Genomic DNA, 57671 nt, shown 5'->3' on the forward strand with positions numbered 1-57671 from the left:
ACCTTGGTGCAGGCCGGATCTTCGCAGTGGTTGCAGGCAATCGACAGGTAATAGGCGAAGACATTCTGATGCCAGACGCCGTTATCCTCCTGCCAGTCGCCGCCCGCGTATTCATAAATACGCCGGAAGCTGACCTCCGGGGTCAGGTCTTTGTAATCCTTGCAGGCCAGCTCGCAGGTTTTGCACCCGGTGCAGCGGCTGGAATCAATAAAAAATCCATACTGGGTTGTCATCGGTTACTCCTTACGCCTTTTCAACCTGAACGAGGTTTGTGTGGGATGGGTTGCCCTTCGCCAGCGGCGATGGACGCTGCGTAGTGAGAACGTTGATGCAGCCCGCCTGATCGATACGGTTCGCATCCGGGTTATACCAGGCCCCTTCCCCCAGCGCGACAACGCCAGGCATCATACGCGGAGTCACTTTAGCTTCGATATGCACTTCACCACGTCCGTTGAAGATACGTACGCGATCGCCATTACTAATGCCGCGCGCTTTCGCATCCATCGGGTTGATCCACATCTCCTGTCGGCAGGCCGCTTTCAGTACGTCAACGTTGCCGTAGGTGGAGTGAACACGCGCTTTGTAGTGGAAACCGGTCAACTGAAGCGGGAATTTCTCCGTCAGCGGATCGTTGTAGTTTTCGAAGCCTGGCGTATAAATCGGCAGCGGATCGATAACGTCCCCTTCCGGCAATTCCCACGTTGCGGCAATTTTTGCCAGCTCTTCGGAGTAGATCTCGATTTTGCCCGACGGCGTGGTCAGCGGATTGGCCTGCGGATCGTCGCGGAAGGCTTTATACGCCACGTGATGCCCTTCCGGATCGCGCTGCTTGTACATGCCCTGCTTGCGGAAGGTATCGAAGTCCGGCAGGTCAGGAATGGCTTTGCGTGAGAGCTCGTGCAGATGGCGCATCCACCCTTCCTGAGTACGTCCTTCAGTGAACTGCTGCTCAACGCCAAGACGTTTCGCCAGCTCGGAAGTCATCTCATAGATGGTTTTGCACTCGAAGCGCGGTTTGATGGCCTGGTCAGTGAAGATCACATAGGACATGTTGCCGCAGGAGGCATCCAGCGCGAAATCCATCTGCTCAGACGCGGTGCAGTCTGGGAGCAGAATATCGGCATACTTTGCCGATGAGGTCATGTGGCAGTCGATCACCACAATCATTTCGCACTTCTTGTCGTCCTGCAAAATTTCATGGGTGCGGTTGATCTCTGAGTGCTGGTTGATCAGGCAGTTACCGGCATAGTTCCAGATCATTTTGATCGGCACGTCCAGCTTATCTTTGCCCCGAACACCGTCGCGCAGCGCGGTCATTTCCGGGCCGCGCTCGATCGCGTCCGTCCACATAAACATGGAGATGCTGGTCTGAACCGGGTTATCCAGCGTTGGCATACGTTCAAACGGTACTTCATACGAGCCTTCACGCGCCCCGCTATTACCGCCGTGAATACCGACGTTGCCAGTCAGAATCGAGAGCATAGAAATAGCGCGGGTGGCAATTTCGCCATTCGCGTGGCGCTGAGGTCCCCAGCCCTGGCTGATATAAGCCGGTTTGGTTGAACCAATTTCACGTGCCAGCTGAACAATACGTTCGACAGGAATGCCGGTGATAGTGGATGCCCACTCCGGGGTTTTCGCCACGCCGTCGCTGCCCTGGCCAAGAATATAGGCTTTATAGTGCCCGTTAGCCGGTGCGCTGGCTGGCAGCGTCTTCTCGTCGTAACCGACGCAGTATTTATCCAGGAACGGCTGGTCGACGAGGTTTTCAGTAATCATCACATACGCCAGCGCATTGACCAGCGCCGCGTCGGTACCAGGGCGGATGGGGATCCACTCGTCTTCACGCCCTGCGCCGGTATCGGTGTAGCGCGGATCGACGATGATCATTCGTGAGTTGGATTTGGCGCGCGCCTGCTCAAGGTAATAGGTTACCCCGCCGCCGCTCATGCGCGTTTCGCCCGGGTTGTTGCCGAACAACACCACCAGTTTACTGTTCTCGATATCCGACGGGCTGTTGCCGTCTGCCCAGCCGCCGTAGGTATAGTTCAGGCCCGCGGCAATCTGTGCGGAAGAGTAGTCGCCGTAATGATTGAGATAGCCGCCGCAGCAGTTCATCAGGCGCGCCACCAGCGTTTTACCCGGCGGCCAGGAGCGGGTCATGGTACCGCCCAGCGTCCCGGTGCCGTAGTTGAGGTAGATAGATTCGTTGCCGTACTCTTTGATCAGGCGCTGCATGTTGGTCGCGATAATATCGTAGGCTTCGTCCCAGCTAATGCGCTCGAACTTCCCTTCCCCACGCTTACCGACGCGCTTCATTGGGTATTTCAGACGATCCGGGTTATATACGCGACGGCGCATTGAGCGACCACGCAGACAGGCACGAACCTGATGTAACCCTTCGTAGTTATCATCGCCGGTATTGTCGGTTTCGACATATTTGATTTCACCGTCCACCACGTGCATACGCAGTGGGCAGCGGCTACCGCAGTTAACGGTACAGGCACTCCACACCACTTTTTCCGGGGCTGAAGCGGGAGACAGAGCCTCCGCCGCCGACGCCAGTCGGGTAAAGGGGAGCGTAAAGGCGCTGCTGGCAACCGCCAGACCACCTATTGCCGTGGTTTTCATCAACCCACGGCGAGTGACCTCGGCAGCCATTAACGCTTCAGGCGCTTTGATTTTCATAAAGACTCACTTTGGTTGCTCACAAAGAAAAGAGAGGCGGCGCAAACCGCTATGTAGTTTTATTTATAACGAATTACAACGTTATTGGTGTTTTATGCTGACTTTCGTTCGGAGGAGTATTACTACTTTAGAGGGAGGGGTTATTGCTTCGTATCAAATCAGAGTCATAAAAAAAGCGCCCTGAGGCGCTTTTTTGTCTTAGAGCAAATAATTAGCCGATGAACTGCTGGCCTTTCATGTAAGGGCGCAGCACTTCAGGGATCTCAATGCGTCCGTCAGCCTGCTGGTAGTTTTCCAGCACAGCAACCAGCGTACGGCCTACTGCCAGACCAGAACCGTTCAGGGTATGAACCAGACGGGTTTTCTTGTCAGATTTGCTGCGGCAACGCGCCTGCATACGACGCGCCTGGAAATCCCAGACGTTGGAGCAGGAGGAGATTTCACGGTAGGTGTTCTGCGCAGGCACCCAGACTTCAAGGTCGAAGGTTTTGCAGGCACCGAAGCCCATGTCGCCGGTGCACAGCGCCATACGACGGTAAGGCAGCCCCAGCAGCTCCAGCACTTTCTCTGCGTGACCGGTCATCTCTTCCAGCGCGTCCATAGACTCTTCCGGACGAACGATCTGCACCATCTCAACTTTATCGAACTGGTGCATACGGATCAGACCGCGCGTATCGCGACCGTAAGAACCGGCTTCAGAACGGAAACATGGAGAGTGCGCAGTCAGTTTGATTGGCAGATCGTCTTCGTCGATGATCTCATCACGCACGAGGTTGGTCAGCGGCACTTCCGCAGTTGGGATCAGCGCGTAGTTGCTGCTGTCAGCTTCCTCGTCCAGCGGACGGGTATGGAACAGATCGCCGGCAAATTTCGGCAGCTGGCCTGTACCGTACAGCGTATCGTGGTTAACCAGATACGGAACGTAGGTTTCGCTGTAGCCGTGCTGCTCGGTGTGCAGATCCAGCATGAACTGCGCCAGCGCGCGGTGCAGGTGAGCAATTTGCCCTTTCATTACCACGAAGCGAGAACCGGTCAGCTTAACCGCTGCCGCAAAGTCCAGGCCCGCGTGCATTTCGCCCAGCGTCACGTGATCGCGCACTTCGAAGTCAAACTCGCGAGGCGTACCCCAGCGTTTCACTTCAACGTTGTCGTTTTCGTCTTTGCCGACAGGCACGCTGTCGTCAGGAATGTTCGGGATCGCCAGAGCAATATCGCGAATTTCAGCCTGAAGAACGTCCAGTTCAGCTTTCGCCTGATCCAGCTCTTCACCCAGTTTGTTCACTTCCAGGCGTAATGGCTCAATATCTTCCCCGCGCGCTTTCGCCTGGCCAATGGATTTCGATCGAGAATTACGCTCTGCTTGCAGATTTTCAGTTTGTACCTGCAAAACTTTACGACGCTCTTCAAGAGCGCGCAGCTTATCTACATCCAGCTTAAAGCCCCGGCGTGCCAGTTTTTCAGCGACTGCGTCTGGCTCATTACGCAGCAGATTGGGATCGAGCATGCTTATCCTGTGCTTATCGAATTAAAAAAGGAAAAAGTGACCACAGCCTGCGGCCACAGAGATATATTGCCAACATTACCGCAACGATTGAACTAACGGTAGCGTTTTATAGGGCTATTTTGATCCTGTCCGGCAAGCCAGGCGAGCTTTTCGCCAATCTTACCCTCAAGACCTCTGTTTGTAGGGTGATAATAGCGGGTTTGTGCCATCTCCTGTGGGAAATACTCCTCCCCGGCGGCGTAGGCATTGGGTTCATCATGGGCGTAGCGATACTCCTGCCCGTAACCCATATCTTTCATCAACTTTGTAGGGGCATTGCGAAGGTGTACCGGAACGTCGTAATCCGGACGTTCACGTGCATCCGACATCGCCGCTTTGAAGGCGGTATACACCGCGTTACTTTTCGGCGCGCAGGCCAGATAGACAATTGCCTGCGCAATGGCACGCTCACCTTCCGCGGGTCCGACGCGGGTAAAGCAGTCCCAGGCGGAAATAGCGACCTGCATGGCGCGTGGATCGGCATTACCGACATCTTCTGACGCAATGGCCAGGCAGCGACGCGCGACATATAACGGATCGCCACCGGCGGTAATGATACGCGCATACCAGTAGAGTGCCGCATCCGGCGCGCTGCCGCGCACGGATTTATGTAACGCAGAGATAAGGTCGTAGAAACGGTCGCCTTTATTATCGAAGCGCGCACTGCGTTCACCGGCAATTTCGGTGAGCAGTTCAGGCTTCAATACGCGCTTGCCCGCATCGTCCACTTCGGCCATATCGGCCATCATTTCCAGCGTATTCAGTGCCCGACGCGCATCGCCGTTGACCAGTTCAGCGATCGCACGACGCGTCTCGTCCGGCAGAACGATATCCTGTCCGCCGTAACCCCGCGCTTTGTCCTCCATCGCCTGGGTCAGAACCTTTTCGATATCCTCTGTGGTCAGGGATTTAAGCAGGTAAACGCGGGCGCGGGAAAGCAGCGCGGAGTTGAGTTCAAACGACGGGTTTTCCGTGGTTGCGCCGATGAAGAAAATCGTGCCGTCTTCAATGTGCGGCAGAAACGCATCTTGCTGGCTCTTGTTGAAACGGTGGACTTCATCAACAAACAGAATGGTGCGGCGCCCGGCATTACGGTTTTGCCGTGCGCGCTCGATCGCCTCGCGGATCTCCTTCACGCCGGAGGTAACCGCCGAGATGCGCTCAACGTCCGCGTTAGCATAGCGGGCGATCACTTCAGCGAGGGTGGTTTTGCCGGTGCCGGGTGGCCCCCAGAGGATCATGGAGTGCAGATGCCCCGCCTCAATAGCGCGCGGCAAGGGTTTCCCCGCAGCCAGCAGGTGTTGCTGGCCGATGTACTGCGCTAAATTTTCTGGCCGCATACGGGCGGCCAGAGGTTGAAACGCATTATCTGAAAAATCGAGCGACAGGTTGCTCACTCATGCCTCTTACTTATTACGTTGGTCGTCCACCGTTACGCCCTGCGGCGGGGTAAAGGTGAATTTCGAAGCATCTACAGCGCCGTTTTGCTGAGACTTAAGCTGATAGCTACTGCGCTGATCGTCCTGCTCAACCGCGCCGAACTGATTGATGGTACCGTTGCTGCTCACGTTAATCGTGAACTGCTTCAGATTACCGTTGCTGCCTTTTGGCGTCAGGACGAACTCATCACCGTTTTGTTTGATGTTGTACTGCTGCCAGTCGCTGGACTGGTTACGGGCAATGAGCATAAACGGCGTATTGCTGGTCGCGTCTTTCAGCCAGGTGGCGGTTGCCTGCTCAACAAACGGGTTGTAGAACCACAAGGTTTTCCCGTCGGACACCAGCACGCTTTCATCAGGCTGGGTCATGTGCCAGTTGAAGAGATTCGGGCGTTTCACCCACAAATCCCCCTGACCTTCCTGCACCGCGTTGCCGCTGCCGTCAGTCACTTTTTGCGTGAAGCTGGCGTGGAAGCTGCTCACTTTATCCAGTCGGCTTTTAAGGTCGCTGGCTGCATCAGCCCAGACGCTGCTGGCAACAAAACTGGAGAGTAATGCACAGGCGATGGCGATTTTTTTCATTGTTATTCCTTAAAATACGTCTTCCCGATATGGGGGTTCCGTTTCTATTCTGGACCTGCCCGAAGGCAGGCGACAGAAGAATATGCTTAATTTTTGCTGATTTACCCTTCTTTGCAATCGCTGAAGGTTAATCAAAAGGCGGTGGTGCCAGCACCTCTCGGTTACCGTTATGCCCCTGTTCGCTCACAATACCCTGGGCTTCCATCTGCTCGATAATACGCGCCGCGCGGTTGTAGCCGATACGGAACTGGCGCTGGACGCCGGAGATAGACGCCTTACGTTTTTCGGTGACGAAATTAACCGCCTGGTCAAATAACGGATCCAGTTCTTCGCCGCCGTCAAAACCACCGCCGCCACCTTCGCTTTCACTGTCGGAGGTGATGCCGTCAACGTATTGCGGCCGCCCGCGCGCTTTCCAGTCCTGTACCACCGCATGCACTTCCTGGTCGCGAACAAACGCACCGTGGACACGCACCGGCGAGGTGGAGTTCGGGCCGGAATAGAGCATATCACCCATTCCCAGCAGCGACTCTGCACCGCCCTGGTCAAGGATAGTACGCGAGTCAATTTTACTCGACACGGTAAACGCGATACGGGTCGGGATGTTTGCCTTAATAAGACCGGTGATAACGTCTACGGACGGACGCTGCGTTGCCAGTACCAGGTGGATGCCCGCCGCACGCGCTTTCTGTGCCAGACGCGCAATCAGCTCTTCCACTTTCTTACCAACGGTCATCATCAGGTCGGCAAATTCATCCACCAGCACCACGATGTAAGGCAGTTTTTCCAGCACCGGATGCTGGGCATCCATGCTGTCACCCGGCTTCCAGTATGGGTCCGGAATCGGACGGCCCATACGCGCCGCCTCGGCGATTTTCTCGTTATAACCGGCCAGGTTACGCACGCCCAGCGCCGACATCAGCTTGTAGCGACGCTCCATTTCATTGACGCTCCAGCGCAATGCGTTGGCGGCGTCCTTCATGTCGGTCACCACTTCCGTTAACAGGTGCGGAATGCCTTCGTAGACGGACAGTTCAAGCATTTTCGGGTCGATCATGATGAAACGCACATCTTCAGGCTGCGCTTTGTAGAGCATACTGAGGATCATGGCGTTCACCCCGACTGATTTACCGGAGCCGGTGGTACCCGCAACCAGCAGATGCGGCATCTTCGCGAGATCGGCAACCACCGGATCGCCGGCGATATCTTTACCCAGCACCACGGTCAGCGGGGACGGGTTGTCGCGGAATTTGGTGTTATCCAGAACTTCACGCAGATAAACGGTCTGGCGTTTCTTGTTTGGCAGCTCAAGGCCAACGTAAGGCTTACCTGGGATCACCTCCACCACGCGTACCGCCACGGTCGACAGAGAACGCGCCAGGTCACGGGACAGGTTAGAAATACGTGCCGCTTTTACGCCTGGCGCCAGATTCAGTTCGAAACGGGTGATCACCGGGCCAGGTGAGTAGTTCACCACGTCCGCTTTAATACGGAAGTCAGCCAGACGCGCTTCCACCAGACGGGCCATCTGTTCAAGGGCAAAGGTATCCACCGGCTCGACTTCCGCTGGCGGCGGCGTTAACAGATCCAGCGACGGCAGCGGCGTACTTGGTCGTTGCAGCGGACGGCTGTCTCCGTTACGCATCAGCAGCGGGTGAATCAGGCTTTCCTGCGGCTGTGGTGCTGGCTGCTGGAACTGCGGCTGCGGCGGTTGGGCAGGCGTCTGCGGCTGAGCATACGCCTGTGGCGCCGGTTGTTGCGGCTGCGCGTAAACCTGTGGCGGAGGCGACTGACGCACCGGTTCCGCTTCTGGCATCACGCTCGGCGTGAACAGCGGTTCGCTTGGGCCATCATCCACCAGATCTTTCATTGGTGAGAATTCGAAATCCGACAGCGAGAACGGGTTTGCCCCCGAAGGCTGCTCACCGGAATAACGCTGCTGCTGCGTAGCGGCAAACTGGCGCGCCAGCTCCGCTTCAGCCGCATCATCATCCTCCTGGTGTGAAGGCACGTCGTGCTGATACTCGTCGCCGTAGCGCTGATTCTGCTGGGCGGCAAACTGACGCGCCAGCTCGTCCTGATGCAGTTCGTCGGCATCATCTTCGTAGTCAGAACCACGCGCTTTCTCTTCCGCCATACGCTGGGAAGGCAGTTTAATGCCATAAGAGGCCAGCTCCCGGCGAGTCGGCACGCGCACGCGGTTAGGGCGCGGCAGCTGTGGACCAATGCCCTCTTTAACCTGAGGGCGCGGGGCGCTGTCGGTTGCCGGGCTGAATAGCGGAGCGGACGCGGCAGCGGCTGCCGTTGCCTGCTTCACGGCTTCAGCACCCGACGCAACGGCTGGCGTAGGATCTACAGGTGGAACGCTTACAGGAGGCGCTTTTGCAACAGGCTCCTGTACCGGCTCGGGCACGGGCTGATACCAGGCGGCAAGCTGCTCGCGCTCACGGGCACGGCGCTCTTCCACTTCTTCAAAATAGTACAATGGCGGACGTGATGGCTTCGCTTCCTCCACCACTTCGGGTTCAGACACCGGCGCAACATATGGCTGTTCAGGCACAGCGGGTTCGGGCGTATAAGCCTGATACGGCTGTTGCGGCTCGCTGGCAGGCTCAGACGGCTGATACGATTGCTGACACTGTTCCTGCTGCACAGGAATATAGCTTTCAGGCTCCGGCGCAATGGTCGGTTCAGGCGTATGGACGCCTGGCGCAGCCTGCCAGTCCACCTGCGGTTGCTGGATCGCGGACTCCGGTGCCGGAACAGGCGAGGACGGCATCACGGCTTCAACAGGCGCAACATGGGCCTGCGCAGCCGTCGTTGCGGCGGCAGCAGCGGCTACCGGTTCAGTCACGGAATGACCATGCAACAGCGGATCGTATTCGTCATACTCACCCGGCGTAGCTCGATGACCAGAGAACAACACATCATCAGGATCGACGGCCGCACCGCGATACTCAATCTGCTCGTCTTCATCCATACGTTTGCCGGAGAAAAGCGCGGCATCCGTTTTACGGCCTAACGGGTTAGCGAATTTTTCAGCAACGCGCTGGCGGCGTGCCAGAGCACCGCGCAGAATACGGGCACGGCGGGATTCACGACGCTGCACAGGTGCCTCGTCTTCCTCTTCGTATTCATCTTCATATTCGTCTTCATCGACCCACGTATCATCACGACGGGTACGATTGCTGGCAAACGTCAGCAGAGTCAGAATAAAGCTGCCGATTTTTTCGGCAATGCTCACCCAGGACCAGCCGGTAAACAGCGTCAGGCCCGCCGCCCAGATGCAGAGCAGCGCCAGCGTGCCGCCGCTGCTGTGAAGCATCGGTTGCAGCGCGGAGCTCAACAGGCTGCCAATCACACCGCCGGAGGCGAAATACCAGATGTCATCGGCATTGATCGCCGCCAGTCCGCAGGAGGTGAGGATCAGCGCCAGGGCGCCAATCAGGCGCAGCGAAACGGCAAAATAATCGATGTAGTCGTCGTTCTGTCGATGACGCCAGGCAAACCAGCATCCGCCAATAATGATGACGGGAAGGGTATAGGCCATCACACCGAAAATGAAGAAGAGCGTGTCCGCAAGCCAGGCGCCGGGAACGCCACCCAAATTATGGATAGGCTCATGCCATGCGGTTTGCGACCAGCTGGGATCTGAGGGGTTGAAACTGAGTAAGGCAGCCATCAGCCAGACGGCAAAAAGGGCAATAACAATCAGTAACGCCTCAAGGAGACGACGTCCGCTGCTTAGCTTAGATAATGTGACTTCTTTGTCTTCAGTGTATTCCTGGCTCAAGAAAGGCTCTCCAGGTATCAGGCATGTCCTGCCTGTGTGCTAAAACGGACAACAGCGCCGGGACTCCCCGGCACTGTTGCTGTATGGATTAACAGGAGTGTAATCAAACTACACTGATTTTGCACCTGTTCCGTGTTAGCGCGTCTTAATAACCAGACGATTGCTCTGTTTGACCTCTTCCATCACCACATAAGTACGGGTGTCGTTCACGCCTGGCAGACGCAGCAGGGTTTCCCCCAGCAGCTTACGGTAGGCGGACATATCAGGCACACGGGTTTTTAACAGGTAGTCAAAATCACCGGAAACCAGATGACACTCTTGAATTTCTTCAAGTTTTTGTACAGCGGCGTTAAATTGCTCAAACACATCTGGTGCACCACGATTCAGAGTAATCTCAACAAATACCAGAAGTGAGGCATCCAGATAATGCGGGTTCAGCAGAGCCGTATAGCCCTGAATAAAACCCTGTCTTTCCAGTCGACGCACACGCTCAAGGCACGGCGTCGGGGAAAGTCCCACACGTTTTGAAAGCTCGACGTTGGAAATACGCCCATCCTTTTGCAATTCATTAAGAATGTTACGATCGATACGGTCGAGATCTTTGCCAGGGCGCTTCTTGCTATCTACCATTATTATTGTCTCTCTGTATTCCTTCCCTACTCCTGCCTGGACCCTGTGCACATCACTGTTCAGAGCCTGTACCCGTTATTCATCACATCGCCTGGTTATGTATTAGACGCGATGTGGATTCGGGTTCTGCGGTAAGAAGACCGTTGCCCGAAAGCAGTCACAGACATCACGTATGGCGTCTGTCCACACCATGCGTAGATTTCACTGACCCGGTAAAAATGGCATTTCCGTGCATGTCTATGCGGCATGCAGTTCGTGCGTCTTTTTTTCTTCCTTGAATGTTTTCGCAAAAGCGCAGGGGATTGTCAAAGCAAAACATCGATTTTTAGTACAAGATGCCGGATATTCATTACGGAGGGGTATTAATCCTCATTTTATTGCCTTATAAACGCGCTGTTTTCAGTAGCAGACGTGATGTGACCGCCTCTGACCCATAGGGCGCGTCTATTGCATATATCGGAAGCAAAACTGCCGTGCTCTTTTTTTACGGCAACAAATTCCCTACAATCCAGCCCATTGCCTGCCAACAACAATGGGGATCTCATGGGCACGACCAAACACAGTAAGCTGCTAATCCTTGGATCTGGACCTGCGGGTTATACCGCAGCGGTCTATGCTGCACGCGCTAACCTGCAACCGGTACTGATCACCGGGATGGAAAAAGGCGGTCAGTTGACCACCACCACGGAAGTGGAAAACTGGCCGGGCGACCCTAACGACCTGACCGGGCCGCTGCTGATGGAGCGCATGCACGAGCATGCCGCCAAATTCGAAACCGAAATCCTGTTCGACCACATCAATAAAGTGGATTTGCAGAACCGTCCGTTCCGCCTGACGGGTGACAGCGGCGAATACACCTGCGATGCGCTGATCATCGCCACCGGCGCCTCTGCCCGCTATCTCGGTCTGCCGTCTGAAGAAGCGTTCAAAGGCCGCGGCGTGTCAGCCTGCGCGACCTGCGACGGTTTCTTCTATCGCAACCAGAAAGTTGCGGTGATCGGCGGCGGCAACACCGCTGTGGAAGAAGCGCTGTATCTGGCAAATATTGCCTCAGAAGTACACCTGATCCACCGTCGCGACACCTTCCGCGCGGAGAAGATCCTGATCAAACGCCTGATGGACAAAGTGGCGAGCGGTAACATTGTGCTGCATACCAACCGTACGCTGGAAGAAGTAACTGGCGATCAGATGGGCGTGGCGGGACTGCGTATCCGTGATACCCAGAACACCGATAACGTCGAAACGCTGGAAGTGGCAGGCCTGTTTGTGGCAATCGGTCACAGCCCGAACACGGCTATCTTTGAAGGTCAGCTGGAGCTGGAGAACGGCTACATTAAAGTGCAGTCTGGCATTCACGGCAACGCCACCCAGACCAGCGTTCCGGGTGTCTTCGCAGCTGGTGACGTGATGGACCATATTTATCGTCAGGCGATCACCTCTGCGGGCACCGGCTGTATGGCCGCGCTGGACGCAGAACGCTATCTGGACGGGCTGGCTGAACAAGGTAAATAATCTTTACAAGTCAGTAACAAACGTAAATAAAGGCGGCCACTGGTCGCCTTTATTTTTGCTCACGTGTAACATGCAGATGTCTAATTTCTTATAACGTCACCTGCAAAGTACGCAATGGAAAAAACCCGTCAACAAGAGTTAACCCGCTGGCTGAAACAGCAAAGCGTTCTGTCCCGCCGCTGGCTTATGATTTCCCGCGTTCTGGGATTTATCAGCGGTCTGTTGATTGTTGCCCAGGCATGGCTGCTGGCCCGCATTCTCAACCATATGATCATGGAGAACATCCCGCGCGAAGCGCTGCTGTTGCCGTTTATCGTTCTGGTGCTGGTTTTCGTTCTGCGTGCGTGGGTGGTCTGGCTGCGCGAGCGGGTTGGGTTCCATGCCGGGCAGCACATCCGCTATGAGATCCGCCGCAAGGTGCTCGATCGGCTTTCAGAAGCCGGGCCTGCGTGGATCCAGGGCAAGCCGGCCGGTAGCTGGGCGACGCTGATCCTTGAGCAAATCGACGATATGCACGATTACTACGCGCGTTATCTTCCGCAGATGGCGCTGGCGGTGTTTGTGCCTCTGATGATTGTTATCGCCATCTTCCCTGTTAACTGGGTGGCGGCGTTGATCCTGCTGGGCACCGCCCCGCTTATCCCGCTGTTTATGGCGATGGTCGGCATGGGCGCGGCTGATGCTAACCGCCGCAACTTCCTGGCGCTGGGTCGGTTGAGCGGTCATTTCCTGGACCGTCTGCGCGGTATGGAAACCCTGCGGATCTTTGGTCGTGGTGAAGCGGAAACCGAAAACATTCGCCTGGCGTCGCAGGATTTTCGTCAGCGCACCATGGAAGTGTTGCGCATGGCCTTTCTCTCTTCTGGCGTACTTGAATTTTTCACCTCCCTGTCGATTGCGCTGGTGGCGGTTTACTTTGGTTTCTCCTACCTCGGCGCGCTGGACTTTGGTCACTACGGTACGGCGGTTACGCTTTCCGCCGGGTTCCTGGCGCTGATCCTGGCCCCGGAATTTTTCCAGCCGCTTCGCGATCTCGGCACCTTTTACCATGCCAAAGCGCAGGCGGTGGGTGCTGCCGACAGCCTGAAAACCTTCATGGAAACGCCGCTGGCGCATCCGGAGCGTGGTGAGGTAACGCTGAATACGAACGATCCGGTGACCATTGAAGCACAGGATTTTTCTGTTCTGTCGCCTGAAGGCAAAGTACTGGCCGGTCCGCTGAACTTTACCCTGTCTGCCGGGCAACGTGTGGTGCTGGTGGGTACCAGCGGCTCAGGTAAAAGCTCATTGTTGAATGCGCTTTCAGGTTTTATGGCGTACACCGGATCGCTGCGTATCAACAAAACGGAGCTGCGCGAGCTCGATCCTGATGCCTGGCGTAAACAGCTAAGCTGGGTGGGGCAAAACCCGCAGCTGCCAGCTCCGACGCTTCGCGAGAATGTGCTGCTGGCACGCCCGGATGCGCGTGACGATGAGCTGCAATCGGTCCTCGACCGCGCCTGGGTCAGCGAGTTTCTGCCGCTGCTTGCGCAGGGTATCGATACCGTCATTGGCGATCAATCTGCCGGGCTGTCAGTAGGCCAGGCACAGCGCGTCGCGGTTGCCCGTGCGCTGCTGAACCCCTCTTCGCTAATGCTGCTGGACGAACCCGCCGCCAGCCTGGACGCTCACAGCGAGCAGCGCGTGATGGATGCGCTTAACGCAGCCTCACGCCAGCAAACCACCCTGATGGTGACTCACCAGCTGGAAGGTATTGCCGACTGGGATCAGATCTGGGTGATGGAAAACGGACACATTGTTGAGCAAGGCGATTACGCCGCGCTTGTTGCCGCGCAGGGGCCGTTTGCGACCCTGCTGGCGAACCGTCAGGAGGATATCTGATGCGCGCCCTGCTTCCGTATCTTGCACTGTATAAACGCCACAAATGGATGCTGACGCTCGGGATCGTGCTGGCGATCGTCACTCTGCTGGCCAGCATCGGTCTGCTTACGCTTTCCGGCTGGTTCCTCTCCGCGTCTGCGGCCGCAGGCTTTGCCGGGCTATACAGCTTTAACTACATGCTGCCTGCCGCCGGGGTGCGCGGTACGGCGATTACGCGAACTGCCGGGCGCTACTTCGAGCGTCTGGTCAGCCACGACGCGACCTTCCGCGTGCTGCAACACCTGCGTATTTATACGTTCAGCAAACTGCTACCCCTCTCCCCTGCCGGGCTGGCACGTTTTCGACAGGGCGAATTACTCAACCGCGTGGTCGCAGATGTGGATACGCTGGATCACCTCTATCTGCGCGTCATTTCACCCATGGTGGGCGCGTTTGTGGTGATTGTCGTGGTCACGCTGGGGTTGAGTTTCCTGGATGTTCCCATCGCACTGACGCTCGGCGGCATCATGCTGATGACGCTGATTATTCTGCCACCCCTGTTTTATCGTGCAGGTAAAACCACCGGGGAAAACCTGACGCGCCTGCGCGGGGAATACCGCCAGCAGCTCACCGCCTGGTTGCAGGGACAGGCCGAGCTCACCCTTTTTGGCGCCAGCAAGCGCTACCGCGCCCGCATGGAAAATACGGAGCTGAACTGGCATGAAGCCCAGCGTCGCCAGTCTGAACTGACCGCTTTCTCCCAGGCGCTGATGATGTTAATTGGTGGGATTGCCGTAATCGCCATGCTCTGGATGGCCTCCGGTGGCGTGGGCGATAACGCGCAGCCTGGCCCGCTAATTGCGCTGTTTGTTTTCTGTGCCCTGGCAGCCTTTGAAGCCTTAGCCCCGGTTACGGGCGCCTTTCAGCATCTCGGCCAGGTGATTGCCTCTGCGCTGCGCATTACGGATATTGCCGAGCAGGAGCCGGAAGTGAAGTTCAGCGCGGGTCAAACCGCTGTGCCGGAGCAGGTCGCGCTGACGCTCAGCAATGTCACTTTCGCCTACGACAAGCCGGCGCAAAACGCGCTGGAAGACATCACCCTTTCTGTTGATGCCGGGCAGCGCATTGCGATCCTTGGCCGTACGGGATGTGGAAAATCGACACTTCTGCAACTTCTCACGCGCGCGTGGGACCCACAGCAGGGCGAGATTCGGTTTAACGACGTTCCGCTGTCTGGTTTTAGCGAAGCGGCCTTGCGTAAAACGGTCAGCGTCGTGCCCCAGCGGGTGCATCTGTTCAGCGCTACGCTGCGCGATAATCTTCTTCTGGCGGCACCAGACGCCTCCGACGATACGCTGCGGGCAATGCTGGAGCAGGTTGGGCTGCACAAGCTGCTTGAAGACGATGGCTTGAACAGCTGGCTGGGTGAAGGGGGTCGACAGCTTTCCGGCGGCGAACTGCGTCGTCTGGCCATTGCGCGTGCGCTGCTGCACGATGCGCCGCTGATGTTGCTGGATGAACCGACAGAAGGACTGGATGCCACGACTGAGAGTCAAATCCTTGATTTACTGGCGAATGTGATGAAAGGTAAAACCGTACTGATGGTCACGCACCGTCTGCGCGGGCTGGTGAATTTCGATCAGATAATTGTGATGGACAACGGACACATAATTGAGCAAGGTAGTCACGCAGAGCTGCTGGCAAAACAGGGTCGCTACTACCAGTTTAAACAGCGCCTGTAGACTATATTTGTAGCGTCCTCTCTCGCGTACTGGAGTTCTGTTGTCATGCGCCTGGTGCAGCTTTCTCGCCATAATATTGCGTTCCCTTCACCGGAGGGGGCGCTGCGTGAACCTAACGGCTTGCTGGCTCTGGGCGGTGATCTCAGCCCGGCACGGCTCTTAATGGCTTACCAGCGCGGCATCTTCCCGTGGTTTTCGCCTGGCGACCCGATCTTATGGTGGTCTCCCGATCCGCGAGCCGTGCTGTGGCCTGGGCAGTTTCACCTGAGCCGCAGCATGAAGCGGTTTCATGCAAAATCACCCTTTCGCGTCACGCTCAATCACGCCTTCGGCCAGGTTATCGAAGGCTGCGCTGAAGATCGTCATGAAGGCACCTGGATAACCCGCGATATAATTATCGCCTACCACCAGCTTCATGAGCTGGGCTACGCGCACTCTATTGAAGTATGGAAAGAGGATAACCTCGTCGGCGGAATGTACGGCGTGGCGCAGGGCTCGCTGTTCTGCGGTGAGTCGATGTTCTCCCGTGCCACGAATGCGTCAAAAACCGCGCTGCTGGTGTTTAGCGAGGAATTTGCCCGACGTGGCGGACGGCTGATGGATTGTCAGGTGCTGAATGAGCACACCGCCTCGCTCGGCGCCGTTGAAATCTCCCGCCGACACTATATCGAACATCTTGAACAATGCCGAAAAGAGACCCTTCCACGCGATTTTTGGGTTCCCAGAGCGCTCTTTATGCCCAATGCCTAAATGTTTTCCGCATATTTTTTATGAGGGTGTTATAATTATGCCGCAGAGTAGCTTCTGCCTGTTGCCCCGCCGCCGTTTGGGACCCTCGCTTCAGATAACGTCCTGACGTTTATCCTGTCGTCTCCCCTTTACGAATGCGCTTTCCGTTCGGTTGTACCGTGACGCTTGGGCAATACGCTGAGACTGTTTTGCTGCGTTTTAAACGCGCAATTCTTTACTTAATTGAGGAATTTCGGCATTATCTTGCCGGTTCAAAACTTGGTAGTGATACCCCAGAGGATTAGATGGCCAAAGAAGACAATATTGAAATGCAGGGTACCGTACTTGATACGTTGCCTAATACCATGTTTCGCGTAGAACTGGAAAACGGTCACGTGGTAACTGCGCACATCTCCGGTAAAATGCGCAAAAACTATATCCGCATTTTGACGGGCGACAAAGTGACTGTTGAACTGACCCCGTACGACCTGAGCAAAGGCCGCATTGTCTTCCGTAGTCGCTAATTGTTTTCGCCTGTAATGGCAGATGAATATTTAAAAGGTCGGGATATTCCCGGCCTTTTTTATTTATGGTCTTAGTGTGGCTGTGTCGGCAGATGTATAGTCATGCTCGGGTTCATAGGTACGATTAAATCTTCAGCTATCGCGTGGGTAATGTCATGCAGCAGTCCCGTCAGGTGCGGCAGCATATCGCGGTCAACATGCGATACCAGCAGCACATGGTTTAACGCCCGGCAGTAGTCGCATTTCGTTTCGGTATCTTCCAGCAACCACTCTTTTTGTCGCGGTTGCTCCGCGTCGTCCTCAAATTCAACCACCTGAAAATCACGCATTGACTCTGTGAGGCCGGATTTCACCTCTTCCAGGTAGGCTCCGAGGCAACGGCAAACGGGCTGCGTTTGCGGAAGTGATTTGCAGTCGAGGAGGATTTCGGTGAGCAGTTTGCAGCGCTCGGCAAGGGTTGGGAGATCGGGGTTGAGTGAGAGTTCAGTGTAGAAATGGGCGAAATTGTTTTCTGTATTCATTGGGTAATTCCTTCACACACTTTGAATTTACCACCGCAGGAAACGCCAATTTGCTGGCGGCGGACGAAAAGGAATTGGCGTACCAGTGTGTGTGCTACTGGCGCTTCAAAAGAAGCTTCCGATTCGCCCGCCAGATGCAGAATTATACCCTTTTCCTTAGGGCGAACGAAGCCTGCAGCATACTGCTGCTCACACACTTTCAGGACGCCAATCCCGGCACCTGATTTTGCAGGTGCGCCGCCATTTTATTACTGTGGATTTATCCAGCAACCAACGTAGTACGAAACTGGAAAGCGCTTCGCAAAATTCCTCTGCGGTCTGTTGCCCTCACCCCAACCCTCTCCCACAGGGAGAGGGGGAAAAGCAGGCATAAAAAAACCGGGCATTCGCCCGGTTTTTAACATTAACGTTCAATTCACTCAGTGAGCCGCTTCCGGCTTGTGCTTCGCCGCACTCTGGAAATCGTACGTCAGTTCGTTCTTCGCCTGATCCAGCCCTACCGTGACCTGGCCGCCGTCCACCAGCGAGCCAAACAGCAGCTCGTTCGCCAGCGGCTTCTTCAGGTTGTCCTGAATCACGCGCGCCATCGGACGGGCACCCATCGCACGGTCGTAGCCTTTCTCAGCCAGCCAGTTGCGGGCCTCCTGGCTCACTTCCAGCGACACGCCTTTCTGATCCAGCTGAACCTGCAACTCGACGATGAACTTGTCCACCACCTGATGGATCACCTCGGTAGACAGGTGATCGAACCAGATAATGTTGTCCAGACGGTTACGGAACTCCGGCGTGAAGATCTTCTTGATCTCTTCCATCGCATCGGTGCTGTTATCCTGGTGGATCAGGCCGATGGATTTACGCTCGGTTTCCCGCACGCCCGCGTTGGTGGTCATCACCAACACCACGTTGCGGAAATCGGCCTTGCGCCCGTTGTTATCGGTCAGCGTCCCGTTGTCCATCACCTGCAACAGGATGTTGAACACGTCCGGGTGCGCTTTCTCGATTTCATCGAGCAGCAGGACCGCGTGCGGATGCTTGATCACCGCGTCAGTGAGCAGGCCGCCCTGGTCAAAGCCCACGTATCCCGGAGGCGCACCAATCAAACGGCTGACAGTATGACGCTCCATATACTCGGACATATCAAAGCGCAGCAGCTCAATGCCCAGCGCTTTGGAGAGCTGAACCGTCACCTCGGTTTTCCCCACGCCGGTCGGACCGGCGAACAGGAAGGAACCAACCGGCTTGTGGTCATGCCCCAGGCCAGCACGGGCCATCTTGATCGCTTCGGTTAAGGCCTCAATGGCTTTATCCTGACCAAAGACCAGCATTTTCAGGCGATTGCCGAGGGTGCGCAGGGTATCACGGTCGCTCTGAGAAACGCTCTTCTCAGGAATACGCGCGATGCGGGCCACCACGGACTCGATATCCGCCACGTTCACGGTTTTCTTACGCTTGCTGGCTGGCATCAGGCGTGCACGCGCACCTGCCTCATCAATCACGTCGATCGCTTTATCCGGCAGATGACGATCGTTGATGTATTTCACCGCCAGCTCCACCGCCGCACGGACCGCTTTCGCGGTGTAACGCACGTCGTGGTGTGCTTCGTACTTGGTTTTCAGGCCGTTGATGATCTGCACCGTTTCGTCAACCGACGGCTCGGTAACGTCGATTTTCTGGAAACGACGCGCCAGCGCACGATCCTTCTCAAAGATGTTGCTGAACTCCTGGTACGTCGTGGAGCCCATCACGCGGATCTTGCCGCTGGAGAGCAGCGGTTTAATCAGGTTAGCCGCATCCACCTGGCCACCGGAGGCCGCACCTGCGCCGATAATGGTGTGGATCTCATCGATAAACAGGATGCTGTTGGTATCCTGCTCCAGCTGTTTTAACAGCGCTTTGAAGCGTTTTTCAAAATCACCACGGTATTTGGTGCCCGCCAGCAGCGAGCCGATGTCGAGCGAGTAGATGGTGCAGTCGGCAATCACTTCCGGCACGTCGCCCTGCACAATGCGCCAGGCAAGGCCCTCGGCAATCGCGGTTTTACCCACGCCAGATTCCCCCACCAGCAGCGGGTTGTTCTTGCGTCGACGGCACAGCACCTGGATGGCACGCTCCAGCTCTTTGTCGCGACCAATCAGCGGGTCGATACCGCCAACGCGTGCAAGCTGGTTAAGGTTGGTGGTGAAGTTTTCCATACGATCCTCCCCGCCTGCTTGCTCTTCACTGTTGTTAATCTGCCCGCTGGGATCCGACGCCTGGTTAGGCTCGTCTTTTCGCGTTCCGTGAGAGATGAAGTTAACCACGTCGAGCCGGCTGACTTCGTGTTTGCGCAGCAGGTAGGCCGCCTGGGACTCCTGTTCGCTGAAGATGGCGACTAAGACATTGGCGCCAGTCACTTCGCTACGTCCGGAAGACTGGACGTGGAAAACCGCGCGCTGCAACACGCGCTGGAAGCTGAGCGTCGGCTGCGTGTCGCGCTCTTCTTCACTGGCTGGCAGCACCGGTGTGGTTTGTTCGATGAAGGCTTCGAGTTCCTGACGTAGCGCCACCAGATCCACGGAGCAGGCTTCCAGCGCTTCGCGGGCAGATGGGTTGCTAAGCAGTGCGAGCAGCAGGTGCTCGACGGTCATAAACTCATGTCGGTGCTCACGCGCTCTGGCGAAAGCCATGTTTAAACTGAGTTCCAGTTCTTGATTGAGCATAGGCACCTCCCCCAATTTTATGCCTTATCAGGCCTTTTCCAGCGTACACAGCAACGGATGCTCGTTCTCCCTCGCATAGTCGTTCACCATCGCTACTTTGGTTTCCGCGACTTCGGCAGTGAAGATGCCGCAGATCGCTTTGCCACGATAATGAACGGTAAGCATCAGTTGCGTTGCACGTTCAACATCATAAGAAAAGAACTTTTGTAGCACGTCAATAACAAATTCCATCGGCGTGTAATCATCGTTCATTAACATAACTTTATACATAGATGGCGGTTTTAGCGCGTCGCGCACTTTATCTTCCGCCAGCTGGTCGAAATCCAGCCAATCGTTGGTCTTACCCATTATGCATAACCACTTTGAATCTACCTCAGATGTTAGATAACAATCATCTATTACTGTCATCCGCGATGTCTGTCACAAACTGTTGCAATAGCGTTAACTGCCTCAAATTTTGGTTGATTATTGTCCCAACTCCAGCGCCAAACGCTTGACGGCTTCTTCCGTTTCTCTAAATTGTACAAGCGTGAGTTGGCGAGGTTTTGAACAGCCCCCACTCCACCACCGGTTCATTCCATCTTAATTTATAAGATTTACGAAGGATGTCGAAGCATGGAAATGGGTACTGTTAAGTGGTTCAACAACGCCAAGGGGTTTGGCTTCATTTGCCCCGAAGGCGGCGGCGAGGATATCTTCGCTCACTATTCCACCATTCAGATGGATGGTTACAGGACGCTCAAAGCCGGGCAGTCCGTCCGGTTCGATGTACACCAGGGGCCAAAAGGCAATCACGCCAGTCTTATCGTGCCCGTTGAAGCAGAAACGGTTGCATAGCTCTCTGATTCATTGTGTACACCCCGCAGGCAAAATGCCAGCCCGATCGGCTGGCATTTTTATTTTCGGGCTATTCCCGCGCCAGCGCATCTACCGGATCGAGCCGCGCCGCGTTTCTCGCCGGCAGCCAGCCGAAAAGAATACCGGTGAAGGTGGAACATAAAAACGCCGTCAGGATCGCCATCGGCGAGAAGCCAATTTCCCAGCCCGGTAAGAAGAGCTGGAGCGCGAAGGCGATCATCATCGAAAGCGCAATCCCCATCGCGCCTCCCACCAGACACACCAGCACCGCTTCAATCAAAAACTGCTGGAGCACGTCGCTGGCTCTGGCCCCGACCGCCATGCGGATGCCTATCTCCCGCGTACGTTCGGTCACCGACACCAGCATAATGTTCATCACCCCAATCCCGCCGACGACCAGCGAAATCACCGCCACCAGCGTCAGGAACAGCTGAAGAGTACGTGTGGTCTTTTCCGCCGTTTTCAAGAGGCCGTCCATGTTCCAGGTGAAGAAATCCTTTTTCCCGTGGCGCAGGGTTAACAGCCGCTCGAGCTGCTGTTCCGCCAGCGCGCTGTCGTAGCCCTCCTTCACTCGCACGGTAATGGAGTTAAGCCAGGACTGCCCCATAATGCGCCCGGAAATGGTGCTGTATGGCAGCCAGACGCGCAGGATCTTGCTGCTGCCAAACATGGACTGTTTCTCTTCCGCCACACCAATCACCGTGGCGGGCATGTTACCCACCAGGATCACTTCCCCCACTACACGGGTTTTATTGGGGAAAAGCTGTCTGCGCGAGTTCGCGTCCAGCACCACCACCTGCGCCCTGCCCGCCAGCTGCTCCGCGTTGAAGGTCGCCCCTTCGCTAAAGGTCATGCCGTAGACGTTGAAGTAATCTCCGCTGACGCCGTTAGCACTGGCCGCCACGTCGATGTTGCCGTAGCGCAGACGCAGGTTTTGCGACACGGCAGGCGTGGCGGAGTTCACCCACGGCTGCTTCTGAATAGCCGCCAGATCGTCGTATTTCAGCGCCTGCTGATACTGCGGCTCGTCGTCGCCAAAATCTTTGCCGGGGTAAACGTCGATGGTGTTAGTCCCGATGGCCCGAATATCCGCCAGCACCAGCTGTTTCGCCGCATCGCCCACCACCACAATCGACACCACCGAGGCAATACCGATAATGATGCCGAGCATGGTCAGCAGAGTGCGCATTTTGTTGGCCGCCATCGCCAGCCAGGCCATGTTCAGCGCCTCGCGGAAACCGCTGGAAAACTGGCCCCAGCCGGTGGACGCAGGCAAAGCTTCTTTCGCCGCCGCCGCTCTGGACTGACGCGGCGGCGGGTTGCTGACCAGCTCGCCGTCGTGGATCTCGATGATGCGTTCCGCCTGCGCCGCGACCTGTGGATCGTGGGTGACGATAATCACCGTATGCCCCTGATCGCGAAGCTGATGCAGGATCGCCATCACCTCTTCACCGGAATGGCTGTCGAGCGCACCGGTTGGCTCATCGGCGAGGATCACCTGTCCGCCGTTCATCAGCGCGCGGGCAATACTCACGCGCTGCTGCTGACCGCCGGAAAGCTGCGAAGGCTGATAATCAACACGCTCCGCCAGCCCAAGACGCGTTAACAGCGCCTTCGCGCGTTCAAGGCGTTTTTTGCGCTCGACGCCCGCATACACCGCCGGCACTTCCACATTCTGCGCCGCGCTCAGGTGTGAAAGCAGATGGTAACGCTGAAAGATAAAGCCAAAATGCTCGCGACGCAGCTTCGCCAGCGCGTCGCCGTCCAGGGTGGAAACATCCGTCCCGGCCACGCGATAGGTGCCGCTGCTGGGCTTATCCAGACAGCCAAGAATGTTCATCAGCGTTGATTTACCCGAGCCCGACGCCCCGACAATCGCCACCATTTCACCGGCTTCAACGCGCAGGGAGATGCCCTTCAGCACCTCCACCGGCCCGTCGCCGGACGGATAGCTGCGACGAATGTCATTCAGCTCAAGCAGCGCCGTCATTGCGCGGCTCCGGGCAGGGTTTCGCTGGTGACCACTTCTTCACCCTCTTCCAGCCCTTTTACCACCACCACGTCGGTGTCGTTACGCGCGCCAATCACTACTTCCCGCTCGCGGGTTTCGCCGTTGCGCAGCACTTTCACCTTGTAGCGATTGTCCCCGGCGGATTCGCCCAGCGCGGAGAGCGGAACCGTCAGCACGTTTTTCACGCCGGTCAGCTGGATATGCACCTGGGCGGTCATGTCCAGACGCAGCACGCCCTGCGGGTTTGGCACCTCAAAACGCGCATAGTAGAAGATGGCGTCGTTAACTTTCTCCGGCGTCGGCAGGATATCTTTCAGCACCCCTTCATAGCGGGTTTGCGGATCGCCCAGCACCGTAAACCAGGCTTTCTGCCCCGGCTTAAGGTGAATGACGTCCGCTTCGGATACCTGGGCTTTCACCAGCATGGTGCTCATATCCGCCAGGGTCAGGATGTTTGGCGCCTGCTGCGCGGCGATGACCGTCTGGCCTTGCAGGGTGGTTATCTGCGTCACTTCCCCGGCCATTGGCGCAACGATTTGCGTGTAATCGAGGTTGGTTTTCGCCGTATCCAGCGAGGCCTGATTCCGTTTGATTTGCGCATCGATGGTGCCAATCTGCGCCTGCTTCACCGCCAGTTCCGTGGCGGCTGTGTCCAGATCCTGTTTCGAGATGGCCTGCGTTTTCGCCAACGCCTGCTGGCGCGTCAGGGTGACCTGAGCGAGATTACGCTCGGCCTGAGCCTGCGCGCGCTGCGCGCGCAGCTCCATCAGCGTCGCTTCCACTTCGCGGATCTGGTTTTGCGCCTGCTCAGGATCGATCACGCCCAGCAGCTGGCCTTTTTTAACCTTATCGCCAATCTCAACTGACAGGGTTTTAAGCTGACCGCTGACCTGCGCGCCCACGTCAACCTTACGCAGGGCATCCAGTTTCCCCGTCGCCAGCACGTTTTGTTGCAGCTCGCCCGGACGAACAATCAGCGTTTGATACTGTGGTACCGGCGCGTTCAGTACCTTCCATAACCAGAATCCGCCCGCTAACACCACTACCGCCAGCAGCAGAAACAGCTTTCTGCGTTTTCCCTTCAGGTTCATAAATATTCCAAATAGTTGTTCTGGCTATCATCACCGTTGATTTTATCTAAACCACTCCTCAACGAAACCCCCGATCCCCGTAATCGTCGGGAATTGTTTACCCGATGTTGATAAAGCGCCTGCTGAAATAGCGATATTCCACCAGAAGCAGGATCTAACATGTCTTCCATCGTCGATACACCTTATTCAACGCTGCCCCAGCCTAAATCGGGCTGGCAACTGTTTAAAAGCCTGACATCGGGTTCCCTCACGCCGGGGCTGGCGTGGCAAAATCCGGCATATCGACGTAAGTTTATGTTGCGCTCGCTGGCAACGCCGTTCACCACTGCGCGCCTGCTCGGAAACCTTGCAAAACAGCCCCGTCTGATGCAGATCCTGCGCGTGCAGCCCGGCCTGCCGTGCCGCCTGCACCGGCCGTGGCTGACCGTAAATATGGGTCGTCAGAATACGCTGGACGCATTGAACGATCACTATCAGATGATGAGCCGCCATCTTCCGGCGTCGCTGCTGAACGGCTACCTCTCCAGCCAGGGCATCACGCTGGTGACGTTAACGGGCAAAGAGGAACAGCAGTTTAGCGTTCGCCTGAGCGCGGATGCGTTTCTGGACAAAGAAGGGGAAGCGACCCTCACTTTTTGCGACCACCAGAACACGGTGCTGGCCGAGCTGACCTTTACGCTGTGCAAATACCAGGGCAAGTCAACGCTCTTCATCGGCGGAATGCAGGGGGCGAAAGCGCATGTCACGCACGAGCACATTCAGCTGGCGACCAAAGCCTGTCACGGACTGTTCCCAAAACGTCTGCTGGTTGAAGCGGTCATGACGCTGGCAGGCGCCTTCCCGGTCGAGCAGATCCTCGCGGTGAGTAACGCCACCCACATCTACCGCAGCTGGCGCTATCGCAAGAAAAAAGAGGGAAAATTGCTGGCTGACTATGACAGCTTCTGGCGCTCCCTTGGCGGACAGCAGCAGGATAACGGCAACTTTGCCCTGCCACTGACCATGCCACGCAAACCGATGGAAGAGATTGCGAGTAAAAAACGGTCCGAATACCGCCGCCGCTATACCCTGCTTGATAGCCTGATCCAACAGGTTTCGCAGGCGACTGACCGCTAATCGGCCCTCCCGCGAGCCAGCCAGAGGACGCGGGAGAACATTTTACGCAGCAGCGTGGGCACCGACTCCACGCCTCGCCTGCCGGCTTCCGTCGCGACTTCAATGGCCAAATCCGGTTTTGACGACCGATGGATAGCTTTGGCAATCACCCGACGCATGTTCATGGGTACATCCACCGGGATCATCGCCACGCGGTGAAAGACGTCGTCAAATCCCTGACGGTACATAAAGTGCTCCATGTCCATCGCAGGCAGCGCGGTCAGATGTTCCCGCTCCTCTTCACGATCGTTATTGAGCAGGCTGCGCACGGTCGCCGCATATTTTTTACCCGCCTCATCGCCATCCACCAGCACGTGCCACTCTATCCCCATCCGGCGCGCAAATTTGATCAGCGGTTTTAAGCCAGACTGAGCAAATTCGATCACTTTGATCCCTTCGGCATCAAAGTGGTGCCCGCACTGGCGAGCCAGCTCGTTTATCACCCAGGTTTCCGTTTCCCCTTCCACCAGCAACCAGCAGCGGGCAAACAGGGAAGAGGCACGGTTAAAACGGATATGAAACGCAATCCGTCGGCCATCTTCGGCATTTAACCCGCCGGGCCCGAGCCGGTAGGCGGTGACCCGCGACGATTCACGCACCAGGCGGCAGACATACTCTACCGGCGTCAGAGAGAGCAGCTCTCCGGAATTCGTGGTGGTGACTCGCTGCAACGGCAGCAGATTAAGAAGATGCCACGCCACGGAAAGCATAATCGGGTGGAGCCGCGTTTCCGGATCTTCCACCAGCAGCAGCGGGCGCGCGTCCCGATCCAGGCGCACCGTCCCTTTCGCCTGTAAAAGCGTGGAGAATAAACCCAGCAGGATCACCCGATGCGTACGCCCGCCGGGGCGGTCGATCATGCGGTTGATAATATCGAGATAGCGCCAGCTTCGTTGTTCATCGTGCGAGCGGCGACGCATCAGACGGTGGCGCGCCTGCCCCGTTCCCTGCTCGGAGAAGTAGTGCTCCAGCAGTTGTACCATGGCAGACAGTCCCTGACGGATCTGGCCGTCGGTGAGGTTCTGCGGCCGTGAGACCAGTTCACGGGCGAGGAAATCCAGTTCGCGGGCGGTTACTTCCACCTCGGGCATATTCGGCACGGTGCCGTTACGGATCCGCCGCATAAAACGCGCGTCGCGTAAGCGCAATACGGGGGAGAGGCGGATAAGATGTCGGGCAAGCTCGTCAATATTATCGAGCGGGATCGGATTCCCCTTCTCATCAAGAAATTCACGCAGGGTTAATACCCCGTCGTTTTGCGCCATTTCGCCCTCAAGGCGATAGAAAATACGCTGGAACCCATCTTCACAGGGAACCCAGCAGGCCGACATAGGGCGAAAACGACGCACGCGATGGCGGCCGGGCTCGGATTCGCGGAAGGTCAGAATGATATGCAGGTGTTTCTCGCGCCCGTTGACATCCCCCGGCGGAAACCAGAAGTCATCATGAACGAAGTGGTACAAGTTCTCTTCGGGCGAAAGCAGCAGCGTCAGGGCATCCAGCAGGCTGGATTTACCCCAGGCGTTTTCGCCTATCAGGACGTTGTTCTGTTCCAGTTGCAGCGACAGGCGGTTAATCCCGCGAAACCCGACAATCTCCACACGTTCGAGTAGCATACATCCCCCGCAATTCGGCCACTTTTTCCTTCAAGTTATCAGCAGTATAGCGGCAGGCTGTGGGTCACGACAGCAGAATATACGCCCCCTTAATTATTGGGCTATGCTCTAATTACCTCCGTTCTGAACAAGGATTGACATCACATTGCCTTAAATCAAATTTAGTGAATTTATTTGAGTGGCGAAGGGATGTTGATGGTTTCAAAATACTGGCTCTTTGAGTCGTCATCCCTTTATGGCGATATAACCCGCGCGCAGGAATGGGCGCGGACGTTTATTATTGAGGTGGTTATGTTCAGAAAATTAGCGGCAGAATGCTTTGGCACATTCTGGCTGGTGTTTGGTGGCTGCGGTAGCGCAGTACTGGCAGCCGCATTTCCGGAATTAGGTATTGGTTTTGTCGGCGTCGCGCTGGCATTCGGTTTAACTGTATTAACCATGGCATTCGCCGTGGGGCATATTTCCGGCGGTCATTTCAACCCGGCCGTCACATTAGGTTTATGGGCGGGCGGACGTTTCCCGGCGAAAGATATTATTGGCTATATTATTGCCCAGGTTATTGGCGGTATTATTGCCGCGGCGGTGCTGTACGTAATTGCCAGCGGAAAAGCCGGGTTTGACGCCGCGGCCAGCGGATTTGCGTCGAACGGCTTCGGCGAACACTCGCCAGGCGGCTACTCAATGCTGTCTGCTATCGTGATTGAAATTGTGCTCACCGCAGGTTTCCTGTTGGTGATCCACGGCGCAACGGACAAATACGCGCCTGCGGGCTTTGCCCCCATCGCTATTGGTCTGGCGCTGACGCTGATCCACCTCATCTCCATCCCGGTGACCAACACCTCCGTTAACCCGGCGCGCAGCACCGCGGTGGCTATTTTCCAGGGCGGCTGGGCGCTTGAACAGCTGTGGCTATTCTGGGTGATGCCAATTATCGGCGGTATTCTGGGCGGCGTGCTGTATCGCACCCTGCTGGAAAAACGCGATTAATGGTTTTCCCCCCTCTCCCTGTGGGAGAGGGCCGGGGTGAGGGCATCAGGCCGCACCACCTCAAATAGACAAGCCGGGTAAGGCGTAGCCGCCACCCGGCTTTTTTTGTAGCTTTACCTCACAGCCTTTATTGGGTAGTGTCTCTGGCGCTTAACTGATACTCAAAAGGACCGGCTGTTCATGTTCTCAGGACTCCTCATCATTCTTCTGCCCCTGATTGCGGGCTACCTTATTCCGCTGCGTCATGAATCGGCCTTAAAGCTTATTAATCGTTTTCTCAGCTGGATTGTTTATGTCATTCTGTTCTTTATGGGGATCAGCCTGGCCTTCCTGGATAATCTGGCGACGAACTTGCTTTCCATTCTGCATTATTCTGCGGTTACGGTAGTGGTTATTCTGCTGTGCAATATTGCCGCGCTGTTCTGGCTGGAACGCACTATTCCCTGGAAAAATCACCATCATCAGGAAAAGCTTCCCTCCCGTATTGCGATGGCGCTGGAATCATTAAAGCTGTGCGGCGTGGTGGTACTCGGTTTTTTACTGGGTCTGACCGGTTGGGCATTTTTACAGCACGCAACGGAAGCCAGCGAATATACGCTTATTTTCCTGCTCTTCCTGATTGGTATTCAGCTGCGAAATAATGGCATGACGCTGAAACAGATTGTCCTTAACCGCCGGGGCATGATGGTTGCCGTTATCGTTGTGGCCAGCTCACTGGCGGGGGGAGTGATTAACGCCTTTATTCTCGATCTGCCGCTGAAAACCAGTCTGGCGATGGCGTCCGGTTTCGGCTGGTATTCGCTCTCCGGTATTCTGCTGACCGAATCGTTTGGTCCGGTGATCGGCAGCGCCGCCTTCTTTAACGATCTGGCGCGCGAGCTGATAGCCATCATGCTGATCCCCGGCCTGGTAAGCCGCAGCCGCTCTACTGCGCTGGGCCTGTGCGGGGCCACCTCAATGGACTTTACCCTGCCGGTGTTACAGCGCTCGGGAGGGCTGGAGATGGTTCCTGCCGCCATCGTACACGGCTTTATTCTGAGCCTGCTGGTACCCATTCTGATGGCGTTCTTCTCAGCCTGATACTGCTTTGGCGGTAGTGAACCTGCCGCCAAAATTGCGCTAAATCAATAACCCTCCACTTAGTATAAGAAAGCACTTTTCTCTGCTGTGGCACAGGCATAACCTTAAACATGTATCTCAAATATAACTTTAACAGGTGTGATTATGTTTTGTGTGCAATGTGAACAAACCATCCGTACCCCGGCAGGCAACGGCTGCTCTTACGCGCAGGGTATGTGCGGCAAAACCGCAGAAACGTCCGATCTCCAGGATCTGCTGATTGCGGCGCTGCAAGGCTTGTCCGCCTGGGCCTTCAAAGCCCGTGAATATGGCATTGTCGATCACTATGTCGACAGCTTTGCGCCGCGCGCATTTTTCTCCACGCTGACCAACGTTAACTTCGATTCTCCACGCATTGTGGGCTATGCCCGCGAAGCGATTGCCCTGCGTGAAGCCCTGAAAGCGCAGTGCCTGAATGCCGACGCCAGCGCCCGCGTGGACAACCCGATGGCGGAGCTACAGCTGGTGAGCGACGACCTGGGCGAGCTACAGCGTCAGGCCGCAGAATTCACCCCAAATAAGGACAAAGCGGCAATTGGCGAGAACATCCTCGGCCTGCGCCTGCTGTGCCTGTACGGTCTGAAAGGTGCTGCGGCCTATATGGAGCACGCGCACGTACTCGGCCAGTACGATAACGCTATTTACGCCCAGTACCACAAAATCATGGCATGGCTGGGCACCTGGCCTTCCGACATGAACGCCCTGCTGGAATGCTCGATGGAAATCGGCCAGATGAACTTCAAAGTGATGAGTATTCTGGATGCCGGTGAAACCAGCACCTACGGCCACCCAACGCCAACGCAGGTCAACGTCAAAGCGACCGAAGGCAAATGCATCCTGATCTCCGGTCATGACCTGAAAGATCTCTACAACCTGCTGAAGCAGACCGAAGGCACCGGCGTTAACGTTTATACCCACGGCGAAATGCTGCCCGCGCACGGCTACCCGGAGCTGCGTAAATTTAAGCATCTGATCGGTAACTACGGCAGCGGCTGGCAGAACCAGCAGGTGGAGTTCGCCCGCTTCCCTGGCCCAATTGTTATGACCTCTAACTGCATCATCGACCCGACCGTCGGCGCGTATGACGACCGTATCTGGACCCGCAGCATCGTCGGCTGGCCGGGCGTGAGCCACCTTGAAGGCGACGATTTCGGTCCGGTTATCGCTCAGGCGCAGCAGATGGCAGGCTTCCCGTACAGCGAAATCCCGCACCTCATCACCGTCGGTTTTGGCCGTGAAACCCTGCTGGGTGCGGCGGATTCCCTGATTGACCTCGTCAGCCGTGAAAAACTGCGTCACATCTTCCTGATCGGCGGCTGTGACGGCGCGCGCGGGGAACGTAACTACTTCACCGATTTCGCCACCCGCGTACCGGAAGACTGCCTGATCCTGACCCTGGCCTGCGGTAAGTACCGTTTCAACAAGCTGGACTTCGGCAACATCGAAGGTCTGCCACGCCTGGTGGATGCGGGTCAGTGTAACGATGCGTATTCAGCCATCATTCTGGCGGTCACGCTGGCAGAGAAACTGGGCTGCGGCGTGAACGACCTGCCGCTGTCGCTGGTGCTCTCCTGGTTCGAGCAGAAAGCGATCGTTATTCTGTTGACCCTGCTCTCTCTCGGCGTGACCAACATCGTCACCGGGCCGACTGCGCCAGGCTTCCTGACGCCGGACCTGCTGGCCATCCTGAACGAGAAATTTGGTCTGCGTTCCGTGACCAACGTTGAAGATGATATGAAGCAACTGCTGAGCGCGTAAGGAGTAGCTCATGACCATGCCAACCTCACAATGTCCGTGGCGGATGCAGGTTCATCACATCCATCAGGAGACGCCGGATGTGTGGACGCTGTCGCTGCTGTGCCATGACTACTACCCGTACCGCCCAGGTCAGTATGCGCTGGTTAGCGTGCGTAATTCGGCGGATACCCTGCGCGCCTACACCCTCTCCTCCACGCCGGGCGTGAGCGAATACATTACGCTCACCGTCCGTCGTATTGATGACGGCGCAGGATCCGAGTGGCTGACCCGGGACGTGAAGCGCGGGGATTACATCTGGCTGTCTGACGCGCAGGGCGAGTTTACCTGTGACGACAAGACGGAAGATAAATTCCTGCTGCTGGCGGCAGGCTGTGGCGTGACGCCGATTATGTCGATGCGTCGCTGGCTGGCGAAATACCGTCCTCAGGCCGACGTGCAGGTGATTTTCAGCGTGCGTTCCCCGGAAGATGTGATTTTTGCCGAAGAATGGCGCAACTATCCGGTGACGCTGGTGGCTGAGCACAACGCGACGCACGGTTTTGTCGCGGGGCGCCTGAGCCGCGAGCTGCTGCAAAGCGTGCCGGATATTGCGAACCGCATCGTGATGACCTGCGGCCCGGCGCCTTATATGGAGATCGTGGAGAAAGAAGTGAAAGCGCTCGGCGTGACCCGCTTCTTCAAAGAGCAGTTCTTCACGCCTGTAGCGGCAGCGGCGACCAGCGGGATGAAGTTCACGAAGCTGCAACCGGCGCAGACTTTCTTTGGCCGCGTGGGCACCACGCTGCTTGAAGCGCTTGAAAGTAACAACGTGCCGGTAGCGGCGGCCTGTCGCGCCGGGGTGTGCGGTTGCTGTAAGACCAAAGTGGTTTCCGGTGAGTACACGGTCACCAGCACCATGACGCTGACCGACGCGGAAATTGCCGAGGGCTATGTGCTGGCATGTTCGTGCCATCCGCAGGGAGACCTGGTGCTGGCATAATCTGGCGCAGTGCCCCCATTTGTTGCCGGGTGGCACTGCGTTTACCCGGCTTACGTTGTGCCTACTGCCTGTGCGTATGGAATACCAGGCAGCCAATACAGCGACTTTCTTCTAAGCTTGTAAGCGATATCACAAAAAGGAGAAGGACCACCATGAAACAAACCGTGGCTGCATACATAGCGAAAACCCTGGAGCAGGCTGGCGTAAAGCGTATCTGGGGCGTCACCGGCGATTCGCTGAACGGACTCAGCGACAGCCTTAACAAGATGAAGACCATTGAGTGGATGCCCACCCGCCATGAAGAGGTCGCCGCCTTTGCCGCCGGTGCCGAAGCGCAGCTTACGGGTGAACTCGCCGTATGTGCGGGTTCCTGCGGACCAGGAAACCTGCACCTCATCAACGGTCTGTTCGACTGTCACCGCAACCATGTTCCGGTGCTGGCGATTGCGGCTCACATTCCGTCATCTGAAATCGGTAGCGGCTATTTTCAGGAGACGCATCCGCAGGAGCTGTTCCGTGAATGCAGCCACTATTGCGAGCTGGTCTCATCACCGGAGCAGATCCCACAGGTGCTGGCGATAGCCATGCGTAAGGCGATCCTGAATCGCGGGGTTTCGGTGGTTGTGCTGCCGGGGGACGTGGCGCTGAAGGCCGCACCTGAAACCGCCACCACCCACTGGTACTCTGCGCCACAGCCAACCATTACCCCTGCCGAAGAAGAGCTGAAAAAGCTGGTGCAACTGCTGCGATACTCCAGCAATATCGCCCTGATGTGCGGCAGCGGCTGCGCCGGTGCGCATAAAGAGCTGGTGGAATTTGCCGGCAAGCTCAAGGCGCCAGTTGTGCACGCCCTGCGCGGGAAAGAGCACGTTGAATACGATAACCCGTACGATGTCGGCATGACCGGGCTGATCGGTTTTTCCAGCGGCTTCCACACCATGATGAACGCCGACACGCTGATCCTGCTCGGCACTCAGTTCCCGTACCGCGCGTTCTACCCGACGGATGCCAAAATTATCCAGATCGACATTAATCCCGGCAGCATCGGTGCGCACAGCAAGGTGGATATGGCGCTTATCGGCGATATCAAATCCACCCTCGCCGCCCTGCTGCCGCTACTGGAAGAAAAAACGGACCGCAAATTCCTCGATAAAGCCCTGAGCGACTATCGCGATGCGCGTAAGGGGCTGGACGATCTCGCCAAACCGAGCGAAAAAGCGATCCACCCGCAGTATCTGGCGCAGCAGATCAGCCACTTCGCCGACGACGATGCCATCTTCACCTGCGACGTGGGAACGCCCACCGTCTGGGCAGCACGCTACCTGAAAATGAACGGCAAACGACGCCTGCTTGGGTCGTTCAACCATGGCTCAATGGCCAACGCCATGCCGCAGGCGCTGGGCGCAAAAGCGACGGCACCGGAACGTCAGGTGGTGGCGATGTGTGGCGACGGCGGGTTCAGTATGCTGATGGGGGATTTCCTGTCGGTGGCGCAGATGAAGCTTCCGCTGAAAATCGTGGTCTTTAACAACAGCGTGCTGGGCTTCGTGGCGATGGAGATGAAGGCCGGAGGCTACCTCACGGACGGCACCGAGCTGCACGACACCAACTTCGCCCGCATCGCCGAAGCCTGCGGTATCACCGGTATTCGGGTGGAGAAAGCCTCAGAGGTGGACGACGCCCTGCAACGCGCCTTCGCCATCGACGGCCCGGTGCTGGTGGATGTGGTGGTCGCCAAAGAAGAGCTGGCGATCCCGCCTCAAATCAAGCTGGAACAGGCCAAAGGTTTTAGCCTCTACATGCTGCGCGCCATCATCAGCGGGCGCGGTGACGAAGTGATCGAACTGGCAAAAACCAACTGGCTCAGGTAAAACATTTCACAAGACCTCTTAAATTAAAGGGATGTGAAATGATTGATTTACGTAGTGATACCGTTACCCGTCCGGGCCGCGCCATGCTCGAAGAGATGATGGCCGCCCCGGTCGGGGACGACGTCTACGGCGATGACCCGACGGTCAACGAACTCCAGCGCTATGCGGCCGAGCTGAGCGGTAAAGAGGCTGCTCTGTTCCTGCCCACCGGCACGCAGGCTAACCTGGTGGCGCTGCTGAGCCACTGCGAGCGCGGCGAAGAGTATATCGTCGGCCAGGGGGCGCATAACTACCTGTACGAAGCCGGCGGCGCGGCGGTGCTCGGCAGCATCCAGCCACAGCCGATCGATGCTGCGCCGGACGGTACGCTGCCGCTGGACAAAGTCGCGGCGAAAATCAAAGCCGACGATATTCACTTCGCCCGCACTAAACTGCTGAGCCTCGAAAACACCCATAACGGTAAAGTCCTGCCGCGCGAATACCTGAAAGCGGCATGGGATTTTACCCGCGAGCGCAAGCTCGGCCTCCACGTTGACGGCGCACGTATCTTCAACGCCGTGGTGGAGTACGGCTGCGAGCTGAAAGAGATCACCCAATATTGCGACTCGTTCACCATTTGCCTCTCTAAAGGGCTGGGCACGCCGGTAGGTTCCCTGCTGGTTGGCAGCGCAGACTACATCAGACGCGCCAACCGGTGGCGCAAAATGACCGGCGGCGGGATGCGTCAGGCGGGTATTCTGGCGGCTGCCGGACTGTACGCCCTGAAAAATAACGTGTCACGCCTGAAAGACGATCACGACAATGCGGCGTGGATGGCAGCGCAGCTGCGTGAAATCGGCGCTGATGTCATGCGACACGACACCAACATGCTGTTTGTCCGCGTCGGCGATGAGCATGCTGCCGCGCTGGGCGACTTTTTGAAAGCCCGAGGCGTGCTGATCAACGCCTCCCCGGTCGTGCGACTGGTGATGCATCTTGACGTTAACCGCGAGCAGTTGACCGAGGTGGTGAAACACTGGCAGGCGTTTTTACAGCGTTAAGGAGCATACCGTGCCGCAACGTATTCTGGTGCTCGGCGCCAGCGGGTATATCGGTCAGCATCTGACCACTGCGTTAAGCCAGCAGGGGCACCAGGTGCTGGCAGCGGCACGCAACACGGAACGCCTGCAAAAGCTACATTTGCCTGGCGTGACGTGTCACAACGTTGACCTTAACTGGCCGAAAGCGCTTCCTGCGCTGCTGGAAGGGGTCGATACGCTTTACTACCTTGTCCACAGCATGGGCGAAGGCGGCGATTTTATCGCCCACGAGCGTCAGGTGGCGATGAACGTTCGTGATGCGCTGCGGCAAACGCCGGTGAAGCAGGTGATTTTTTTAAGCTCACTCCAGGCGCCTGAGAACGAGCAGTCAGATCATCTGCGCGCCCGACAGCTGACGGCAGAAACGCTGCGAAGCGCCCGTATCCCCGTCACCGAACTGCGGGCAGGGATCATCGTCGGCGCGGGGTCCGCCGCATTCGAAGTGATGCGCGATATGGTCTACAACCTGCCTGTGCTTACGCCGCCGCGCTGGGTACGCTCGCGCACCACGCCCATTGCGCTGGAGAATTTACTCCACTATCTGGTGGCATTGCTGGATCACCCGGCGGAGCAGCATCGCGTGCTGGAGGCGGCAGGCCCGGAAGTGCTGAGCTATCAGGCGCAGTTCGAACATTTTATGCGGGTGAGCGGCCGCCGCCGCTGGCTGATCCCCATCCCCTTCCCGACCCGCTGGATTTCGGTGTGGTTTTTGAATGTGATCACCTCCGTGCCGCCGACGACTGCCAAAGCGCTTATACAGGGACTGAAGCACGATCTGCTGGCGGACGATCGTGAACTGCGTGCCTTGATCCCTCAGGAATTGATCCCCTTCGACGATGCCGTACGCAATACGCTGAAAGAAGAAGAGAAGCTGGTGAACTCCAGCGACTGGGGCTACGACGCGCAGGCGTTTGCCCGCTGGCGGCCCGAGTACGGCTATTATCCGAAACAGGCGGGCTGTACGGTCAAAACCACGGCCAGCCTGGCAGCGCTGTGGGAAGTTGTGAACCAGATTGGCGGCAAAGAGCGCTATTTCTTCGGCAATATTCTGTGGCAAACGCGCGGCGCGCTGGATCTGCTGGTCGGTCACCGGCTGGCAAAAGGGCGCCCTGCCCATCCCTGGCTGAAGGTGGGCGATACCGTCGACAGCTGGAAGGTGATTATCGTTGAGCCGGAAAAACAGCTGGCGCTGCTGTTTGGCATGAAGGCGCCGGGGCTGGGGCGGCTCTGCTTCACCCTGAAGGACAAGGGCGACCATCGTGAACTGGACGTTCGGGCATGGTGGCATCCGCACGGAATGCCGGGTCTGTTTTACTGGTTGCTGATGATCCCGGCACACCTGTTTATCTTCCGCGGAATGGCGAAACGGATTGCGCTACTGGCAGAAGAAAAGCGGGAAAATAACTAAATAAAACTCTTAATCTTTCACCTTTCCCATTGCAACACATCGTAATTCACGAAAGAATGCGCACGAAATTCTTTTCAACACAGTGGATTGTTATGAAGGTACTGGTTACCGGGGCGACCAGCGGCTTAGGCCGAAATGCGGTCGAGTTTCTGCGCAACAAAGGCATCAGCGTGAGGGCCACTGGTCGCAATGAGGCGATGGGTAAGCTCCTGCAAAAAATGGGCGCTGAATTTGTCCATGCCGATCTGACGGAGCTGGTCTCCTCTCAGGCCAAGGTGATGCTCGCCGGTATCGATACGCTGTGGCACTGCTCCAGTTTTACCTCCCCGTGGGGTACCCAGGAAGCCTTTGATCTCGCCAACGTGCGCGCCACGCGCCGTCTGGGTGAATGGGCCGTCGCCTGGGGCGTGCGTAACTTTATTCATATTTCCTCTCCATCGCTCTATTTCGACTATCACCACCATCGTGATATTCAGGAAAATTTCCGCCCGGCGCGCTTTGCCTGTGAGTTTGCCCGCAGTAAAGCGGCGGGCGAAGAGGTGATCGACCTGCTGGCCCAGTCAAACCCGCACACCCGCTTTACCGTGCTGCGTCCGCAGAGCCTGTTTGGGCCGCACGACAAAGTCTTTATCCCGCGACTGGCCCAGATGATGCATCACTACGGCAGCGTGCTGTTACCGCGCGGCGGCGATGCGCTGGTGGACATGACCTATTACGAAAATGCCGTTCACGCCATGTGGCTGGCGAGCCAGCCGGAGTGCGATAAGCTGGTGTCGGGGCGCGCGTATAACATCACCAACGGCGAACCCTGTACCCTGCGCAGCATTGTGCAAAGGCTGATTGACGAATTAAAAATCGACTGCCGGATCCGTTCCGTTCCCTACCCAATGCTGGACATGATTGCCCGCAGCATGGAGCGTTTTGGCAGCAAATCGGCGAAAGAGCCTGCGCTGACGCATTACGGTGTGTCGAAGCTCAACTTTGATTTTACGCTGGATATTTCTCGGGCGGAGAACGAGCTGGGATATAAACCGATTGTCTCGCTGGATGAAGGGATAGTGCGTACGGCGGCGTGGTTACGGGATCACGGGAAGTTGCACCGGTAAGCGTTCCAGCCTCATGTAGGCCGGGTAAGCGCAGCGCCACCCGGCAAAAAACAGAGAGTGCGGACTGATGCCCTCACCCCGGCCCTCTCCCACAGGGAGAGGGTGCAGACACTAAAACGGCAACCCTGGGGGTTGCCGTTTGCTTTTACAGAGCCGTCCAGGCTTCAGCCCATGCCAGACCTGCGCCTGGTTCATAGTACGTTGGAGAGTTGTTACACCAGCCGCTGTACGGGAACGGTTTGCACTGGAACAGTTTACCGTGGTTGTTCACGATATCACCGGCGTTGTACTTGCTGTTCGCGCTCCATGCCGGGTAAGACGTATCTTCTCCGGATGGCGTTGCCGCTTTCGCTTTCACGTTCAGCAGGTAAGACGTGGTGCTGCTCAGCTCGCCATCGCTGACGGTCAGGCTCACTTCATACTGCTGCGCCGTCGCAGACTCTGGCGCTGTGAAGGTCACAACCGCTTTGTCCTGACCGGTAACAGTCTGACCATCCTGGGAACGCCAGGTATACGTCAGTTTGCTGCCATCAGGATCGGTGGAGCCTTCCGCACTCAGAGAAACCTGCGCACCTGCTTCCACTGCACCGATCGGACCGGCAATCTGCGCAACCGGCGCGTGGTTCACCACAACAGGTTCGACCGGGGTTTCATCCGGCGTTGGTGTTGGCGCTGGCGTTTCATCGCCAGATGGCGTCGGTGTTGGCGTGACCGGGGTTTCGTCCGGGGTAACGGAAGAACCATCATCGTTAACGATTTTCACGTTAAAGAACTTCTGCACGCACTTGCTGTAGTCACCTTCTTTAAAGGCGCTGAACGGAGTCTGGTAGCCCACCAGCTGGCAAGAGTAGGTCTTGCCGTCCGGGGTATCCGCGCTCCATCCCCAGTCCTGTTCCCAGTAAATCTTCAGGGCGCCTGCGCCACCTTCGTCGAACTGCTTCATGTTGGCGCAACCCAACACTTCGTTCGCCGGAACAGGCACTTTCAGGTAGTTTGCAAACTCTTTGTAGTATTTGATACGGTTCTGAGACTGCGCAATTTCAGTCGGGCCGCCGCACTCAACGCCGCCGTTGATGATCTGGGTGGTCACACCAAAGCCCGGAACCAGACCGTTGGCTTTATCGTGGTCGTTCGGCTGCCATGTACCGTCGATCACCTGCAACATGCTTGGTTTTGGCGGCTGCGGATAGGCGAAGAAGAAGATCGCACTCGCCAGGTTCAGCCAGGTGTCCGCCACCAGCTCAGGTTTGTCGAGCAGTGTACGCACGTCGCCGTACATCGCTTCAGAGAATGGACCGTAGTTGTAGTTGTAAGACAACTGTTTCGCACCGCGTCCGAAATAGCTCAGGAAATCGCCGTCTTTATCTTTACCGCAAGGCCAGGTCTGTCCTTGCCAGACGTCCGGGTTACATTCGCCGTTATAACCGCCCTTCTGCCCTTCGCTCCAGCCCATTTCACGTACGTGGACCAGCGCCTGACGCCATTCGGCTTCCGGACGCCAGCTTTCGTGGCCGCCAGTTTCCTGGGCAAAGTGGGCAAACATGGTGGCCAGCTCTTTGCGACAGATGGCGTCGCTGTCACGACCGTCATTATAGGTTTTACACAGCGCCGGGAATTTACCCACGGCTTTCAGGAAGTTGCTGTAGGTATAGGCCTGGGCGCGCAGCGGGAAGAGATATTCCCAGTCGCTGGCTTTCACAATCCCTTCAACGCGTTTAACGTTGTCCGGGTTCGCCGCCCGGCCTGGCTCAATCAGTTCGACCTGCGCGTTATCCAGCGTCTGGATGGTCTCTTTAACCGAAGCCATCAGCGGGAAGTCCGTCAGTTCCTTCTCTTTCTTCGCCAGATCGCTGGCTTTGATGGTGTACGGCTCACTGCTGGTCTCCTTCAGATTCGCAGCCTGGGCCATGAATGGCGCCACGCAGGCTCCCGCAATGAGTACACTCAGTAACGTCCTTTTGTTCATTTCAGTTTTCCTGTTCGTTTCAAATTAAATGTTAATATCCCGGCTTAGGTATTACTCCGTTAATACATAAACCACATTCAGCTGTTTTCACTTTTCGAAGAACACCTTCAGGAATTCTTCAAAAATAAAAAACGTTAATAACGTGCTGCTAATTTCAGTTGCTGATATTTGGCCCAGACCTTATGGGCATATTTCATCCTCTGCGGATAATTTTCTTTTTTCAGTCCGGCGTTATACGCGCCAACGGCTTCCCAGTTGTAGCCATACACCCTGATCATCCCGGAAAGGATAGAAGCCCCGACCATGATCGAAGTACACGGCTCCGTGATTAATCGATATTCGTCGATGCCTCTGCTTTCCAGCGCGGTAAAATGCGAACTGTTGATTTGCATCAGCCCGACATCCCGCGTGCCATCGCGGTTTTGCCCAACCGCATACGGATTCATTCCGGATTCCACATTCGCTATCGCGTACAGTAAATAAGGATCGACATGATAATAATGCGCCGCTTTATCCCAACAATTTGCCAGTGCGCTTTGGCTTATTATCAATAACAACAAAATTAACTTTTTCATTTTTACCTGCTGACAGTTTCGGTTATTTCTCCTTACCAACATCCTGTAAAATGAATTTTGAATCACTCCCCCTCTAAAGGGGGAGTGATTAATGGGTTAGATTATTTGCAATCTGTTGATGCGCCTTCTTTTACCCATACGTCGCTGTTGGCTGGGTTATCACCACGGGTCCACCATTTCGCACGGTAAACGTTACCTTCATAGGTGGTAGTGTCGCCGCCGTTGTAGACCAGGTCAGAACGCCAGTTCATCTTCACGTTGCTCACCAGCTCCCATGCATCCACACCGAAGCCAGGTTGATTGCCCTGAGTCCAGTACTTCGCTTTCCACACCAGATGGTCGAAGCTTACGGTATCGCCACCGTTGTAGATTTTGCTGGATTCCCACGCCGCGTATTTGCTGGCGTTAGCATCCACAGGTGCATCGCAGCTTCCTTTGTCAGACGGAGGAGTCACATCATCAGCCGGAGGGGTAACGTCATCCGCCGGGTTAGTGTCTTCGTCAGCAGGTACCGGTGCAGGCGCCGCTTTCGGATTCACGGTAACCTGGACGTTAGACTGCACGCTGGTCTTACCGTCGCTCACTACCACGCTCAGGGTGTAGGTAGACGTCGAGCTCACTTCCGGCGCCGTGATATTCACGTTCGCGGAGTCAGTTCCGGTGGCGTGCATATCTGCTGGTACGCTCCAGGCGTAGGTCAGCGCATCACCGTCTGGGTCCGCAGCCTGGGCATGCAGCGCATAGGTTTCACCAGATTCAAGCGTGATCGCTTCCATTGGGTTTAAAACCGGTGCCTGGTTAGCTTTCGGCGCCTTGTTCACCACCTGGACATCAATCGCGTTGCTCAGGCCTTTTGCATCGGTCACCGTCAGGCGGAACGTCATGGTCTGGTCGGTGGTCGCTGCCGCAACATTGAAGGTCGCTTTCGCTTTGGTGCTGTTGTTGATGGTGACAGACGGACCAGAGACCTGAGTCCATTTGTAGGTAATCGCATCGCCATCAGGATCGCTGGAAGCAGAGCCATCGAGCGTGACGGTTGCCGGGCCAGACACGTTCTGATCGGCAGAGGACGCGATTGGCGCGTGGTTGGTGACCACCGGATCAACCGGAGTCGAGTCGCCGCCCAGCAGGCTTTCGTTCATCGCATTCAGAATGTCGCCGGTATCAGAGTCGATAGACCACGCGAACAGACCGCCCAGTTTATTGGCCAGAACATACTTGCCTTTCGCCGTGGTTGAACGCGCATCTTCATACGAGATCAGGTCGCCGGTGGATTTGTTGAAGACGTAAGGAGCTTCAGCGGTCGTGTCGTAGCCGTATTCCCAGCCCGGTTTGCCTTTGTATTCGTTCACGATCTGACGATAGTCAACCACGCCCGGTTCCCAGGTGCCTTTCACCATGCCGGTTGCCGTACCGGTGAATGGATTGTCACCGGTGTAGCCATGCACGCCGGTCCAGCCGCGGCCATACATGCCCGCACCCACCACGATCTTGCCTGGCTGTACACCCTGCGCAAGCAGCGCGTTAACGCCATTTTCAGTGGTGTAATCAGTGTCCGGACGCCATGCTGGCGCACGCAGCGCAGCCTGGTGGCCGAGAACGGTGTTGCTCCAGCCGCCGTAGAAGTCGTAGCTCATCAGGAAGATGTGGTCGAGATACTGCTGAGCCGTGGTGTAATCCACGTCTTCGATCTTATCGCGGCCTGCACCGATGGCGCTGGTCAGTTCATAGGTACGGCCCGTCTGTGCAGACAGCTCGTTCAGCATGGTGCGCAGGTCGTGCATCAGTGCGGTATAGGTCGCTTTATCCTGCTGCGGGTTACCCAGGTTTTCGGTTACACCGCCACCGCCCGGGAATTCCCAGTCGATATCCACGCCGTCAAAGAATTTCCACGTCTGGAGGAAATCTTTCACAGAAGAGACAAAGCGTGCTCGGATAGCCGGGTCGCCCATGTGGAAGAACGGATCGGAAAGCGTCCAGCCGCCGATAGATGGCAGCACTTTCAGGCCTGGATGCGCTTTTTTCAGCGCCATCAGCTGGCCAAAGTTACCTTTGTACGGATCATCCCAGTTGGAGACGCCAGCCTGTGGTTTTTGCAGCGCAGCCCATGGGTCGTGGATCGCCACGGTAAAGTCAGGACGGCCCTTACAGTCGTTCTGAAGCACGCGGAAGCTGTTACCACCTTCAATGGTTTTCAGGCCGTCGTTGATGCCGTCACCGCCACAGATTGGAATGAAGCCGTACAGAATGTGGTTGAGGTTTGCCGCAGGGATCTTATCAACCGGGAAGTTACGGTCGTAAACGCCCCATTCCGGGAAGTAGGCCGCAACCACTTTATCGGTATGCTTCGCGAACGCTTTGTTGTTCTCCTGGAGAGACGTATTCAGCGGCAGCAGGTGGCTACCGTCGGTGTCAGCCACAATAATCAGCTTACTGGCGCTTTTCGCACAGCCGCTGGCATTACAGACTTCAACCTGTTCCTGATAACGCCCGCCTTTTTTCACTTTAAACGTTGCAGAGCCCGTCGCACCGGCTGCGCCGGCCCATACGGTCTGTCCGTCCAGCAGAACTTTCGCAGAAGTTGGCGCATCACCACTCCAGACGTTCCACTCAACTTTTACATCCACGCCATCGTTATGCACTTTGACAAGATTGTTATAATCCTGTGCAGCCTGATCCACTTCCACCAGGGCAAATTTGTCATTGCCATAGCCGATCGTCGGTGCACCTGGCGCTGCTGCAAATGCGGAGCTGGTTGCCGCCGCAATAAAGAGCGCCAGATATTTTGGCTTCATAAATTTCATTTTTATTTCCTGAATAATTTATTTATAACGTAGTAACCCATGTCTTCCGTGAGATCATGGATGCGTTTCGCGTAATGCGTATTTAACCAACGTGAGTGCCGTGAACAAAAAATTGTTGCTGCGTTGTATTCCTCCATTAAAAGATACAAGCCAAATCCCGTGTAGCTTATATCTCTTACGATACACTGAGCGTAAAGGATCGTCCTTTCCTTCCTCCATCAAAAAGATTTATAAAAAATCTTGACCTGTATATTTAAAATGTGAAAGCAATTTGCTGACTAATAAAAACCCCTATTCCAGCAAAGGCGAGATAAGGACCAAAAGAAATAGTGAGGTTATTTTTATTTAAATTATTTACGGCGAAATAACCGACAATACCGCTTAACGCTGCCGCCAGTTCAATAGAGGGCAACGCCTGCCAGCCGCACCAGGCGCCCAGCGCCGCCAGTAGCTTAAAATCCCCGTAACCCAGACCTTCTCGTCCCGTGATCAGACGAAAAGCCCAGTAGAGCAGCCAGAGCGACAGATAGCCCGCCACCGCGCCGAACAGCGCATCGCGTAGCGGCAACGTGTGGTCAAACACATGAAGCAAGAGACCTGCCCACAGCAGCGGCTGGGTCAGGCAGTCCGGAAGCAACTGGTGCTGCCAGTCGATCATGGCCAGCGGCAGTAAAAAAGCCGCCAGTAACCACAAAGAGAACAGTGCCTGAACGTCCGGCATGCACCAGGCCGTGATGCCAAAAAACAAGGCGGAGATCAGTTCGACCAGAAAGAGTCGCAGCGGGATCGCGCTGCCGCACTGGTGGCAGCGCCCCCGTAATAAAAGCCAGCTGAGCAGCGGGATGTTTTCCCACGCGGCGAGCGCATGCTGGCACACCGGACAGTGCGAGGCCGGAATGAGCAGATTACCGCTCCCCTCCTCATCCATCACCATCCCCGGTACGCGTTCGGCGACAACGCCAAGAAAACTGCCCACAATGCCGCCCAGGATCGCACTCATTATCGGGAACCCTACCGGAAAGGCATCCCGCATCAGCGCGAAGGTATTCATGCGTTTTTTGCCCAGGTGAGTTGCACCTGCGCTTTCACATCGCTGAGGTGGTCAACCGGCGTGAGGTTTATTTTTTGCAATCTCACACCGGTGGTCTGATTAATTTCACGCAGCCAGCTTTTTAATTCATACACATTAACCCGATTCACCACGAACGATAAAGTTTGCCCCTCCTGGCGCACATCCGTCAGCGAAAGGTTAATTTCATGGGCGCTATTCTCGACCACCGTACGCGGATTATCCGTTTTGACTAACTGGATCTGAAGATGATTTTTATCAATTTCACTGCGCATCCAGTTAAGCGTCTCTTTTTGTCTTTTAAGTGTCGATTTACTATTTTTAATCATATTATCCAAGGGGATCACTCCTGTGTAATACACCGCTGCCCCCACAATGGCAACGGCACATATTTTTAAAATGATTTTTTCCCGGGCGCTGTAATTCTGATAGCGCGCTTTCAGCTGTGCGATTCGCTCTTTCATTTATGTTTCCCTGCGATCATGGCGGTATACGGTTCGGTTGTTGAAACAGGCTGTAAGGTAAAATCAAAATTCTCACTGGTCTGGTTAACAAACGCCTGCAACGCGGGCTGGTTTTGCGCGCTGACGCTCAGCGTCAGGGTGTTTTGCTGCGCATCGTATTCCAGCAGATCGATCTCCATCGCAGGGACTGACTGCCGGGCTTTCTCCAGCTCCTCAAGCTGAAGAAAGAACCCTTTGCTCTGTTTTTTCAGGCTTTGGCCAAAGTGATATTTGATATTGGTCTGCTGGCGCATGCTGGGGAAATGGTGCTGATAAACCTGGACGATCTCCTGCTGCACCCGATTTTCCTGCTGCACCAGCATCCAGGCCATCGCAATGCGTGGCCCCAGCAGCAGACCAACAGACAGCACGCCCGCCGCCACCATCGCGGCTTTCATCCTTTTCGCCGCCCGCCGATGACCGGCCTTAAGGCTGAATTCACCGTGAAGCAGGTTAACGCGACAGGTTTGCCACTGCGGCTGGATCAGCGCCAGCGGATGCTGCCAGGCATGCTGCACGTCAACGTGCACCTTCGCAGGCGCATCGCCGTAACACCACACTTCCCCGACCCCGGCTTTCTGCATTAACAGCGGCAGCAGGGTTGCCTCCATTTCACCCGCCACATGGGGCGATAAACGCAGCCAGTAGCCATCATCCTGCGCGACCAGCGTGCTGCCCCCTGCCGTCACGGGCAGGAGCCAGGCATCAGGCAGGGCCTGAATCACGTTTAATCCGGCCTCCTGACAGCGGGTTAATGTTGCGCGCAGGCGGTCGGCGTCAATGGCCACGGCGTCGACGTCGGCGCCTTTTTTGTGGAGTACCGTCCAGTGGAGGTTGTCCACGTCGCCAATCAGCGTCTCTTCTGCCATCCACGAGAAGGCCATTCCCTGAGAAGCCACCTTTTTCGGTAGCCTAAAATGGCGGAAAATCATGTCGCTGGCGGGTAACAGGAGACAAACGCGCGTAGCCAGGGGGTGTTCGGCCAGCATCTCCAGGCTGTCGACCACCTCGACGCGCTCGCTGCCGGACTCACACCACATTATTTTCCCGCCCTCGCGGCTGTCGGGACGAACAAAAAGTACCTGTTTCATAACGTTCTACTTTTCTTATTCAATCATTCGGTAACGACGCTGCCACGTCACGATCTCACCGGCTTCGTTATTCACCTGAAGCTGGCTGACCACGCGAAGCGTTAATTCATCGGTATTGCCGGTGTAATTCACGCGGAAGTACCGGCTGTTTATAGAAAATTGATCCACCACCTGCGGGAGATCGTCTTTTAACTGCGGGAAGGCCTGCTCCAGCGCTTTGCTGAACGCTTCCATATTTTCCCAGCCCGATTCCGGACGCGAATCCAGCAGGCGAACGGCGTCATCCCGCGTGAGTTTTCCCGGGAACATGGCCGCCAGCACGGCGGCCTGTTCCGGTTGCAGGGTGTTCACGTCCACCTTGCTGGCGGCGTCCGGCAGCGCGCATAACAGCTTGCTCACCTTTGGATATGCCGTAACAGGGAACGCCGGCAGCAGTTTGATTTCCGCGATGCTGCGCATCATCTGATTTGCCGGTTGCCGCGCGGGCACGACGCCAGCCCACGCATCGCTTTCGGCCCCCTCCTTCGCCGTGGTGCTGTCACCATCGAGATAATCCACCAGCTGGAAATAGACCGCCTCCGCCGTGCCCGGACTGAGCCCACTTTCCGTCAGAAGTTGTTCTACAATCCGCGCTTTACGCGGTGTTTCCGCCACCGCGGGAGCGCTTTGCCCCTGGGGTGCGATGTCGGCGGTCAACAGGTTATTGACGTTAAAGCAGTCCTGCGCATCTTCCACCTGGCTCACGACCGTGTAATCTTCACCCTGCGTCTCCAGCGGCTGATGCCAGTCGCCGTCCAGCGCCAGCGGCTTGCTCTCGCCACTGGCGTCGGTCTGTAACCGGTCCTTCACCACTTTTTCCTGGGCCTGCATCGCCCAGCGCAGCTGCTGCTGGCTTACCTGATAATGCGTTTTCTGCAAATTACGGCAGAACTGCTGGCTGATTTTGGCGGCCAGCGCCGACATCATCACCAGCAAAATCAGCACCACCAGCAGGGCTACGCCCTGTTGTTGACGGATCCGCTTCATGGTCTGGTCTCCGGCGAAGGGGCAGGCGCAGGGGCTGCATCCGGGGGCGTCCCAGGCGCGTCGGCGGCTTTCTCTGGCGCCGCGGCAGCGGCCACCTCCTGCATATCACCCGGCGTGGTGAATACCCAGCGCCAGGTATCCCCGTTTTCCATCGTCAACGTAACCTCCACGCCGTCCGGCAGATGGGCGGCGTCGCTCCAGCTTTTCAGCCAGCCCTGACGATAAAACCGCCACTGCAATGATTTAACGCCGCTGACAATCGGCACTTCGTCAGGCTTAACGTCCGCCGGGCCGTCAATGACCGGCCAGACGTCGCGATACAAACACCCCTCTTCCAGCCGCCAGCGCACGCGCTCCAGCTGGACCGTTCCGCTCACGCCATTCAGGGTGGTCAGTTCAAGGGCATCGCCCGCCTGACGAAACAGCTCCGGCTCATTACGCGGGGCGCGCGCCTGAAGCTGGAAAAAATCACGCTCCATCAGACTCCAGGCGCGCTGAAGCTGGTTGAGCTTTGCGGCGCTGGCATCCGTCGCCGAACTGGTACGCATCGCGCCGTCCAGAATTTGCCAGGCCAGGGTGCTGATCACCGCGAAGATAGTCAGCGCAATCATGATCTCCAGCAGGGTAAATCCGCGCTGGCGTCGCGTTTTCTTCACTTGCTCTCTCCCGGCGGAATGATATGCAGGGAAATAACCGGCTGGCTCTCATCGCCTTCCGCATACACGCGTATTGTATTCGCCCAGACGTTGTCGGCGGTTTTCACCCGCTGCTTACGCCAGTTCCAGCTGCGCCCGCCCATGATTTCCGTCCCCTGCTGTTCAGCATCCGGGAAGTCGGTTTTCGTGAGCTGTGCTTCCGCCAGCTGGTTTTCCGCCACCCAACTGGCCTGCAAGTTATCGGCCAGGCCATGGGTAAAACGCACGTTCAGGGAGACCGAGTTCATCAGCGCCAGCGCGGCGGTGGAGAAAATCACCAGAGCGACCATCACCTCCAGCAGCGTCATCCCCTTTTGCTTTTTGTTGCCGTTAGCCATCGTTTTCTACCGATACCGGCGCCGCACCTTGCGACACCACGCGGAAATGGTGCTGTTTGTCATAACTTTGCAGCGTCAGCGTAAAGCGGCTGATTTCACCGTCCGGTAAAAAGATTACCTGCGGCTCGGACGTCACCGTCGCGGCCAGGCGCTGCGGCGAGAGCGACACATGCATCTCTTCCGGAAAATCACCTTTGGTGGAAATGCGTCCGGCAGATAATGGCACCCAGTGACGCTCGCCATTTTCATCGGCGATCGTCACCAGCTGATATTTATCGGTGGCGATCACCAGCCCGACAATATTTCCGTCCATCACCGCACGGTCTGAACCATAATCAACAAGCGCTTTTAATTGCTGGCCAAATATATCCGCGCCGCTGCGCGAAGGAATGGTGGACACCACCATCATGGCGCAACTGGCAAATATCACCAGCGCCAGAATAATTTCCAGCAACGTAAAGCCGCGTTGATTTTTCATTATTTCTCTTTCTTATCCAGAGACCAGTTGGTAATGTCATCGGCGGTATTGGCTTCGCCGTCCGGACCGGCTGAGAAGACGTCCACCGCGCCGTGTTCACCCGGGCTCACCAGCAGATAATCATTGCCCCAGGGGTCCTGCGGCAGGCGACGGATATAGCCGTCCGTGCGGTAGCCGTTCGGGATTGGCGCGATTTCAGGTTTGGTCACCAGCGCCTGCAAACCCTGCTCTGTGGTCGGGTAGCGGTGGTTATCCAGCTTGTACATATCCAGCGAGCCTTCGAGCGCGACAATATCGCTGGTTGCTTTTTGTGTATCGGCTTTTTCCTTATTGCCCATTAAATTTGGCACTACCATACTCGCCAGTACGCCGAGAATAACAATGACCACCATTAATTCGAGCAATGTGAAGCCCGCCTGGCGAGCCAGGTTTTTACGTTTTAAAGCCATGATTTAACCTACCATATTATTAAGTTGCAGAAGCGGTTGTAATATTGAAAGCACGATGAATAAAACAATCGTCGCCATGGATACCACCAGCGCCGGTTCAAAGACCGACAGCGTTAATGTAATTCGATGTTGTAAGGCCGATTCCTGATTTTCCGCCGCGCGATCCATTAAATTACCTAATTCCCCGCTCTCTTCACCGGAGGCAATCATATACAGCATGGTGGGCGGGAATAATTTCGCCTGTTCCAGCGCCGCATACAGCGACGCCCCCTGGCGCACGGTGTCGGCGGCCTGCTCCAGCACCTGCCGGGCATAGCGGTTTTCGATACCGTCCATCGCGATATACATCCCCTCCAGCAGCGGCACGCTACTGGCCTGCAAAATACTCAGGGTACGGATATAGCGGGCGCTGTTGATGGCGCAGACCAGCTTTTTAATCGGCGAGCCGTTCACCAGCCAGCTGTGCCAGCGAAAACGGTTTTTGGCATTCCTCAGCCAGGTTTTGAAGCCGATAAAGCCGCCCCCCAGAATGCCCACAATATAAATGCCCCAGGCTTGCAGGAAATCACTTACCGCAATCAGCGTCCGGGTGGTGATCGGCAGCTGCTGCTTCATGTGAGTGAACTGCTCGATCACCTGCGGCACCACCGCCACCAGCAGGATGCTGATGACCGCGATGGCGACCACAGTGAGGGTTATCGGGTAGACCATCGCCTGCGTCAGCTTACTTTTCATCTTCTGGCGCTGCTCGTTGTACTCCGCCAGCTTCTCCAGCACGTCGCCCAAGTGACCGGTTTTCTCCCCGGCCATCACCAGCGTGCAGTAAAGCTTGTCGAAGGTGCGCGGGAACTGGCTGAAGGCATCGAACAGGGTGTGGCCTTCCACCACCTTCTCGCGGATCTCCACCACCATCGCCGCCAGCTTTTTGTCTTCCGTCTGCTTCGAGATCGCCTTCAGCGCGCTCTCCAGCGGCAGCGCGGCGTTGACCAGCGTCGAAAGCTGACGGGTAAACATCGACAGCACCGGAGTGGAGAGCTTCACCCCGGTTTTCGCTTTCCCGCCAGCCGCCGTTTCGCGGGTTTCGGTAATGCTGACGGGCATCAGTTTTTGCTCGCGAAGCCACTGGCGAACCTGCTTCTGCCCCTCGGCCTGTAACGTCCCGCGCTGGGTTTTCCCCGCGGCATCCGTCGCTGTCCAGGCGTAGAAAGCCATTATGCATCCCCCCCACGCTCGGCGGTGACGCGCATGACCTCTTCCAGAGACGTCACGCCGCCGATCACCTTCAGCAGCCCGTTTTCACGCAGGCTGTAGGCCTGCTTAAAGAGCTGCGTTTCGAGGGACATTTCGTCCTTATCTTCATGGATGGCGCGGCGCATGGCGCTGTCCACCACCAGAAATTCATGAATACCGGCGCGGCCCTGATAGCCGCTCTGACGGCAGTGTTCGCACCCCACCGCGCGGTAAATCGCTTCTGGCGGCGCGTCCATAAAGCTGAACAGCGCTTTTTCATTGGCGTCCAGCGGACTGGTGGTCCGGCAGTGCGTACACAGCCGACGCACCAGACGCTGGGCAATGACACCGAGCAACGATGAACCGATTAAGAAGGACTCCAGCCCCATATCCCGCAGACGGGTTATCGCCCCTGCGGCACTGTTGGTGTGTAGCGTCGACATCACCAGGTGACCGGTCAGCGACGCCTGCACCGCGATCTGGGCGGTCTCACCGTCGCGAATTTCCCCGATCATCACCACGTCCGGGTCCTGACGCAGAATCGCGCGCAGCCCACGGGCAAAGGTCATGTCCACGCGCGGGTTAACCTGCGTCTGCCCCACCCCTTCCAGCTCGTACTCAATCGGATCTTCCACGGTCAGAATGTTGCGTTCGTGGCCGTTCAGCGCCGAGAGTATGGCGTACAGCGTGGTACTTTTACCGGAACCCGTCGGGCCGGTAACGAGGATGATCCCGTGCGGGCGTTCGATCAGCCCTTTCAGCTTCTCCAGTTCTTCATCAATCAGCCCCAGCTTGTTGATGTCGGGCTTGAGATTGCTTTTATCGAGCAGACGCATCACCACGCGCTCGCCGTACTGGGACGGAATGGTCGACACACGCACGTCGATCGCCTTGCGACCGATGCGCAGGGAGATACGGCCATCCTGGGGTAAACGTTTCTCGGCGATGTCGAGTTTCGACATCACCTTGATTCGCGATACCAGCAGCGGGGCGAGCTTACGCGCCGGTTGCAGCACCGGGCGCAGCACGCCGTCAACGCGAAAGCGAATGCTCAGGGTGCGCTCGAAGGTTTCGATATGAATATCCGACGCGCCGTCCTTCACCGCCTCGCCGAGAATGGCGTTGATCAGGCGGATCACCGGCGAGTTTTCGTCGTTATCGAGCAGATCTTCGTTATCCGGGATCTCCTCGGTTAACGCCATCAGATCGATATCCGCGTCCATGTCGTCCACCAGCTGCTGCGACACGCCGCTGCTCTGCTGCCAGATTTTGGCCAGCATCTCGTCAAACGCTTCCGGCGCCAGAGTGATCGGGACGAACGCGCGTCCAAGCACCCGGCGCACCTCCAGCAGTGCTAACGCCGGGGTGTCCTCACGGATATAGACGTCATTGTTGTAAAGCAGAACGCCGTTATCTTTTGCGTAGTTGCTGCTACACAGGGATTTACTCAGTTCGTCCACGGTATCCCTCCGCCTTACTCTTTAAACGGATTGCGTGCCGCGGAGGTTTTCACCGGTGCGACGTGAGGGCTTGCTGAAGGAAACGCGGGCAGGACGGCGTTGTCGCTCGGCTCAACAATACCGAGCTTTTTCTCTTCCACGCGCTGCATCTGGCGCACCCGGATCTGGTCATATTTCTCTTTCGAGGCTGCGCTGTAGTTGTCGTCGTCACGCAGGACGGTGGTATGAATAAACACCATCAGGTTGCGTTTAGAGGTATCCTGCGAGGTGTAGCGGAACAGCTGCCCGACCAGCGGGATATCGCCGAGCAGCGGCACTTTGGAGACGGACTGTTTGGTCACATTTTCCATCAGGCCGCCGAGCACCACCGTCTGGCCACTGTGAACCATCACTTCGTTATTGATCGTGCGCGTGTTGAAGGTTGGGCCGAGGCTGGAATCTTCCGTCGCGCTGTTGTCAACGCTGGACACTTCCTGCTCAATCTTCAGGTGGATCATGTCGCCATCGTTGATTTGCGGCACAATCTTCAGCTTGGTACCGACGGTTTTACGCTCAACGGAGTTAAACACGTTGTCGCCGCTGGTGGTTTGCGAACCGGAAAGCACCGGCACATCCTGACCTACGTTGAATGACGCTTCTTTGTTATCCAGCGTGACCACGCTTGGCGTGGAGAGGATGTCGTTTTTGCCGTTGGTGGAGAGCGCGGTCATCAGCGCACCGAAATCACCGTTAAAGAAGCCGGTCGCAAGGCCCGTGAAGCTCGCCCCTTTCATGGTGCCATTTTTAATCTGGCTGATTGGCAGGCCGGTAGCGCCAAACTGCACGCCGCCGTGCTTGCTGGTCCACTGCACCCCAAGATCCAGGCCGTTGCCGTCCTGCACTTCGGCAATGATCGCTTCCACCAGCACCTGCGGACGGCGAATATCCAGCTTGTCGATCACCTTCTCCAGGGAGTTCATCACATTAGGCTGCGCAGTGATCACCAGGGAGTTGGTTGACTCGTCGGCGGTGATATTCAGATCGGTTGAGGCGCTCGCGGTTTTCGCTTTGGCCGCGCCCGGCTTATCTTTCAGCTGCTCGCCAATCCCGGTCAGCACCGGCACCACTTTGGTGGCGCTGGCATATTTGAGGTAGAAGACGCGGGTGTTCCCCTCGTTATTCTGCTCGCGATCCAGCTGATGGATAAGGGAACGGGTACGCGCGCGCGCATCTTCCGAACCGCTGATCACCAGGCTGTTGGTTTCGTCATCCGCCACCACCTTGGTCGCCAGCTGTGGCGCGTTCTGCCCTTTCTGCTCTTCGTTGTTGAGGTTGTTCAACATATCCGAAAGTTCTTTGGCAGAGGCAAAGCGCAGCGGGATGATTTCGCGGCGCTGAATACCGTCTTTATCGACGCGCTGCACCAGATCCACCAGGCGGTTCACCACCGAGGCTTTACCGGTTAACAGCAGGACGTTGGACGGCTCAAAGTGCACCACGTTCCCGATGCCAGTGGCATCGTTGAGCTGACGCAGCAGCGGGGCCAGCTCGCGAACGGGTACGTTTTCCATGCGCACCACGCGGGTGATGATCTCATCACCTTTGCCCGGGTTCTTGCTGTCTGCCAGCGGCGCACCGGCGGTACGCGCCACGCTTGAGCGCACCACTTTGACCATGCCGTTGTCCAACGGGATCACCGACAGGCCGTAGAGATCCAGCACGCTCAGAAAGAATTGGTAGTACTCATCTTCCGTCAGCACGTTGTAGGTTCGGACCGAGACGGTGCCCTGGACGGACGGGTCGACCAGAATGGTTTTGTTGAGATTGCGGCCTACCGTATCGATAAACTCGCGAATATCAGTATTTTTAAAACTCGCGCTAAAGTTAGCTGCAAGCAGCGAACTGGAATATAACGACAATGCGGTCAGCGCCACGCACGCCCAGGGAAATTTTTTCATGTCTGCACACTTGTTAATTGTTTAGAACATTAACCCGAATATTTTCAAGGTGAGCGTGACGCCGCACGACGACATCCGCTTCTTTCATTTTCGACCAGTTGGCAATAATGCTTTTCGCTTTTGCTTCATCGGTCATATCGACAGAGTTAACCTGAACCGCCACATCGCCTTTTTCCAGACCTGACTGACTGTAAAAGGCGGAGGCATTCCTTGGATTTATCCTGTAGCCTTCCAGTCGGCCTTTTTCAATGATGGGTTTTAACACCAGATAATCATCAAGATGCAAACTTTCTGCGCCAGCATCTTTCGTCGATTTTGTAACCGGGCCGCTATCCACGCCCCCCTTAAAATAGTCCGGTTTATTTAACGCCAGTACCTGCGTAGCACCTTCATAATTAACCACCACATTATCTTTGTTTATTTCCTGAATAAATGCGTCGTTAAATCCGGCGAGAGGTTCACCCTCACGGTAGCTTCGCTGACCGCCTGGGGTTTTGATAACAGCAAAGGAGAGCCAGGCGTCATCACTGCGCACAATGCCCTCTATCTCCGCTGCCAGCGGGGCTTTTGCCGCATCCGCTAAGTTCTCCTGACGGACGGCAGCCGTAAAAAGCGTGAAGGGTTTATCTTCGCGCGTTTTTTTCAGCGGCTGTAGATCAGCTTTAGCCAACTTATTCGTAACTTTTTTATAATCTTTTAAGGTGAGATACCCTTGCTGGCCGCTAAAAATGAGCAGCGCAAACATAATACAAGGCGTTATCCACCGTGACAGAAATGAGAACCTCATTTTTTATCCGGCCTATAGCAAAGCAAAAATAAGCAGCGTCATACTGCGCCAATATGGAGGAAAATAGTAATAAGCTGTTGCAAATACGACCACTGACTTCGCCACCAACTTTCATACAGAAAAATATTGACCGTATAAAATCCAGATGTTAGGCGCGGCCAGCTGGATATTTTTACCCTGTCTGCAAATTGACCGCTCAGGGGCATTACCTTACTTTCTGCTGCTGTTGCTATTCCTAATCAGAGACGGTCAGTCGTTATGTATCAGAGCCACTTTAATTTTAAAAATCCGCCATTCAGGACAATCACCCGTTTATCCGGTGATTTTCTGGTGCCTTATCATCAGGACGTGTTCAACCTGCTGAAAGAGAAAACCCAGCTGGCGGGTATTATCGGGCTTTTTTGCGACGACGCTCCGCTTCTGAGCCACTTCATCGACGCGCTGAAAGCCAGCAGCAATACCGTTATTGCCATCAACGCGTTTCCCAAACTGAGTGCCAGTAGCCTGCTGTACAAACTCAACCCGGGAACGAAAGCGATTAAAGATCGCATGCAGGCGGTGGATGCCGTCCTGCGCCAGTGGCAGGAGGGGAAAGCAAAATCCAGAGTGCTGACGATCGCCCATTCCGAAGCCATGAAGGAGAGCTGCCGTGAAGTCCTGGGAACGCTGCTCACGCGCGCCCAGGAGCTGAACTTCCGGCTCGCCGTGGTGCTGACGGGTGCTGCGGAGCAGGAACGCCTGCTAAAGCAACCTGAACTGCGCGAATATACGCACACACATCATGTCCTGCGCCCCCTCACCTGCCGCGAATACCTGAGCTATGTGCAGGCGCAGTGCGAAGAACACGACTGTGAACATTCGCCGTTGCCGCCTGCCCGCGTGCGCAAAATGCACACGCTGACCAAAGGCAACATCAGCAAACTGAACGCGCTGGCACACCTGTCAATGCTCGCCGCCTGGACGGAACGCGCGGCGCAGGTCAGCCCACGCCATTTACGTCTGGCGGCGGGAGAGATCCTGCCCGCCAAAAAACACGGTAAGCGCCTGGCAACCGTGGGGCTGTTTGCGTCCGTGCTGTTTGCCGCCTGCGGCTGGTATTTTACCTCGTCGATCGGCGCGCGCCTGCCGATCCAGCTGCCGGTACCCGTCAGCTGGAAACAGCAGACGCCAAAACCTGAGGCAGCCGTAGTGCCGGTTATCGACAACGAAATAGTTAATCAGCCGGATGCGATGCATCAGCTTTATCTCATGTGGGGGTATGACGCCTCGGCCGACGATGCGCTGTGCCAGAACGCCGCTAAAGTGAACCTGATGTGTAAACAGGGGAACGCGTCCCCGCAGACGCTGGCGCAGGAAGGGTATCCGTGGGTCAGTGAGCTGAAAACCAGCGGTCACCTTAACTATGCAGTGGTCGCCAGGGTCGGAGATACATCAATTGACTTGTTAATGAATAACCGGACCTGGCAGGTAAGCCGCAGCTGGTTTAACCGGCATGCGACCGGCAACTTCACCCAGTTGCACCGCCTGACACCGGAAGGAAAAGACGCGATCGGCACGGCCAGCGACAGCAAAGACATGGTCTGGCTCGATCAGCAGTTAAGCATCGCGTTGAGCCAGCCCGAAACGCATGCCCGGATCTGGACCGCAGAAATGATGAAACGCACCCGCGAGTTCCAGCAAAAAATGCATCTGCACGTGGATGGCATCCCCGGTGAAGAAACGCTGATGCAGCTGATGCGCGTGACCAACAGCACGCCGGGCGTACTGATTCAGGCAACCCGCACCACCCCGGACGCAAAAATGCAGGAGAAGAAAGCCTAATGTCGACCATCTGCCTTGCGGCTCAGCGCAGCTATACAACCGGGGAAGCGGTCTGGTTTTCGTACCGCCTCCCCAGCCTGAAAAACGTATTCGGCAAAACAGCGTTATGGCTGGTCGGCCTTTGCGCCATGCTGGTTGTCGGCCTGTATATGCACGTCTACTGGAACCTGCGCCACCCGGCACCTGAACCGATCAACGCCAGCGTTGCCAAACCGGAAACGCAGCTTTCGGAAATGCATTACGTGTACGTGAGTAAACCGTTCCCGCATCCGCAGCCTAAAGTTGCGCCAGTGCATGTTGATGTTCCACCGATGCAGGATCTGCCGATCAGCAGTGATGATGCCGACTGGCAGCAGGCGCCCGAGGGCGCGGTGCCGCACGATACCTCGCGGGATACCTTACCCGGAACCGAGGCGCATGAGCACGATATCGCCCCCGCCAGCACGAGCAGTGAAGAGTCATCATTAACGGAATTATTTAAGCAGGCATTAAAAGAGCAGGAGCAGGATTATTCTCAAGGAAAAATTCCCGCGCCGCCGGTTGACGAAACGCAGGATAATTCACAAGCGAGTGTAAAAAACAGTGGAAATAACCGTTCTCCTTTGAGTGAGAAAGGAGAACGGCGGGAGTAGGTATTAATATTTTTCAGGCAGTGCGGTGAGGTTAAGCAATCGACCTTTTTCCACCACAATATAATGACCTTTTTTCAGATCGGAGAGGATTTTGATAATAGTACTACGTGCGAGGTTAGTGTATTCCTGAATGTAATCATAAACGTTAATATCACGTTGCTGATGAACAGTCAGATCGTTAATCTCATATAAAAATTCACGAACAACAGAATACGCACTGCGGGCAACCAGAACATCATCACGTTTGCTCATCACGCATATGTACCAGGAAAGGACTTTGGTCAGGTCAGGCCACAGATTTTTTTCGGTCATCAGCTGGGCGAAGACCTCTTTCTTGATCGAGCGAACGACCGTATTCGTCCGGACAAGGCCGTACATATGGGTGGCGTTGTAATACATTGACGATAGGCCGAAAAGGCATTGTCCGGTGACAGTAAACATGCACAGTTCGTCAGATTCACGTCGAAATTCGACTTCGCCGCTGACGATGACATGAATGTAACCGGAATCAGTAGTGGAAATTTTCTGCCATTTCTTTAACGTTTTTTCTTCAACGCCTGCGGTTGCAGAAATAATTCTTTCCATTTCATATTGTGGACGTAATTTTTTTCCATAGATGCTTAACATTGTTATACCCGATTTAAGATGTGATTTTTTAAAATAAGATGGCCGCGGCATTTACGCCGAACCATAAATTTTTACCTGATGAAAATCTCAAGAATAAAAATAAAAGAGTAAAGTTTTTGATTAATTCGCTACATTACTTAGCGCGCTATGTGTCCATCTTAAATCGGGATAATTTTAAGTCAATTAACTAAAAATGAAATGAGTTTGTACTTAGGATTAATCTGATAGAAACTTAAGAAAATATACTCACTCGGGGGTAATCCGAAGGTTTACCCCTGCCCGTATTTCTCTAAAAGTGCTTCGGCAATCGCCATGGTTTCCACATCCGCTACGCCATTCCATAACTGCGGGCGGAAATGCATCTGGAAAACCATGATGATGCGTTTTTGCTGTGCGGGCGTGCTGTTTTCTGGCACCTCGTAACCGTAGCGCGCCAGCAGATCGAGCAGCGCTGCGGTATCAACCTGCTGATAATGCGGTCGGCCGTTGATATAAAAATTCACCCGCGCCGGATCGGGCCAGGCCCCGATACCCTGCTGCGCCAGCTCGCGCCACGGAAACATCGGGCCAGGATCGTCTTTGCGCTGCGGGGCGATATCCGAGTGTGCCACCACGTTCTGCGGTTTTATGTCGTAGCGGGCGATGATATCTCTGGCAAGCGGGATCAGCGCCGCAATTTGCCCCGGTTCGAAGGGGGTAAAGGTTTTCACGCCATCGGTTTGCCGCCAGCCGCGGTTTTCCAGCTCAATGCCGACGGAGGTATCATTTATGCGGTTGGTGCCACGCCAGAAGCTGATGCCCGCATGCCAGGCCAGCTCGCTCTCCGGGACCAGCTGCCAGATACGCGGTTTGCCCTGTGGAGCTGGGGGCTTTGCGGGAATGA

46 protein-coding genes and 1 pseudogene (1 of these 47 running past the window's edge) are annotated in these 57671 nt (G+C 56.1%); 17 read left to right on the forward strand and 30 right to left on the reverse strand.

The window, feature by feature from the left end; all coding sequences use genetic code 11:
- The 7 genes and pseudogenes from dmsB to lrp all read right to left on the reverse strand — a co-directional run.
- Nucleotides 1-233 (reverse strand): annotated as a pseudogene (gene dmsB / locus ACOTXD_RS20455) (dimethylsulfoxide reductase iron-sulfur subunit DmsB); the annotation flags it as partial.
- Between the two features lie 10 nt (nt 234-243).
- Complete coding sequence (dmsA, locus tag ACOTXD_RS20460; protein WP_032608958.1) at nt 244-2688, reverse strand: dimethylsulfoxide reductase subunit A; 2445 nt, start codon at nt 2686-2688, stop codon at nt 244-246.
- A gap of 211 nt (nt 2689-2899) precedes the next feature.
- A complete protein-coding gene (gene serS / locus ACOTXD_RS20465) occupies nt 2900-4192 on the reverse strand; it encodes a serine--tRNA ligase (protein ID WP_003858266.1) in 1293 nt (430 codons plus the stop codon).
- 92 nt (nt 4193-4284) lie between these two features.
- Nucleotides 4285-5628 carry a replication-associated recombination protein RarA gene (rarA, locus tag ACOTXD_RS20470; RefSeq protein WP_048210437.1) on the reverse strand — a complete coding sequence of 448 codons (1344 nt, stop codon included), beginning with the start codon at nt 5626-5628 and terminating at the stop codon, nt 4285-4287.
- A 9-nt stretch (nt 5629-5637) separates the two neighbouring features.
- Nucleotides 5638-6252: an outer membrane lipoprotein chaperone LolA gene (gene lolA / locus ACOTXD_RS20475; protein WP_003858270.1), complete on the reverse strand. Its 615-nt coding sequence runs from the start codon at nt 6250-6252 to the stop codon at nt 5638-5640.
- 127 nt (nt 6253-6379) lie between these two features.
- Nucleotides 6380-10045, reverse strand: a complete 3666-nt coding sequence (locus ACOTXD_RS20480) for a DNA translocase FtsK 4TM domain-containing protein (RefSeq protein ID WP_023324403.1) — start codon at nt 10043-10045, stop codon at nt 6380-6382.
- 135 nt (nt 10046-10180) lie between these two features.
- Entirely contained in the window at nt 10181-10675 is a 495-nt protein-coding gene (lrp, locus tag ACOTXD_RS20485; RefSeq protein WP_000228469.1) for a leucine-responsive transcriptional regulator Lrp, read from the reverse strand.
- Between the two features lie 543 nt (nt 10676-11218).
- Here lrp and trxB point away from each other — a divergent pair.
- The 5 genes from trxB (at nt 11219) to infA (ending at nt 17042) form a co-directional block, all read left to right on the forward strand.
- A complete protein-coding gene (gene trxB, locus ACOTXD_RS20490) occupies nt 11219-12187 on the forward strand; it encodes a thioredoxin-disulfide reductase (protein WP_003858303.1) in 969 nt (322 codons plus the stop codon).
- A 114-nt stretch (nt 12188-12301) separates the two neighbouring features.
- Nucleotides 12302-14068 (forward strand): heme ABC transporter permease/ATP-binding protein CydD, encoded by a 1767-nt coding sequence (gene cydD, locus ACOTXD_RS20495; RefSeq protein ID WP_023315744.1) that lies wholly within the window; start codon nt 12302-12304, stop codon nt 14066-14068.
- A complete protein-coding gene (cydC, locus tag ACOTXD_RS20500; RefSeq protein ID WP_023315743.1) occupies nt 14068-15789 on the forward strand; it encodes a heme ABC transporter ATP-binding protein/permease CydC in 1722 nt (573 codons plus the stop codon). The genes cydD and cydC overlap by 1 nt, the downstream gene beginning before the upstream one ends.
- A 45-nt stretch (nt 15790-15834) precedes the next feature.
- Nucleotides 15835-16539 (forward strand): leucyl/phenylalanyl-tRNA--protein transferase, encoded by a 705-nt coding sequence (aat, locus tag ACOTXD_RS20505; RefSeq protein ID WP_421766483.1) that lies wholly within the window; start codon nt 15835-15837, stop codon nt 16537-16539.
- A gap of 284 nt (nt 16540-16823) precedes the next feature.
- On the forward strand, nt 16824-17042 hold the full coding sequence (gene infA / locus ACOTXD_RS20510) for a translation initiation factor IF-1 (RefSeq protein WP_002211347.1): 219 nt from the start codon (nt 16824-16826) through the stop codon (nt 17040-17042).
- Nucleotides 17043-17113: 71 nt separating this feature from the next.
- On the opposite strand, the gene ACOTXD_RS20515 is transcribed toward infA, so the two are convergent.
- The 3 genes from ACOTXD_RS20515 to clpS form a co-directional block, all read right to left on the reverse strand.
- Nucleotides 17114-17563, reverse strand: coding sequence for a hypothetical protein (locus tag ACOTXD_RS20515; protein ID WP_045344273.1), 450 nt, complete (start codon nt 17561-17563; stop codon nt 17114-17116).
- A gap of 419 nt (nt 17564-17982) precedes the next feature.
- Nucleotides 17983-20262, reverse strand: coding sequence for an ATP-dependent Clp protease ATP-binding subunit ClpA (clpA, locus tag ACOTXD_RS20520; protein ID WP_022650716.1), 2280 nt, complete (start codon nt 20260-20262; stop codon nt 17983-17985).
- A 27-nt stretch (nt 20263-20289) separates the two neighbouring features.
- The gene (gene clpS, locus ACOTXD_RS20525; protein ID WP_006174393.1) at nt 20290-20610 is read right to left on the reverse strand and encodes an ATP-dependent Clp protease adapter ClpS; all 321 of its coding nucleotides are present in this window, start codon (nt 20608-20610) and stop codon (nt 20290-20292) included.
- 267 nt (nt 20611-20877) lie between these two features.
- Here clpS and cspD point away from each other — a divergent pair, with 267 nt between their 5' ends.
- The gene (cspD, locus tag ACOTXD_RS20530; protein WP_006809408.1) at nt 20878-21099 is read left to right on the forward strand and encodes a cold shock-like protein CspD; all 222 of its coding nucleotides are present in this window, start codon (nt 20878-20880) and stop codon (nt 21097-21099) included.
- Nucleotides 21100-21169: 70 nt separating this feature from the next.
- Here cspD and macB read toward each other — a convergent pair whose 3' ends face one another.
- Nucleotides 21170-23110 carry a macrolide ABC transporter ATP-binding protein/permease MacB gene (gene macB, locus ACOTXD_RS20535; protein WP_045350872.1) on the reverse strand — a complete coding sequence of 647 codons (1941 nt, stop codon included), beginning with the start codon at nt 23108-23110 and terminating at the stop codon, nt 21170-21172.
- Complete coding sequence (macA, locus tag ACOTXD_RS20540; RefSeq protein WP_017384842.1) at nt 23107-24222, reverse strand: macrolide transporter subunit MacA; 1116 nt, start codon at nt 24220-24222, stop codon at nt 23107-23109. The genes macB and macA overlap by 4 nt, the downstream gene beginning before the upstream one ends.
- Nucleotides 24223-24381: 159 nt before the next feature.
- On the opposite strand from macA, the gene ACOTXD_RS20545 reads away from it, so the two are divergent.
- On the forward strand, nt 24382-25338 hold the full coding sequence (locus ACOTXD_RS20545) for a VirK/YbjX family protein (protein WP_061856333.1): 957 nt from the start codon (nt 24382-24384) through the stop codon (nt 25336-25338).
- Here ACOTXD_RS20545 and ACOTXD_RS20550 read toward each other — a convergent pair.
- On the reverse strand, nt 25335-26993 hold the full coding sequence (locus tag ACOTXD_RS20550; protein WP_023324396.1) for an ATP-dependent endonuclease: 1659 nt from the start codon (nt 26991-26993) through the stop codon (nt 25335-25337). The genes ACOTXD_RS20545 and ACOTXD_RS20550 overlap by 4 nt on opposite strands.
- Nucleotides 26994-27284: 291 nt before the next feature.
- On the opposite strand from ACOTXD_RS20550, the gene aqpZ reads away from it, so the two are divergent.
- The 8 genes from aqpZ to ACOTXD_RS20590 all read left to right on the forward strand — a co-directional run bounded on the left by aqpZ (nt 27285) and on the right by ACOTXD_RS20590 (nt 37300).
- On the forward strand, nt 27285-27980 hold the full coding sequence (aqpZ, locus tag ACOTXD_RS20555; protein ID WP_026080729.1) for an aquaporin Z: 696 nt from the start codon (nt 27285-27287) through the stop codon (nt 27978-27980).
- A 180-nt stretch (nt 27981-28160) separates the two neighbouring features.
- Nucleotides 28161-29060: a lysine exporter LysO family protein gene (locus ACOTXD_RS20560; protein WP_032657914.1), complete on the forward strand. Its 900-nt coding sequence runs from the start codon at nt 28161-28163 to the stop codon at nt 29058-29060.
- Nucleotides 29061-29204: 144 nt separating this feature from the next.
- On the forward strand, nt 29205-30857 hold the full coding sequence (gene hcp / locus ACOTXD_RS20565; protein ID WP_017384847.1) for a hydroxylamine reductase: 1653 nt from the start codon (nt 29205-29207) through the stop codon (nt 30855-30857).
- Nucleotides 30858-30867: 10 nt separating this feature from the next.
- Entirely contained in the window at nt 30868-31836 is a 969-nt protein-coding gene (gene hcr, locus ACOTXD_RS20570; protein ID WP_045347129.1) for an NADH oxidoreductase, read from the forward strand.
- Nucleotides 31837-31988: 152 nt separating this feature from the next.
- On the forward strand, nt 31989-33707 hold the full coding sequence (gene poxB, locus ACOTXD_RS20575; RefSeq protein WP_058675246.1) for a ubiquinone-dependent pyruvate dehydrogenase: 1719 nt from the start codon (nt 31989-31991) through the stop codon (nt 33705-33707).
- Between the two features lie 38 nt (nt 33708-33745).
- Nucleotides 33746-34747 (forward strand): low-specificity L-threonine aldolase, encoded by a 1002-nt coding sequence (gene ltaE / locus ACOTXD_RS20580; protein ID WP_032657903.1) that lies wholly within the window; start codon nt 33746-33748, stop codon nt 34745-34747.
- A 10-nt stretch (nt 34748-34757) separates the two neighbouring features.
- On the forward strand, nt 34758-36194 hold the full coding sequence (locus tag ACOTXD_RS20585; RefSeq protein WP_022650710.1) for an SDR family oxidoreductase: 1437 nt from the start codon (nt 34758-34760) through the stop codon (nt 36192-36194).
- A 92-nt stretch (nt 36195-36286) separates the two neighbouring features.
- Nucleotides 36287-37300 carry an NAD-dependent epimerase/dehydratase family protein gene (locus ACOTXD_RS20590; protein WP_032661724.1) on the forward strand — a complete coding sequence of 338 codons (1014 nt, stop codon included), beginning with the start codon at nt 36287-36289 and terminating at the stop codon, nt 37298-37300.
- Between the two features lie 145 nt (nt 37301-37445).
- On the opposite strand, the gene ACOTXD_RS20595 is transcribed toward ACOTXD_RS20590, so the two are convergent.
- The 15 genes from ACOTXD_RS20595 to gspC form a co-directional block, all read right to left on the reverse strand.
- Nucleotides 37446-39266, reverse strand: a complete 1821-nt coding sequence (locus tag ACOTXD_RS20595; RefSeq protein ID WP_061856330.1) for a glycoside hydrolase family 19 protein — start codon at nt 39264-39266, stop codon at nt 37446-37448.
- 134 nt (nt 39267-39400) lie between these two features.
- Nucleotides 39401-39841, reverse strand: a complete 441-nt coding sequence (gene iagB, locus ACOTXD_RS20600) for a type III secretion system invasion protein IagB (protein ID WP_022650708.1) — start codon at nt 39839-39841, stop codon at nt 39401-39403.
- Nucleotides 39842-39942: 101 nt separating this feature from the next.
- Nucleotides 39943-42645, reverse strand: a complete 2703-nt coding sequence (locus tag ACOTXD_RS20605) for a glycosyl hydrolase family 18 protein (protein WP_061856329.1) — start codon at nt 42643-42645, stop codon at nt 39943-39945.
- Between the two features lie 253 nt (nt 42646-42898).
- Entirely contained in the window at nt 42899-43696 is a 798-nt protein-coding gene (locus ACOTXD_RS20610) for a prepilin peptidase (RefSeq protein ID WP_022650706.1), read from the reverse strand.
- Nucleotides 43693-44178: a type II secretion system protein GspM gene (gene gspM, locus ACOTXD_RS20615; protein WP_022650705.1), complete on the reverse strand. Its 486-nt coding sequence runs from the start codon at nt 44176-44178 to the stop codon at nt 43693-43695. The genes ACOTXD_RS20610 and gspM overlap by 4 nt, the downstream gene beginning before the upstream one ends.
- The gene (gspL, locus tag ACOTXD_RS20620) at nt 44175-45308 is read right to left on the reverse strand and encodes a type II secretion system protein GspL (protein WP_058675253.1); all 1134 of its coding nucleotides are present in this window, start codon (nt 45306-45308) and stop codon (nt 44175-44177) included. Before gspL ends, gspM begins: the two co-directional genes overlap by 4 nt.
- A gap of 15 nt (nt 45309-45323) precedes the next feature.
- Complete coding sequence (gspK, locus tag ACOTXD_RS20625; RefSeq protein WP_023315728.1) at nt 45324-46334, reverse strand: type II secretion system minor pseudopilin GspK; 1011 nt, start codon at nt 46332-46334, stop codon at nt 45324-45326.
- Nucleotides 46331-46990: a type II secretion system minor pseudopilin GspJ gene (gene gspJ / locus ACOTXD_RS20630; protein WP_058675255.1), complete on the reverse strand. Its 660-nt coding sequence runs from the start codon at nt 46988-46990 to the stop codon at nt 46331-46333. The genes gspK and gspJ overlap by 4 nt, the downstream gene beginning before the upstream one ends.
- A complete protein-coding gene (gene gspI / locus ACOTXD_RS20635) occupies nt 46987-47367 on the reverse strand; it encodes a type II secretion system minor pseudopilin GspI (RefSeq protein WP_058675256.1) in 381 nt (126 codons plus the stop codon). Before gspI ends, gspJ begins: the two co-directional genes overlap by 4 nt.
- The gene (gene gspH / locus ACOTXD_RS20640) at nt 47360-47845 is read right to left on the reverse strand and encodes a type II secretion system minor pseudopilin GspH (protein WP_023315725.1); all 486 of its coding nucleotides are present in this window, start codon (nt 47843-47845) and stop codon (nt 47360-47362) included. The genes gspI and gspH overlap by 8 nt, the downstream gene beginning before the upstream one ends.
- Nucleotides 47845-48294 (reverse strand): type II secretion system major pseudopilin GspG, encoded by a 450-nt coding sequence (gspG, locus tag ACOTXD_RS20645; protein ID WP_003858352.1) that lies wholly within the window; start codon nt 48292-48294, stop codon nt 47845-47847. The genes gspH and gspG overlap by 1 nt, the downstream gene beginning before the upstream one ends.
- A gap of 3 nt (nt 48295-48297) precedes the next feature.
- A complete protein-coding gene (gspF, locus tag ACOTXD_RS20650; RefSeq protein ID WP_017384864.1) occupies nt 48298-49506 on the reverse strand; it encodes a type II secretion system inner membrane protein GspF in 1209 nt (402 codons plus the stop codon).
- Complete coding sequence (gene gspE / locus ACOTXD_RS20655; RefSeq protein ID WP_022650700.1) at nt 49506-50984, reverse strand: type II secretion system ATPase GspE; 1479 nt, start codon at nt 50982-50984, stop codon at nt 49506-49508. The genes gspF and gspE overlap by 1 nt, the downstream gene beginning before the upstream one ends.
- Nucleotides 50985-50998: 14 nt before the next feature.
- A complete protein-coding gene (gene gspD, locus ACOTXD_RS20660) occupies nt 50999-52921 on the reverse strand; it encodes a type II secretion system secretin GspD (RefSeq protein WP_022650699.1) in 1923 nt (640 codons plus the stop codon).
- A 13-nt stretch (nt 52922-52934) separates the two neighbouring features.
- On the reverse strand, nt 52935-53666 hold the full coding sequence (gspC, locus tag ACOTXD_RS20665) for a type II secretion system protein GspC (protein WP_063855805.1): 732 nt from the start codon (nt 53664-53666) through the stop codon (nt 52935-52937).
- 300 nt (nt 53667-53966) lie between these two features.
- On the opposite strand from gspC, the gene ACOTXD_RS20670 reads away from it, so the two are divergent.
- A complete protein-coding gene (locus tag ACOTXD_RS20670; RefSeq protein WP_047053861.1) occupies nt 53967-55529 on the forward strand; it encodes an ExeA family protein in 1563 nt (520 codons plus the stop codon).
- Nucleotides 55529-56161, forward strand: coding sequence for a hypothetical protein (locus ACOTXD_RS20675; protein ID WP_061856327.1), 633 nt, complete (start codon nt 55529-55531; stop codon nt 56159-56161). The genes ACOTXD_RS20670 and ACOTXD_RS20675 overlap by 1 nt, the downstream gene beginning before the upstream one ends.
- A gap of 3 nt (nt 56162-56164) precedes the next feature.
- Here the strand turns inward: ACOTXD_RS20675 and ACOTXD_RS20680 are convergent, their stop codons facing one another.
- Nucleotides 56165-56788, reverse strand: coding sequence for a helix-turn-helix domain-containing protein (locus ACOTXD_RS20680; RefSeq protein WP_061856326.1), 624 nt, complete (start codon nt 56786-56788; stop codon nt 56165-56167).
- Nucleotides 56789-57057: 269 nt separating this feature from the next.
- Nucleotides 57058-57671, reverse strand: the 3' portion of a protein-coding gene (locus tag ACOTXD_RS20685; RefSeq protein WP_022650694.1) for an N-acetylmuramoyl-L-alanine amidase. Its footprint extends 217 nt past the window's final position; the window shows 614 of its 831 coding nt (coding positions 218-831); its start codon lies off the right edge, out of view; it ends in the stop codon at nt 57058-57060.

The organism is Enterobacter cloacae complex sp. CDL013, from assembly GCF_049238805.1.
Lineage (GTDB): Bacteria > Pseudomonadota > Gammaproteobacteria > Enterobacterales > Enterobacteriaceae > Enterobacter > Enterobacter hormaechei_C.

Excerpts from the sequence above, each read along its gene's own strand:
- dmsA (WP_032608958.1), bottom strand. The coding sequence starts at position 2,688 with ATGAAAATCAAAGCGCCTGAAGCGTTAATGGCTGCCGAGGTCACTCGC.
- serS (WP_003858266.1), bottom strand. The coding sequence starts at position 4,192 with ATGCTCGATCCCAATCTGCTGCGTAATGAGCCAGACGCAGTCGCTGAA.
- lolA (WP_003858270.1), bottom strand. The coding sequence starts at position 6,252 with ATGAAAAAAATCGCCATCGCCTGTGCATTACTCTCCAGTTTTGTTGCC.
- lrp (WP_000228469.1), bottom strand. The coding sequence starts at position 10,675 with ATGGTAGATAGCAAGAAGCGCCCTGGCAAAGATCTCGACCGTATCGAT.
- trxB (WP_003858303.1), top strand. The coding sequence starts at position 11,219 with ATGGGCACGACCAAACACAGTAAGCTGCTAATCCTTGGATCTGGACCT.
- cydD (WP_023315744.1), top strand. The coding sequence starts at position 12,302 with ATGGAAAAAACCCGTCAACAAGAGTTAACCCGCTGGCTGAAACAGCAA.
- cydC (WP_023315743.1), top strand. The coding sequence starts at position 14,068 with ATGCGCGCCCTGCTTCCGTATCTTGCACTGTATAAACGCCACAAATGG.
- aat (WP_421766483.1), top strand. The coding sequence starts at position 15,835 with ATGCGCCTGGTGCAGCTTTCTCGCCATAATATTGCGTTCCCTTCACCG.
- infA (WP_002211347.1), top strand. The coding sequence starts at position 16,824 with ATGGCCAAAGAAGACAATATTGAAATGCAGGGTACCGTACTTGATACG.
- ACOTXD_RS20515 (WP_045344273.1), bottom strand. The coding sequence starts at position 17,563 with ATGAATACAGAAAACAATTTCGCCCATTTCTACACTGAACTCTCACTC.
- clpA (WP_022650716.1), bottom strand. The coding sequence starts at position 20,262 with ATGCTCAATCAAGAACTGGAACTCAGTTTAAACATGGCTTTCGCCAGA.
- clpS (WP_006174393.1), bottom strand. The coding sequence starts at position 20,610 with ATGGGTAAGACCAACGATTGGCTGGATTTCGACCAGCTGGCGGAAGAT.
- cspD (WP_006809408.1), top strand. The coding sequence starts at position 20,878 with ATGGAAATGGGTACTGTTAAGTGGTTCAACAACGCCAAGGGGTTTGGC.
- macB (WP_045350872.1), bottom strand. The coding sequence starts at position 23,110 with ATGACGGCGCTGCTTGAGCTGAATGACATTCGTCGCAGCTATCCGTCC.
- macA (WP_017384842.1), bottom strand. The coding sequence starts at position 24,222 with ATGAACCTGAAGGGAAAACGCAGAAAGCTGTTTCTGCTGCTGGCGGTA.
- ACOTXD_RS20545 (WP_061856333.1), top strand. The coding sequence starts at position 24,382 with ATGTCTTCCATCGTCGATACACCTTATTCAACGCTGCCCCAGCCTAAA.
- ACOTXD_RS20550 (WP_023324396.1), bottom strand. The coding sequence starts at position 26,993 with ATGCTACTCGAACGTGTGGAGATTGTCGGGTTTCGCGGGATTAACCGC.
- aqpZ (WP_026080729.1), top strand. The coding sequence starts at position 27,285 with ATGTTCAGAAAATTAGCGGCAGAATGCTTTGGCACATTCTGGCTGGTG.
- ACOTXD_RS20560 (WP_032657914.1), top strand. The coding sequence starts at position 28,161 with ATGTTCTCAGGACTCCTCATCATTCTTCTGCCCCTGATTGCGGGCTAC.
- hcp (WP_017384847.1), top strand. The coding sequence starts at position 29,205 with ATGTTTTGTGTGCAATGTGAACAAACCATCCGTACCCCGGCAGGCAAC.
- hcr (WP_045347129.1), top strand. The coding sequence starts at position 30,868 with ATGACCATGCCAACCTCACAATGTCCGTGGCGGATGCAGGTTCATCAC.
- poxB (WP_058675246.1), top strand. The coding sequence starts at position 31,989 with ATGAAACAAACCGTGGCTGCATACATAGCGAAAACCCTGGAGCAGGCT.
- ltaE (WP_032657903.1), top strand. The coding sequence starts at position 33,746 with ATGATTGATTTACGTAGTGATACCGTTACCCGTCCGGGCCGCGCCATG.
- ACOTXD_RS20590 (WP_032661724.1), top strand. The coding sequence starts at position 36,287 with ATGAAGGTACTGGTTACCGGGGCGACCAGCGGCTTAGGCCGAAATGCG.
- ACOTXD_RS20595 (WP_061856330.1), bottom strand. The coding sequence starts at position 39,266 with ATGAACAAAAGGACGTTACTGAGTGTACTCATTGCGGGAGCCTGCGTG.
- iagB (WP_022650708.1), bottom strand. The coding sequence starts at position 39,841 with ATGAAAAAGTTAATTTTGTTGTTATTGATAATAAGCCAAAGCGCACTG.
- ACOTXD_RS20605 (WP_061856329.1), bottom strand. The coding sequence starts at position 42,645 with ATGAAATTTATGAAGCCAAAATATCTGGCGCTCTTTATTGCGGCGGCA.
- ACOTXD_RS20610 (WP_022650706.1), bottom strand. The coding sequence starts at position 43,696 with ATGAATACCTTCGCGCTGATGCGGGATGCCTTTCCGGTAGGGTTCCCG.
- gspM (WP_022650705.1), bottom strand. The coding sequence starts at position 44,178 with ATGAAAGAGCGAATCGCACAGCTGAAAGCGCGCTATCAGAATTACAGC.
- gspL (WP_058675253.1), bottom strand. The coding sequence starts at position 45,308 with ATGAAACAGGTACTTTTTGTTCGTCCCGACAGCCGCGAGGGCGGGAAA.
- gspK (WP_023315728.1), bottom strand. The coding sequence starts at position 46,334 with ATGAAGCGGATCCGTCAACAACAGGGCGTAGCCCTGCTGGTGGTGCTG.
- gspI (WP_058675256.1), bottom strand. The coding sequence starts at position 47,367 with ATGGCTAACGGCAACAAAAAGCAAAAGGGGATGACGCTGCTGGAGGTG.
- gspH (WP_023315725.1), bottom strand. The coding sequence starts at position 47,845 with ATGAAAAATCAACGCGGCTTTACGTTGCTGGAAATTATTCTGGCGCTG.
- gspG (WP_003858352.1), bottom strand. The coding sequence starts at position 48,294 with ATGGCTTTAAAACGTAAAAACCTGGCTCGCCAGGCGGGCTTCACATTG.
- gspF (WP_017384864.1), bottom strand. The coding sequence starts at position 49,506 with ATGGCTTTCTACGCCTGGACAGCGACGGATGCCGCGGGGAAAACCCAG.
- gspD (WP_022650699.1), bottom strand. The coding sequence starts at position 52,921 with ATGAAAAAATTTCCCTGGGCGTGCGTGGCGCTGACCGCATTGTCGTTA.
- gspC (WP_063855805.1), bottom strand. The coding sequence starts at position 53,666 with ATGTTTGCGCTGCTCATTTTTAGCGGCCAGCAAGGGTATCTCACCTTA.
- ACOTXD_RS20670 (WP_047053861.1), top strand. The coding sequence starts at position 53,967 with ATGTATCAGAGCCACTTTAATTTTAAAAATCCGCCATTCAGGACAATC.
- ACOTXD_RS20675 (WP_061856327.1), top strand. The coding sequence starts at position 55,529 with ATGTCGACCATCTGCCTTGCGGCTCAGCGCAGCTATACAACCGGGGAA.
- ACOTXD_RS20680 (WP_061856326.1), bottom strand. The coding sequence starts at position 56,788 with ATGTTAAGCATCTATGGAAAAAAATTACGTCCACAATATGAAATGGAA.